Source organism: Microbacterium sp., assembly GCF_036823965.1.
Taxonomy (GTDB): domain Bacteria; phylum Actinomycetota; class Actinomycetes; order Actinomycetales; family Microbacteriaceae; genus Microbacterium.
Genome location: NZ_DAITBE010000014.1, coordinates 1 through 42,798, shown reverse-complemented (window position 1 = coordinate 42,798; position 42,798 = coordinate 1). Strand labels below are relative to the sequence as shown.

Genomic DNA, 42,798 nt, shown 5'->3' with positions numbered 1-42,798 from the left:
CGGTGTGTTCATCGACGCGATGATGACGAACCTCTCCGTCACGGGCGTCGCCGCGATCAAGCAGGTCACGACGGATGCGCTGTGGGCGAAGCTCGCGGTGGTCGATCGGCTGCAGGTGCTCACGAACATCATCACGCGCGACATGATCGCCACCGGCGCGGTCACGGCCGACAAGGTCACCGCGTCTCAGGCGCTCATCGACAAGCTGATCACCCCCGAGCTTATGGCGGGCAAGGTACTCACGTCGATGTTCCAGCTTGGCGATAACTGGCGGTGGACGGCGGAGGCGCTGATCGCCTACGCGCCGGTCGTGGGAAATCAGTCGGTCACTGATTGGGCGAACCGGCAGGAGCTCGTGCGCATCGACCCCTCGGGCGGCATCTCGATCACCGCGGCGGGCGCGGCGGGCGACCCTTCGGGCGGCATCGACCAGGACGGCAACGTCTGGGGCGCGCTCGGCTCGTTCAGCGAGCTCGAAGTTGGCGGAGTTCCAGTAACTAACCTCGACGGGCCGCGCGGCGTGCAGTCCGTGACGATGCTGAGTTCAGACACGACGATCGCCACGAACACTGAGACACGCATCCTATGGACAACGATTGACGTTGAACCGGGCCGCATGTACGAAATCGAAACGCAGGTGTTCGCGCGCGACCCCGGCAACATCACTCTCAGGTATCGACGCAACACCGGCGCACCCCCCACAACCTCGAACTCAATCCGATCCGAAATGGTCGCCGCGAGCACGATGCACCGCCTCATCACGTTTAAACACCTCATAGTCCAGCCGTTCACAGGCGGCGATGACACTGCTGTGGAGACACGATATGTTGGATTGTTCCTCGCCGGGTCTGCGAACCAGAACACGGTTGTGTACGGCCCCTACGCGGGCACGGGCGAGCCCCGAACCATGATGATCGTCCGTGATATCGGCCCGACCGTTGAGATTGACGCGCAGACGGCGGAGTCGACATCGAACCCGAAACGCACGTACACGAAGACGTACAAGACGACGGGCGTGAAGCGGTATACGGCTGGGAATGCCACCGCCTCGGACAGCCGGAACATTACTGCCGGTTCCGTGTTCGGTTCGGCCATGTCCGAGAAGCTGCTCTACCAGATGCCCGCCGCCCTCTACTCCGACTTGCAGGGCGCGACGATTAAGAGCGCGAAGATCACGGTTCGTTGCACAAAAATGGGTAACAGCAGTAACGCGGCGAAAATCAGCGTCGGCTATACGACGGCATCGGGCCTCCCGTCAACGTGGCCGTCGCATACGGCGGTTTCCGCGATGGACATTAAGGGCGGGCAGGCGTTGACGAATAGTGTTCCGTCGAGCCATTTCAACGGTATCCGTGATGCTCGAGGTATCACGGTCACCCCGCGCAACCCCGGCAGCCTGGCGTCCTACGCCTATTTCGACGCCACCACGACCCGCATCACCGTCACCTACGAGAAGTGAGGATGTTCATGGAGTGGGACATGACAACCGCGAGCCTCGAGGAGCTCCACGCGCTCCGATCGGCGGTGATCCAAGAAATCGACCGCCGCGACATCGCAGAGCGGGCCGCGCGGCAAATACGCGACCTGACCATGCGGGTGCTCGACGCCACCGGACGGGAGAACGGCGCGGAATGGGTGGCCCCTGTCGGCGCGCATGATAGTTACCCGATTGGGTGGGAAGTCGCACACTCGGGAAAAGTGTGGCGCTCCCTCGTGACAGGGAACGTATGGGAGCCTGGCGATCTGACGATCCCGACGCACGCGATGCTGTGGGAAGAAGTGGTGGTCGAAGAGCCGGAAGAGCCGGAGGCACCGACTGAGCCGGAAACTCCATCGGTGCAGGAGTGGAACGGAAGCTCAGTGACGTACCTCTCCGGCGACCTCGTGACATTCAACGGCGCGACGTACCGCTGCATCACCGGACACACAAGCCAGGCCGGGTGGACCCCCGCAGCCGTCCCCGCACTCTGGGCGGTCGTGTAGCCCACCGTTAATTCCAAGCCGTCCCTAGTGGGCGGCGTTTTCCATGCCCAGGGAGGCAGACATGACTCATTCCAAGCTCACGAACAAGATCAGTCTCAGCAGTCAGTCGAGTTCGCGCGACGGTGCGAAGATCGATCGGTTCCTCGTCCACCACGCGGCGAGCACCTCTCAGGAGGGCGTTGTCGACATGATGGTGCGGGGGACGCGCACGGTGTCCGCAAACTATGTCGTCGGCGACACGATAACTCTCGTCGTTGACGAGGATCGACGTGCGTGGACGTCGGGCTCGAAGTACGACGGCGGAAAGGGCGCGGCGTTCGACAAGCGCTCGATCACGGTTGAAACAATCAACAACTCGACCAAGAACTGGACGGTCAGCGACAAGACGTTCGACAACCTCGCGCGGCTTATTGCCGACGTAGCGACTCGCTACGAGTTCCCGATCAACGACGACACCGTGCTCACTCACCAGGAGCTCTGGACACGTTTCAGGGCTTCGTACCCGACCGCGTGCCCTGGCGACCTCCAGCGCCGCAAGGCCGAGCTGCTCACGCTCGCACGCAAGTACCAGTCCGGCAAGGCGACGGGCGCCACGACTGCTCCGAGCACATCGAAGCCGGCATCGACCGCCGCATCGTCTACAACGGCGACGGCCGCGCAGTGGAAGACGATCCAGGAGTGGTTGAAGCGGCTCGGACGTTACAGCGGCCCTGCTGACGGTGTTCCTGGCGTGAATACGTGGAAGGGCGTGCAGCGCACCGTGCGCGACCGCGCAGGCTACACAGGCCCGATCGACGGCAAGCCTGGCGTGAACACGTACAAGGCCATGCAGCGTTACGCGCAGGGCGGCGGCTACACCGGCCCCGTCGACGGTGTACTCGGCGCGAACTCCTGGGCCGGCTTCGTGAAGCGACTCAGCAGCTAGGGGGATGTTCATGCGCAGGTTCGCTACGACGCGGCGCCAGCTGCTCGGCATTATCGGTGTCGCGCAGCTGTTCCTCGGCGCGTCCTATCTGTTCCCGTCCACGCGGACTGGGGGTTCACGTGACCGTGCGTTCGAGTGGATCGTATGGCTGGAACCTCATCACCTCGGCGCGCTCACGGTAATCTCGGGCGCGTTTGCGTGTATCGCGGTCGCTGCCGGGGTGGCACATCTGCGGGGTGCGGATCGGCTCGAACGGCTCGCGTACGGCGCGGTCATGGCACCGTATTCGGCGCTCGCGCTCGTGTTCCTCCTGTCGTGGATGATCGGCGGGAACCCGACCGGGTGGATCTCCACGATTTCGTACAGCGCGTACACGGCACTCGCGTACGCCGCCGCGGGGGTTGCTGACCCGCCCGATCCGCCGGCGAGGACAGACCCGACCATGCTGCCGGGAGGGGGCGATGCGGATGCCTGAGCAGATCATTACTGCGGCGATCACCGCGATCGTCACCCTCATCTCGGCCTGGCTGGTCTACAAGGCAGCGCAGCGCACCGGACGCGCGCAGGAGATCACCGCGGAGGCCGCGCAGGTCAACGCAACCGTCGAGCATGCCGCGTCCGCGTCCGAGGAATGGCAGAAGCTCTACCAGGAAATGCGCACACGCCTCGACAATCTCGAGGAGCGCCTCGACCTGGCCGAGAAGCGCGCCGACACGGCCGAGCGCCAAGCAGACCAGCTGACCAAAGAGCTCGACGCCGTATTCATCTGGATCGAGTCAGGAATGACCCCACCCCCACCCGCACGACCCCACTATCTGAGAGGTTTCGCATGATCGAGTTCACCCTCCCACCGTCCCTACTCATCTCGCTGGCGATCGCCGTAGTGATTCCGGCCCTCGTCGGCCTCGTCACGTCGCGTGTCACGTCGCCCGCGGTGAAGGGCGGCCTGCTCGTCGCCCTCTCGATCGCGACTGGCGTGCTGACCGAGCTCGGCGCGGCCCTCGCCACGGGCGAGCCGTACGACCTCGGCGTCGGCATCCTCAACGCACTGTTGACGCTCGGCGTCGGGCAGGCCGCCTACTCGGCAGTGTGGAAACCGACCGGCGCAGCCGAGGCGCTGCAGAAGCTCGGCACGAGTGGCAAACACGCCGCAGAATAACCTTCACCTCGACGAAATTCAGGCCCCGCCTTCACGCTACATGCGTGGACGGCGGGGCCTGTTTTCGCGTTTCCAGGGTGCTATTCTGACGGCACCCGCACCTGCGGGTATGAGCCGAGAGTAGTTGCCGGCTACTTGTACGCCCCGCAGTTGCGGGGATCTACCGCCAGGGAGCGAGCACGCTCCACGTCGGTGCACCGTCAGCGGTGACGGTATCAACATCGTGCAGTGTCGGTGCGGACAGTGGCAGCGCGGTGAGGAGCACCACCACGCGTCCCTGTGCCTGCGCGGCGGCTTCCCACTCGTGGCTGAGCGGCGGCAATTCCGTCGGCGGCAGCGACCCGACTTTGAGCGTGTCGCCGACCGGGCCCATGCCCCACGCGCCGGCGAGCTGCGCAATCTTGCCCGGGTCGAGATCAACCCCGGTGGCCGGATAGTAGAGGAGCGTCGCTACATCCCCTGCGGGCGCTTCGGTGACCCATCCGGTGACTGCTACGAGGTCGCTCATGACGCCACCGCAATCCGTTTGATCTGGGGCTGGCTGAGGCCGGTTACCTGGGCGGCACGGTATTTGGTCATGCCCCGGTCGATGGCGTCGCGGATGAGCGCGTCTCGTGCGGCACGCGCGGCGTCAGCGGCGGCCTGTGCCTCGGCGAGGTGGCGCACCGCAGTGGCGAGGTCATCCGTGTCTTTGCGGGTGGTCTGCTCGACGCGGCGCTTGTGCTGTGAGGTGGCGGTGTCGATGCTGTCGGCGAGGTCGCCCCAGCCGTCGAGGTTGCGGAGCACGGTTTCGTGTCCGTCCGGGGTGGTGAGTGACACCCAGAACGACTCAGCGGTAGGCCACCGTACGAGCCCGCCCGCCTGGAATTCGCCGTTGATGCGAACCTCTACGTCACCGATGACGAGCGGGGTCAGGGCGATCGATCCGACGCGGGCGGCGTGGTCGAGGATCTGTTGGTGCAGTTCCTCGCCGGCGTCGCTGTCGTCGGCAGTGGTGCGGTGTTCGGCGTCGGCGATTTCGATGATCTGCTCGGCGTCGAGGTCGATGGTGTAGATGCCGTCGGCGTAGGTCGCGACATCCTCGGCCAGGGTGGTGAGGTCGTAGTCGTCGGCGAACTCGGCGAACAGTGCGCGGAGGGAGGTTTCAACGTCGCGGAGGTTTCCGTAGGTTTCCATGATCGGCCTTTCGTGGTGGGGCGTGTGGCCCCACCTGGTGGGTTTAGAAGTGCCAGCTGGTGCCGCCGCGGGCGGCGCGCTGGCGTTCGCGGGCGAGCTGGAAGGCTGACTTGGCGACGCCGCAGTAGACCTTGACCTGCTGGATCGCGGCTTCGCGGGTGAGGGCGGTGGATTCGACGTTGCGGTGGCCGGTGCCGGGCTCGTCCTCCGAGAGGCGGGTGAAACCGATCCGGTCGCTGCCCTCGGTCTCGAAGGTGTAGATGTCAGCTCCGCCGGTGAAGGTGATCTTGCTGTCGGTCTGCTCGGTGATGGTGAACTTGCGGGTGCTGCTGGCGATGAGGTTGGCGATTTCGGTGATGGTGTTCATGGTGTGCTCCTGGCTGGTGGTCTGTGGTGTTCCCGTTGACCTGATACCTAAATACTAACGCGAGCGTTAGTAACGCGCAAGACCAAACCTAAAAATCATGCATCCCGGGCGTGTCGCGCCCTACGTGAGGTCGTCAATGATGCTCTCGATCGTGCCCTGCCGACCACGCCACTCGAGAAGCTCCGGTAAATCAGCGAAGCCGTGAAGCACGCTGACGCATGCATTCACGGCTTCGAGTTGACGGTCTTCGGGAACTCGCTCGATGAGAGCTCCAAGAGTGTCGAGGGCGTCTTCGAGATCCATGCGGGCGAGTCTACGCGCGCTGCTGCTCGAGCTCCCAGATCGGCAGCTTCGCCTCGCGCTCGGTGTCGGTCGTAGTTTCGTCCCGCAGCTGCGCATACTGCGCCGCCATGTCGCGGGCGCGCTCGGTATCGCCCTGCAGGAGGTACTCGAACGCGAGCAGGCTGTACGTGTCGAAGGCGTTCGTGATGTCCATGGTCATGTTTCCCTTGGTTAGTAGTTGAGTGGCTACGATGGTCGGGTCAGCCCTCGTAGCTCAGCGGATAGAGCAGGAGCCTTCTAATCTCCCGGTCGCGCGTTCGAGTCGCGCCGAGGGCGCTACGCCGCCCGCCGCTGCACCTTCTCTGGAATACGCACGGTCGGCAGCCCCGTCACTGCCGCGAGCGTCTGCTCATGCGACGGCACCGCGTATCGCTTCAGCGTCTCCAGCGACGAATGCCGCATGCATGCCTGGACTATGGCTGAGTCAGCGCCCGCCCGCAGCATCTCCGTCGCGAACCATGCCCGGAGTTGATGGGGACGGTGCCGATCGAGGCCCACCCTACGCATGGCGAGGCTGAGCACATGCGACACGCTATTGCCGGTGACATGATCACCAGGAAGCCGGTACGACGGAAACCAAAACCCATCCGGCATCGTCTTCGAGATCTCAGCAATCGCCGGGTGCAACGGAATCCACGCCTCTTTGCCGCCCTTGCCATCCGGGATGTGGACCGTGCGGCGGTCACGATCGATGTGTCTGCCCTCGATCGCGGCGAGTTCTGATGCGCGCATTCCCTGGAGCGCGTACAGCAGTATCTTGATACGTGCTGGGCGGTACACGGACACGAGTAATTGCTCGATGTCCAGAGTGGATACCGGATCCGGTTGGGGAACGACGACATGCACCTTCGGCAGACGGATCGCGGGATTATCGAGGCGGTAGCCCTCGTCTTGCAGCCACGTATAGAACGTGATCAGATTCGACTTGTAGTGCTGGCGGGTTGATCCCGAGAGCTCTGGCCGTGCGAGGAATTTGATGAGATCTCGTCGTTCGCACTCGATAAGTGGCTTACCGGCGCGTCGTTCGAGGGATTGCAGCATAGTGTTGCGATCTTTGATGGTACGTGGTCGGAGATTCGATGCCGCTTGGTGGGCGTCCCAATCGTCAATGTAGCTATCCATGGTCGCGAGTGTTATGCACGGGCCTTGGCTGCTGCGCCAGGGCGGCGTGTGAAGCTGGAGGCAAACGCTGCGAGCGAGATTACGGGTGCCGAACTTGCTGACTTGTAATCTGAAAGCGGACGGTTCGGATCCGGCGTCTCGGTCTCACTGATGAGTGTCGCGACGCTGACGTTGAGCGCGCTTGCGACGGCGTGGAGGTCGTCGAGTGTCCACTTTCGTTCGCCGTGGATCTTTTTCGAGAGCGCGGTCTGGGTCATACCGATGGACTTGCCGAGGGAGGTCTGTGTGGTGCGTGCTCGGAACATGAGCATCATGACGCGCTCGCCCACGCGAGCGTCATGGTTTAGCGGCTCGTGGCTTACAGGTGCGGTGATTGTCGTCATGCGATCAGAATAGCGGCAAATCGGACAGATTGCGACACGCAGGGCCGAATTGGCTTGCAAAGTCCAAATCGTCATGCATGATGGTGGCATGACAAAACGGATTAATCACTCCGAAGCGGAGGTGCTGCTCACCCCGAGGGAAGCAGCCGAAAAACTCCACGTCCACCCTCGGACGCTCCAGCGAATGGCGGAGCGTGGCGACATCGCAGCAGTGAAGCTGCCCAGCGGCCACCGCCGCTACCGCGCCGTGGAAATCGCGCGGATCACTCGCACCGCCGCCTAAGCGGCCCCACATTCTTCCTCGCCCCGTCCGGCGGTGAGGCAACCCCGGCGCATCTGACGCGCCCCTACGACATAGCTCGCACCAGACGAAGACGCGCCGGCCCTCTCTGACGATGGCCGCGTGGACGTAAGCACACCCTCGGGTGGCAGGTAGCGGAGAGCCCCGATGACGGCGCGAGCACACATAATCCCGGCCCCGGTATGTCCCGGAGAGTCGGACACAGACCAAAAGAAACGGCCCCGGCAGCAGTACGAATGCGCCGGGGCCACGAGACATTGAAAGGAAGTCTCAGATGACGATTTTATCGCTCGCGCCGTCTTTTGACGAGATGCGCGCCATAGATGACGAAGGCAACGAACGCTGGTCAGCACGTGACCTCATGGCCGCGCTCGGTTACGACCGCTGGGAAAACTTCGAGTCGGTAATCGACCGCGCCGCTTCATCGGCCGCGAACCTCGGGCACCACGTCGATCACCTTTTTCGTGGCGTCACGAAAAAGGGTGCCGGCCGCCCGCAACGCGACTTCGAGCTGACGCGGTTCGCCGCATACCTCGTCGCGATGAACGGCGATCCCCGCAAGCCAGAGATCGCAGCCGCGCAGGCCTACTTCGCGATCCAGACCCGCCGCGCCGAAGTCAGTGCGCCATCGGGCGACCTCACCACCCTGACCGGTATCGAGCAGATCATCAACGCGGCGAAGGCTGCACTCGACCAGGCCAAGGAAGCGGAGGCCCGCGCAGTGCGCGCCGAAGTCACGGTGAAGGCAATCGCCTCCCAGGACGGGATCACCCTCCGAGAGTTCAACAAGCACTACTTCCCCGACGTGCCCGAGCGTGAGTTCTTCAACTTGCTCTACGCCCGCGGCTATCTCATCGACCAGCGCGGCGCGCGGGGTCGCGACGACAACGGCCGCATCAAGAACGGCACGCAGCACGGGCATCCCTCGTATCGCGGAAAGCCATGGATCTACCTCCACGGTTCGACCGACAAAGACGGCATCCGCCGAGAACGGCCCCGCGTGCGCCCTGGCACTCCTGAAGTCGACTTCGCCCGCGAACTCGAATCGCGCGGCCTCCCCCTCAACGACACCGCCGCACGGCACCTCACGAAGGAACTCGCAAAATGACCCGCCTCTACAAAGCCCAATACGTGTACGACGACCTCGACCCGGAACTCGACTACGCGATGCAGCACTTCGACGACTACGAGCCCGAGGGGTGGCGCGAGTACGCGATCGAGAAGTGGGGCGAGGACTGCGACCGCTGGGACGACGGCTACCAGCCATTCTTCATGCCCTCGGATGACCGCATCTACCGGTCACGGTCGGCGGCGCAGGCGCGCGTGAACCTCATCAACCGGTGGGGTGGCACGGCAGTGCTGATGGAGTGCACGCCCGTATGGGACACGGTTTCGGCGGCGAACGCTCGTCGCGAGAATGACCGGATTCTTCGTCGCGTGGAACGCAAGTACGCGGAGATCGCGGCACTCGAAGCTGTGAAGCGCGAGGTGGCGTGATGTCGAAGTTCACTGTCGACCCGTCCGGGATGAAGAAACTCCCCATCACGATCACGGTCGATCTGGGCCGGTTCGCGACGGGTGTGCGTGACCTGTCAGTCGCGGAGGCTCGCGCCCTCGCCGACGCACTCCACGACCTCTGCGATGAGGTGGAGGCCGCTGATGCGAGTGCTTGACGTGATCAGTCTCGACGGCAACTGGCCTGTCCTCGGCCCCGTCTCAGGTGACGGGATCGCCCACACCTACGACAACCACAGCGACCGTGGGCGGCGTAGCGGCCTGTACCGGCACATCAAACCAAACCTGTGGGCAGCAATCGCCCGAACCGGAGAACACCATGGCTAACAACGAACTCGTGGAGCAGTTGCGTACTGCACGCGCAAACAACCAGCGACCGAGCGTGCCGTACGGCGCCGACCTGCGCGACGCCGACCTTCGCGACGCCGACCTTCGCAGGGCCGACCTGTACGGGGCCAGCCTGTACGGGGCCGACCTTCGCGGGGCCAACCTGCGCGGGGCCAACCTGGGCAGGGCCGACCTGTACGGGGCCGACCTGTACGGGGCCAACCTGCGCGGGGCCAACCTGGGCGGGGCCAACCTGCGCGGGGCCAACCTGGGCGGGGCCAACCTGTACGGGGTTGCCGACGTGTTGCAGGTCACTGGGCTGCCGTCAGGGCAAGTCATCCTCGTCCCGACATGCGCGGGCTGGTACCTCACAGTCGGATGCTGGTCAGGAACACTCGCTGACCTCCGCACTCTGATCGCGGGCGATGACGGGTGGCCGGAGGCTACCGGTGCCGAGGTCGCGCGTCGGCGTCCCAGCCTGGAACTCGCAATCGCCCTGTGCGAGGACCATATCGCCCGACATGAGGGCGTCATTGACCGTCTCGTGGAGAAGTGGGGTGACCCCGCATGAATGACCTCAGTCGGGCGCAGCTCGCGCCCTACCAGCCCCGCGAGGACCGGGTAACGCTCGGGCAGGCTCGCCGCCGCGTATTCGAGGCGATCGCGTTCGTCATCCAAATCGGCCGCGTCATCTTCACACCGAAGAAGGGGCGGCACACACGATGACCACGACACGCAAGGTCGAATCGATCATGCCGGACACCGGCCAACCCGACGACACCTACCAGCCACGCAACGACCGAGCATCTGTCGCGATCATCGTCGCCGGCATCCTCATCGGCGTCGTCACCCTCGCCCACAACGCTACCCACCCCGTCGGATGGTTCGCGATCATCGTCGCCGTCGCCGCCCTCGGATATTGGGGGCGGGAATGATCTGCCCAACCGACCACAAGCACGCGCAGACGCGCACCCGCCGGCTGGCTGCAGCGAATGGGTATGCACCGCCCGCGGCGTGGGACGACATCGATGACCCGGCGGAGGAATCGAAGGGAGTCGCAGCATGAGCCGCGAAGACATCCTCCGTGCCGAACTCGCCGCGATCGAAGCGCGGCTCGCCGAGCTCGAGGCGGCACCCCGCTTCGATCACGGCATGCTGCAGCTCGACCGAGAGAAACGACCCGGCGCACTCACCGACGCGAAGGTCGAACGTCATGCACGCCTCGAGCGCGCTGCCGCCAGCATCCGCTACCAGCTCTACGCACCCGAACGAGAAGCAGCCCGCAAGGCGGCACACGCCGCGGCGAAGGCCGAGCACGACGTCGTGAACCTACGCGAACAGTACGCGGGTTGCGACGAGGTGAAGTGGGTGCTGAATGGCCGCTGGTATCCCGTCGTGCGCTGGGCGAAGAAGTCGGTGCGAATCCGCATGAGCGTCGGTGAGAACACGATCCCGCACACGCAAGTCGCCGACGCGAGGAAGGCCGTCGCATGACCGTGGTGCTCGTGCTGCCGTGGTCGGCGCCACCGATCCGAGAGAACGACCGCGACCACTGGCGGCAGAAAGCGGAGCGGACGAAGGCGGTGCGTGCCGCGGCCGGTGTGCTCGCACGCAACCAACGCGTGCAACGCATGGCTCGCGCCGAAATCCGGCTCGTGTGGACCGTCACCGACCGTCGCCGACGTGACTCGGCAGCACCGAACCCGACGCTGAAAGCCGCAGTCGACGGGCTCGTGGACGCGGATGTGCTCGCTGATGACCATCACCTGATCGTGCCGCGGATGTGGTGCGAGATCGAGCACGGCCCCACGAAGGGCGTGCGCATTGAGATCCGAGAACTTGGAGAAACCGAATGACCAACTACGACGACCTCATGGCCCGCGCTGGCGTGAGCAAAGACCAGGACGAAGCCGGGTGGCGTAAGCAGCGCGCTTCCGGCGTGACAGCGACGAACGTTCGCGACCTCGTGAAAGACGGCGCGAGCAAGCGTAAGGAACTGCTGGAAATCAAGACCGGCGTCCGCGAGGAACGCCACATCAGCGGGAACCAGTACATCGACTGGGGCAACCAGCGTGAGCCCGTGCTCGGTGAAGTACTCCGCGGCGCCGGGATTGAACCCGAAGACCGCGTGTTCACGGCGGCGGAGAACCACCGCTACCTCGCCTCCCCCGACGGGATCGGGGAAGACCTGACCGGCGAGATCATCGTTGGCGAGATTAAGACCTCGAAGCATGATCTAACGCCGGGCTCGAAGGAGTTCGAGGCGACGGGCTACTACGACCAAATGCAGTGGCAAATGCTCGTCTGTGGCGCGACTCGCACGCTCTTCGTGTGGGAGCAGCACGTCGACTTTTCGCCGCTTCCGCACAGGGTTGCGTGGGTCGAGCGCGACGAAGACCGCATCGAGTATTTGCGCTCGGTCGCTGACGAGTTTCTCGCCGAGGTCGACGGCGCGGCACTGTTCAAGCCGGGCGAACTGCGCTCGTTCACCGCAAAGGCGAAGAAAGCCGCGGAAGGTGCCGAGGCGGAGGCGTGGATACGCACGAATCTCCGTGGCCGCCCGCTCTCGCTCGACATTGAGCACCGCGGCAAGCGCATCCCGTTCTCGTACTCGGGCGACAAGGAGAAACCCGTCACAAAGGCCGACGTGGATGCGGCGAAGGCGGCGGCCCCCGAGGTGTACGCAGCCCTCGAAGAAGCGAAAGCGGCATGGGATGCCGTGCTCGCCGAGCACAAGACCACGACAACGGAGACGGTCAAGGGCCGCCTCTCAACGAAATACGCGAAGGAGAAGGCAGCATGAGCGGCGAACTCGCTTTACTCCCTACCAGCGGAGACCAATCCACGTGGAACGATTCCGAGCGCGCACTCGTGGAAGCGGCCGGGCTCGTGCAGGTCGAACGGAACGGCAACAAGACATTTGCTGACCGGCCCACCGTCGAGGCGTTCCTGTCGCAGTGCCGACGCACGGGCCTCGACCCGATCGCGCGGCAAATCTACTGTCTGCCGCGCAAGAGCCGAGGCGGCACGAAGTGGACGATCCAGGTCTCGATCGACGGCGCGCGACTCGTCGCTGAGCGCTCGGGCCGCTACGAGGGCCAGACTGCGACGCAGTGGACGGCTGACGGCGTGACGTGGGCTGATGTGTGGCTCGGCAGTGAACCCCCGGCGGCGGCCCGTGTTGGCGTGTACAAGGCAGGGTTCCGCGAAGCGCTGTACGCGGTCGCTCGATGGGATTCGTACGTGCAGATGGAGCCGGTGTGGGAGAACGGTCAGAAGTCGGGCGAGCGGGTCGCGTCGATGTGGCGGAAGATGCCCGACCTGATGCTCGGGAAAGTCGCAGAAATGCTTGCCCTGCGCAAGGCATTCCCGCAAGACCTGTCTGGCCTGTACTCAACCGAGGAGATGCAGCAAGCCGCGAACCCTGAGCCTGCCAAACAGCAGCCGATCGCGAAGCCGGAGCCGAAAACGGCGTCGGTCGACTGGGCTAGCGCAGCGGCAGCCTGTGGCACCGTCGAGCGCCTCCGCGAAGTGTGGGCAGAAGCACAGTCGAAGGGCGAACTCGCGGTGGAGATTGACGGGCACACGGTGCAGTCGATCTTGAAGGCTCGTGCATCGGCGCTCGCTCGTGAACCGGAGGCTGACCCGGACACGGGCGAGGTCATCGAGGGCGAGGTGATCGAGGAATGACCGCGCAGCAGAAACTCAACGACGTGCTGACGCGCTGGGACACGGCGGCTGAAGCGTTCGCGAACGCGGCACGCGATGCCGCGAGGTCGAAGGTGGCGTGGGAGAAGCACGCTGCTGTCGAGCGTGTGCGCCGGAAGGCGGAGGCCGCGAAAGCGGGCGTGAAGCTGACGGTGCAGGACTTGAACGCCGCGATCCTCGCTGACGACGAGCAGGGCCTGTACGGGGCTGCGGAGATCAACGAGGCACTCGTTACGGGCCTGCGGAAGCGGCTGGACGTGTTCGCCGCGCAGTCGGATGCGCTCCGGTCAGAGATCGCGTCCGACCGGCAGCGGGAACGGGCCTGGATGCAATCACCATCAGTCCCGGAGGTCAGGTAATGGCGATCCCGCAGAAGGTCAGGGACATCGTGCTTGAGCGTGACGGCTGGACTTGCGTCCTAAGCCTGCCTGGCTGCCAGCGGCAAGCGCAGTATTGCGATCACCGCGCGAATCGAGGCATGGGCGGGTCGAAGGCGCTGGACGTGCCGTCGAATCTCGTCGCGACGTGCGGGCCGTGCAACGGCCGTAAAGAGGACGCGCATGGAGGGCTCCGCGTGGAGTTGATGCGCCGCGGTATCCGCCTCCGCAATGGCACCTGGCCGGCAGACACGATCGAGCTCGCGGAACGCACGCCGGTCGGGTACCCGGACGGCACGTACTGGCTGCTCGATCGGGCCGGTGGCCGCTCCCTCGTGGAGTCGGCACCGAACGTCGACGATCACGAATAGGAGGTGTGGCGTGCGTATCCGAAGCATTAAGCCGGAGTTCTGGCGGTCGTCGGATGTGTCGTCGCTGGAGATCGAAGATCGGCTGTTGTTCATCGGCCTTTGGTCGTACGTCGATGACAACGGCGTCGGGCTCGACAAGCTCGCAGCGATCGCGGCTGATCTGTTCGCTGACGACATCGCGGCGGATGCTAGCGGGACATTCGCGAGAGTGTCGCGAGGGCTCGCGAGGCTTTCCGAATCAGGTCGCATCATTCGCTACAGGGTCGAGAACGTCGACTATCTGGAGATCGTCAACTGGACGAAGCATCAGCGCATCGACAAGCCCGGAAAGCCTCGATACCCGCGTCATGACGCGGCAGACGCCAGCATTCGCGAGAGTGTCGAGAATGCTCGCGAGAGTGTCGCGCCTGGAACAGGGGAACAGGGGAACAGGGGAACAGGGGAACAGAGGAACAGAGGAACAGATTCAACGTCGGAGATCGCTGACGCGATCCGACCCGACGTGAAATATCTCCTCGATCTGCTCGACGATGAGATCGTCGCCAACGGCGGCAAGCCCTCGGGCTCGACGAAACGCAACCAGGACGCCATGCGGCTACTCCTCTATCGCGATGGCAAGACCGTTGAGCAAGTAGAGGCCTGCATCCGCTGGTGCCAGGCAGACGAGTTCTGGCGATCCAACATCCTCTCCGCGTCGAAGCTGCGCGAGAAATACCAGCAGTTGCAGTTGCAGGCGCAACGCAAGAGCACGCATCGGCTGACGCCGACCGAGCGCGCGCAACAAACGATGCAGATTGGTCGGCAGCCGTTGGCGACCGATCTTGATTTGAAGGAGATCGCATGAACCTGCAAGAGACGGCGCAGGTGCTCGCGAAGATTCAGCTCGGCGATAACCGGCAGGTGGACGAACTCACCGTCATGGAGTGGCACGACTCGATCGGGCATCTGGCCATGCATGAAGCGATCGAAGCCGTGCGTATGCATCGGCGTGAATCGCTCGACTACCTGATGCCAGCGCACGTGATCGCGAATGTGCATCGAGTGCGTGACCGGATCGCGGCCGAGTCCCGGAAAGACCTGCAGGTGGAATCGCGGCGGCAAGACCTCGAGCTGCGGGCACGGCAGCGATCTCGCGAGGACGTGTGGCGCGACATGCTCGCGGACCCGCACGAGTCGGAGCGCACGAAGGCGTGGATCAGGGAGCAACTCCAATGATCGAGATCCCGCGGTCGACGCCGCAGGGCCGTAACGGGTCGTGGTCTGTGCAGGTCGACGTACTCGCCCGCCACCTGAACGTGGTTCCCAGGTTGCCGATTGAGCAGGCGGCCCGCCGGTATCCCGGCATCCCGATGGAAGTTCTTGAACACATTTATGCCGAACGGAAGCGTCGGCGACAGATTTTGAAGGAGGCCAACTAATGGCGAATGAAACACAGATCACGGTCGTTGGGAATCTGACGGCTGACCCGGAGTTGCGGTACACGCAGGCTGGTGACGCGGTCGCAAATTTCACGATCGCGTCGACGCCGCGCAAGTTCAACAAGCAGACGAACCAGTTCGAGGAGGGTGAGGCATTGTTCCTCCGTTGCTCGGTGTGGCGTGGCTCCGCCGAGCATGTGGCGTCGTCGTTGTCGAAGGGGATGCGTGTGATTGCGCAGGGCGACCTGGTGCAGCGCTCGTATGAGACCAAAGAGGGCGAGAAGCGCACCTCGGTCGAACTGCAGGTTACCGAGATCGGGCCGTCGCTGCGGTACGCGACAGCGCAGGTTACGCGCCAGCAGCTGCAGGGCGGGGTGCAGGGTGGCGCTAATGACGGTTGGGCTACTGGCGGTTGGCAGCGCGTTTCTCGCCCGTCTGGAGGGCAGCAGGGCGCTCCCGTACAGGGGCAGCAGTCGTGGGACGAGGAGCCCCCGTTTTGAGTGAGAACGCAAACGACAGCAAAGAATCGCGTGTGATCGCCATGGAGCAGCTCGTGACGGCCCTCGCGCTCGGTGCCGGCCATGACCTCGACGACCTCCGAGCAGACGGGATGATCTCGTGAGCGCGAATGGTGGCCTCTACGCCCCGCCGACGCGCGCGAGGGAGCCGCGCACGAAACCGTGTTGCACGGCCTGCCAGCGCGGCACGAAAGCGTTGCCTGGCGGGTGTGGACGACCGGCCTGCAAATGCCACAGAAAGGACGACAAACATGACTAGGCCACTACTGCTCGACCTGTTCTGTTGCGAGGGCGGAGCTGCGAAGGGGTACGCGGATGCGGGGTTCGACGTCGTCGGCGTCGACATCCAACCGCAGCCCCGCTACCCGTTCGAACACGTCGTCGCAGATGCGATCGAACTGCTCGAACGGCTGCTGGAAGGCGGCGAAGTCGCGGGGCACACGCTCAAGGATCTCGCCGCCATCCATGCGAGCCCACCATGCCAGGCGTACAGCGTCACCAGGCACTCGCACGACAAAGACCACCCTGAGCTGATCGAACCAACACGCGGGCTGCTGCAGGCGACCGGCCTGCCGTACGTCATCGAGAACGTCGAAGGTGCACGCGATCGGATGGTCGAACCAATGTTGCTGTGCGGTTCGATGTTCGGCCTGAAAGCGTTCGACGTCGACGGGACGCGGCTCGCATTACGCCGGCATCGACTGTTCGAGTCGAACGTGTGGTTGATGTCGGCTGGCGGCTGTGTCCACGACGGCGACCAGGTGGCGGGCGTCTACGGCGGGGGCCGGCATCGGAATGTGTCCGACAGGGATAACCCTGCGCGCCGTGGTGGCTATACGCCGCTCGGGAAGGTTCGTGCCGAGCTCATGGGCATGGGCTGGGCGTCGCAGCATGGTCTCTCGCAAGCTATCCCGCCGGCGTATACGGAACACATTGGCGGGCAGTTGCTCGCGCACATTCAGGAACGGAGGGCCGCGTGATGGATGCGGACGACAGAAACGACCAGAAGTGGATCGATGACCTGATCCGCGCCGAACGGTACGAGGCAGGACGACGGCAGTACGAGCACGACCTCGGCAGCATCGCCGGGGCACCCGCATGGGAAGACCTCGACGCCAACTGGCAGATCTTGTTCGAGAGGAAGGCGACCCGTGATCTACGAACAACAACTACGGAAGGACACCGAAGTGAGCGAGGCACCGATTAGCAACTACCGGCTTGAGCGGCTGCTGGACGCCGAGAACTTTGCAGAGTTCGTGGGCGAGCAGCTGCGCGACTACGACGACGGCGAGGGCGATATGGCGCATGACGTGCTCGCCGTCATCCAGACCGAGTACCTGAAGTTCTGGGTCATCCCGGAAGGAGACGACAAGTGAGCGAGATTCTGTTTGACAACGGCCTGACCTATGTCTCGGAGCACGACGGCGAACTGTGGTTCTGTGGACGCCTCGCGAGCCGGGATGATCTCGACGGGCTGCGGTCCTGGTTCCAGGCTGAACGCGACGAGCAGCTTGGCTGGTGGCGGGCATCGCCGGGATTCGTGGTGAAGCCCCGTGCTGGTGACAACGTGATTGGGTCACGTTCTGTGAACGTGCTGAACGAACTCCTCGGCATCACCAAGCCAGTATGGGAGGTCGAGGAGAGCCGGAGCGAGTACGGGATCGCGGCGCGCGCGTACTTCGAGGCACACCCAGTACCAGAGCCGAAGTCGTGGCTGGAGGCGAAGCCGGGGGAGGTATGGATGCTCTCGCTCGCTGGCAAGCCAGAACCGTACCTAGTAAACGATGATCCGCGGTTTGTAGACGGCATGGGTGACGCTTACGACCTAGACTACCACCGCATCACCGCGGGCTATCGTATCTATCCGGCGCAGGACGGAGACAACGATGAGTGATTACGAACACAAGGGCGTCAGAGGGACAACCGGAGGTAAGCGTGTTGCGCTTGCGTGGACGCCATGGATGGACGATTGGTTCGTCGCCTATTCTCCTCGCAATGGGCACGACGTGCCCGCTGAGGGGCCGTGGGCACATTGGGTCGATCTTGCGCTGTCGATTCTTCAACATCCGCTCACGGGGCACGTGCGGCCAGAGGTGCGTGCCGCGGTCGCTGACTTCGAGGTATTCAACTTCTACGACGAGACAAACGCGGATTTGACGACCAAGCAGATCGAGCAGGAGATAGGAAGCCCGGGCGATGAGTAGCAAGATCAGTGACGAACGGCTCGCGGCAGTGTTCGGGGGTGATCAGGCGTGAGTACCGGAACTATCCCGATCATCATGTGCGACGACGAATGGTGCGACGCATCGGAAACTGACCACTACGAGATGGGCGCGACCTCTGTGGGCGGCGTCCGAGTTACGCGCTCACGTCCAGCTCCCGGCTGGTATCGAGACGGGTCGTTCGACTACTGCGACCGGCATTCGGCAGCGTTCGGGGGTGAGCAGGCGTGAGTGACACAACGTTGGATGATTTTCGCGATTCGTGGGCGTGTGAGCACGTCCGGGCAGAAATAACCCCAGATGAGCGACGAGAAGAGTTCGACCGCATGATCGCTCAAGTGCGAGCAGAGGCGCTGCGGGAGGCCGCGGATGCTTTCGAGGGCGGCGCGATCAACGTCGAGGTCTTTCGCGGCGGCCTGGAAATCGTGTACTGGCGGGCGGCGAACAAGACGCGCAGGAGTATCGTGTCGTCACTCCGTGCCCGTGATGCAGCAGCTCGGATTCGGGGTGAGTTGTCGTGACTCGGGCGAGAGCAGGCGGTACTGGCGTCGAGGCGCTGGAAGCCGAGGTTGCGCGGCTGCGTGATGTGCTGACTGGCATCAAGGAGCGCGATGCCGAAGTGGGCGAGGACGAGAGCTGGTGGATCGGCGGAGCTTGGGGCGAATACGGCGAGGCTGTCGTGCCGCTGCGCATCCTCTCGTACGTGATCGACGGGAACATCGATGAGAAGGTCGCGAGCATCGACCCTGGATTCGCCCTAACCTACGCAGAGCAGGTTGCACGGGCTGATGCGGATGAGGCGAAGCTGGCACGCATCCGCGACGCGATGGACGCAGCCGCAGAGAAGCAAGCTCGGAACCGGGAACGGCTGAACAGCGGCATGAGTCTGCTCGAACCAGTTGACCTCATGGCCGACCTCCACGCAATCCTGGACGGAGACAACACATGAAGACGAAGCTCGTGTGGCGTGACGACGTGCACCCTCGAATCGGCGCACTCTGCCGGTGGAAAGACCTCAAATCTCACGTCTGGGAGTACGGGTACAAAGTGCCGGCGGACGGACACGGATGTGTGTGGACGTTCGCGCATGAGGCGGGCGGCACGCCCGTGTGCTGGATGTGGGCGCGCCCAAACATCCTCGAAGTCGCCGTCGTAGAGATGCAGCGCGCAATCCTGGACGGAGACAACAGTGCTGACGATTCGTGATCTACCGGGCATCATCGAGCGTGCGATTCCGATGCCGCCTCACGCGACGATCGGACAGGGGGCAGCTGTCGAACGTTTGCGTGCCGTGACCGAGGCGCAGGTTCGTGAGGTTATCGAGGCCGAGCGTGCTGAGGCGCTACAGGAGGCTCGGGACGAGATCAACCGCACTCGGAATCTGCCGTCCCTGATGACGCTGGCGGACAAGTTCGGTTGCTACTACCTAGGTCTGCGGGCCGGTCTGGAAATGGCTGAGGGCATCGTCTCTCGGATCGAGCGAGATGAGTGAGTCGATGCGTGACCTGATTCGTGACGAGTTGGCGGGGTGGCCCATCGGTAGTGGCTACTACGCGACGGCTGTCAGCGTCGAGGATGCCCGAGAAATGGCTGACGCGGTGCTGGCTGTGCTCGCTGACCCGCCCGCATATCTCGCGCTCGACCTCTGGATGGCGCTCGGGCTCTCCCCGCGCGACTTCGATGCCTACCTCGAACGTAACGGCTGGGCCGACACATGGGCCAACCTGCTCGACGGGGTTCGCCGCAAGTCCGGTCGTCGGGGCTGCTCGAAGCACACCGAGACGCCTCGTGAGCGGTGTGTCTTGATTGCAGGCCATGTTGGCCCGTGCATGGGTGCGAGCGATGTGGGCAGCTCGGAGCGGCTCCCAGGTGCGGCGTTCGAAGGTGAGCAGGCATGAGTGAGCACATCGTTCACATCACCCGCGACGACGCATTTCTGTCCCGGCTTGCTGAGTATCGAGAGCCGGACGAACAGGATCGCGAGGATGCCTGGCAGGAGCACATCGAATGCACTGTGCCCGATGGGTGTGGTGGCTGGCAGGGGTGCCGAGAGCCGCACGAGGTTGACGGCGTGAGCGCAGATGACGGCCCGTACGACTGCGAGGAGGGCGTGCCCTGGGAGGACTACGACGAGTTCGAGTTCCACGGTGTCTCGCATGAGTGGCGGTGGGGGTACGGCTGGACTGTTGAGTTCCACGGTTGCCCGCTCGCGATCACTGAGGTCGAGTTACCTGACGGCATCGACACGACTCGCGACGGCAAGTGGCGGGTCGAAGACGACTGGGACGGCACGGACTGCTACCTGGTTCTGATCGGAGAGGACAAGCCATGAGTGAGTACAAGCCAAGTCTGGAAGAGAAGCGCTCTGGGGCGAAAGCTATCGAGGCGGCGCTGAACCAGTGCGGCATCAGTGTGATCTACGCGCTCGCGGGGCCAAGTGAGCTTTTCGATGTGGCATCCGTCTTGCTGAAGTCTCAGTGGATTGCTGACCATGACGCCAAGGTGCGTGCTGAGGCGCTGCGGGAGGCCGCAGCTGGATTGCCTGAGGCTGCGGGGACGAATTGTGGGGCCTCGTGCCATGAAGCGGATCGGATCTCACTCCGTGACCGTGCTGACCGGATCGAGCGGGGTGAGCAGGCATGATCTGGCATCGACTTCGGGGGCATCTGGTCGAGCCGTTCAGGGTCATCACGTCGGGGGCCGCCGTGGCGTTGGCAGTGCTCGTGCGGCCATGTGTTCGGGAGGCCGTCGCGACTCGGGCGAGAGCAGGCGTCTACCACGGTGTAGAGGGGTTCGGGCATAGATCGCGGGCGTACGTAGGGAAAGACTCGAGCGGGCTATGGAAAGCAGCTAGACGGGGGCAGTTCGTAGCAGACGAGGTGTTCTCCTCGTGGGCTGAGGCACTGGCGTACGCGCTAGGGAAGGACGAGACAGATGACCGAGAAACTGAGTGACGAACGCCTCGCGGAGTTGCGCGACATTGCTGGTGCTGCGATGCCTGGCAAGTGGGTCGGCGTTACGGACGATAGCCGTTGCGAGGAACGTGTGATGCGGGTGGCTGACCTCTCTATGACGGTGGCTTGGGCGGGCGAGATTGAGGATGAGTGGTCGGCTTTTAACGCTGACCATATCGCCGCGTTCGACCCGCCGACCGTGCTCGCACTGCTGGACGAGCTTGCCGAGTATCGGGCACGCGAGGCCGAGACCGCTGCACGGCGGCGTATCGAGCAGGGAGGCGAGCAATGAGGTTGCGCATCGAACTGACAATCGAGACCGGGCAGCCCGACGAGAGCAGGGAGACGGACGTGTACACGGCCGCGGAACTCGCAGTACCGATGGAACATCCCACGGCCATGAACCCGCTCGGGTTCCGCAGAGAGGACGACGAATGAGCGAGGTTGATTACCGGCAGATCATTCGCGAGCTACCCGAGCTCGCGGCGCAGTTGGCCGGCGCGATCATTCCGTCGACCGTGCCGCCGGACGGAATGCCGAGAGGTACGGAGAAGGGCGACGCGGCCCGCACGTCCGCTATCGACGACCTCGACAAACTCATGAGCGAGTTGGCGCAGAGCGTGAGGTTCTGGCAGCACGCCTTCAGTGACGGCATCGACCTCCCAATCATCCCCGAGCAAGTCGAGCACATCACCGGCAGACAGACCGCCGCCGTCGTGTCGGACGACCCGATGAGAGCTGCAGCAGACGCGCACGTCATCACGGCATGGCTACTGCAGGCATGGGACGACGTAGAAGGCCACCCGCTGCATGACTGGTGGTGCGAATCCCTAGACGACTGGATCGTGCCCATGGTGCGCAGGCTCGAGGTGCGCAAGATCAGGCAGCGCCCGAGACGGTGCGTGAACTGCTCCGCGCTGGACGTGTGGGCCGACCTCGAGCACACCAGCGCCCTCTGCGCAGCCTGCGGTGAAGTCATGCGCGCCGAAGTATGGCTCCCCGTACCGCAAGTCGCGAAACAACTCGGCGTCGCACCATCCACAGTCCGAGGCTGGCTCACCACCACCAACCAAATCAACGTCAGAGGGGAAGGACGGACGAGGGAACTCGAACTCAGTTCATGCCGACACGAAATGGAATTACGTCTCGCACGAGAACTCGCAGGAATCGCAACCCCTCAACGCTCCCATAGTGTAGGATGACCATAGGTCAGCAGTGCGCATTAGCCGCACTCCGACGTTAGCCCCAGCCATAACAGGTTGGGGCTAACGTCGTTTCCAGACTTGGCAGGCATCAGGGTGGAACCCGATGGTCGAAGCCACAGGGATAGCGCACCGTGGCCAAGAAACGCGCACAACCAAACACGACGGCCCTGGCCGGGAGGCACGCATATCCCGGCAACACGTGGCTCGCCGCTGGGCGGTAACCGGCCTCCAAACCCGGGACGCGAGGTTCGATCCCTCGGAGCTACGCCCATACCACAGACCGCCGACCGATAAGGCAGGCAGGAGAACATCATGAGTGTGGCACGCGCTCAACACGACGAAGCGATCAACGCCGCGCGCGACGGACTTAGCGTCCTGTGGGTACAAACCAACGCGACTAATGCCCTGCTCGGACTCGCTGAGCATTTTGGTGCCGAGCATGTGAGCTACGTCAACGGCCTGCAACACGCCGAGTTCAGCAACGGCGGACGAATCGATATCCTCCCCACAGCAACCTCAGTACGAGGACGCACAGCCGATCTCATCTACGTCGACACCAACGCGGTCATCGAAGACCGCGAAGCGCTCATGCCGTGCATCCAAACAACAGCAGGACAAATCCACCTCATCGGCGGACGCATCGCCTAACACCACAGACCGCCCTCGACTGGCCCCGACCAAACCCACGCAGGAAGCGCCGGGCGAGCCAGCGAGGGCACACCACGCACAGGAGGCACGGCATGACTCCCCTCGATCTTCTCCTGTGGGCACTCGCGGTCCTCGCAGTCGTGGTCACGGTCACGCTCAGCACGGTCATAATCTGGGCAACCATCAGCGCAATGCGGAGCAAGGGCAAACGCAATCCGACGCTGTTCAGTAGCAACTCGGACCAATGGTGAACCACCAATCTCCGGTATATTCGCAAGCATGAGCATGCCCAACGTTGTGCGCCGCAAGAGGCCCTGGTATCTCCGATGGTGGATCTGGCCGGTCTACCTCCTCGTGTTCCTGCTCCTCATGGCACTCTGGGGCAGCATGCTCCCAGACACCCCTGAGGCGGAACCCGAGCCGACGCCGACCGTCGATGATGTCGTAGAGCCGACGCCAACGGCTACAGCCACACCAACTCCGACGGCGACTCCTACCCCGACCCCGACACAAAAGCCAACACCGACGCCGAAGGCAACACCGAAGGCCGAGCCCGAGGAACGTACCGAAACCGTCGAAGGACTCACCCTCGACGACGCACGCCCCTACTGCCTCGACATGGCCGACACGTACGCCTACCCAGACAAGATTGACGTGCACTACGTCCTCGGCGTGAAAATCGAGGAGATCAACGACCACGACGTGCGATTCCTCTGGAAGGCTGACATCAAGTCGGCCGCCGGCGGCGAACTCTCGGGCGAGCTGCTCTGCGTCGTGTCGGGTAGCGCGGATGCGATGGTCATCGACACCATGGAGTTCCGCTAACCCCACCCCTCGCAAGACACCCCGGCATACAGCAACACGCCGGGGTGTCTCCCGTTTGACCCCCCCCACGCAACACAGGGGGGGTCAGCGCAACACAGGGGGGGGGCAGCGCAACACCGGGGGGCATCTCGAGCAGCCAGGCACCCACCAGCCCCACCCTCGGCCACACCCCACACAGTGGAGGGCCAACATGCACACAGGCCCAGCCAACGCCAACGGACACCGGCGCCGCCAACTCCGAGCCCGCGTCCTCGCCGAAGAAGATCACTGCGCACTCTGCGGCGAACCCGTCGACAAGACGCTCACCTTCAAGCTCGGCGAACATGGTCCACGCTGCGCATCACGCGACTGCAAAGGCTGCATCCCACATCCACGACGAGCAGAGGTAGACGAAGACCTTCCTCGCGTTCGTGGAGGCTCAGCGCTCGAGCGATCGAACACACGCTTGATGCATCGCGAATGCAATCGGTGGAAGGGCACCATGACCCTCGCCGAAGCCCTCGCGAAGCGCGCAGGCATCCAAGCGAAGCCACTCGCGCGACCGGTCACGCTCGTGCAGTGGTGACCGGCTGACGCGGGCAGCAGCGCCGCGACAGCAGCGGGGCAAGCTCGCGGGCCGGCGCTCGAACGCGCAGATACCACCAGGGGGTACCCCCTCCCCCGCCCCCGGCGAGGCTATCCCGGAGGCATAGTGCCTTTCTCTCTCCGAAGTTTTCCGCCACGGGGTTTTTTACCTTCGCAGTGGCCGCTGGCTTCGCTCCTGCGGGCTTCGTGGCTCGCTTCGCTCACTCGATGAGGGTCGCGAGGATATCGCGTCCCCGTTAGACGGTCGATATCTGGCCTGGCCTTGCTTCCGCATAACTACGCGGTTTAAGTGTGACATGCGCTAGAATTGGTGGCATGGGAGATCGGCAATGTGCAGCATGCGGCGCGCCAATCAACCTCGCGCGCGCCGACGCTCGGACATGCTCGGCGAAATGCCGAAAAAGAATGTCGAGAAAGCCTGCATATACCTCCGACCTAATCGGGCTCGACCGATGGGTGCGCTGGGCGCTCGTCGACGGTAAGAAGAAGCCACTCACCATCGATGGCTGGGCGGCGTCATCGACGAACGCTGACACCTGGAGCAGCTACCTCGAGGCGAAACGCTCGAGCATTGGAACTGGTCTTGGTTTCGTCCTCGCCGGCGATGGCATCGGCTGCTACGACCTCGACCACGTCATCGTCGACGGCGAGCTCATGCCGGCCGCGCAACGCTTCCTCGACCAGCACCCCGGCTGGCTCGTGGAGATCTCCCCGTCCGGTGAAGGCCTGCACGTTTGGGTCTACGCCGAAAGCCAGCCAGGCTGGCGCCGCGCCATCGACGGCATCAGCGTCGAGTTCTACACCCGAGGCCGGTACATGACGATGACGGGGGACCGATACCAGCAGTGACGAGGATGTGATTGGTGTGAAGTGCGCGACCTGCGGGCGACCGCTGAACACAACGGACCGCCGGCGCAAGTACTGCTCGCAGTCCTGCCGCGACTCCAAGGGATCGTCACGCCCTCACCTTCGTGCAGTCGACCCGGGCGAGGCCCCCGCCGGCCCGCCGAAGCCTCGACTTCTAGAAGTCGATGTCGCAGCCCGTGAAGGTACCGACCTCGAGCTACTCCTCGCGCTGCGCGACCGTGTCGCGAAAACGATCGCTGACCCGAACTGTCCCGCACGTGAGCTCGCCTCGCTCACGAAGCGACTCGAAGAGATCCGCAAGAGCATCTCGTCCGAGCGGCTTCGACTCAAAGAAGAACTGGCCGACGCGGAATTCGTCCCCGACGAGCCCTGGGATGAGGCCGCAATCTAGTTGTCAGGTGGTGGCGAATGACGAAAGTTGCTCGCCGCCTCTCCGAGGTCACGAAGCACCTCGTGCTTCCTGACGGTGTCGTCTCCTCCGGTTACCCGGCGGTCGCAGCGCAGTGCAAGCGCATGGGCGTCATCCACGACGACTGGCAGCAGGGCCTCGGCCGCGCGGTGTTCGCGAAGCGCAAGAACGGTCTCTACGCCGCCGGCATCACCGGCGTGACACTGTCGACCTGCCGTCAGGTCGGCAAGACGTTCACGTTCGGCACGATCATCTTCGCGCTGGCGATCCTCACACCTGGGACGCTCGTGCTATGGACCGCGCACCATACCGCCACGACCGACGAGACTTTCGAGGCGTTGAGCGCGCTCGCGCGCAAGCCGAAGATCGCGCCGTACGTCGAGCAAATCCGACGCGGCAACGGCGACCAGGTCATCCTGTTCAAGAATGGCTCCCGAATCATGTTCGGTGCCCGCGACCGAGGCTTCGGCCGTGGTATCCCTGGCGTCTCAGTCGTTGTCTTCGACGAGGCCCAGATCCTCTCACAATCCGCGGTGACCGACATGGTCCCCGCCGCGAACACGGTGAAGAACCCGCTCATTCTTTACATGGGCACGCCTCCCGATCCGAAGAATCCATCTGAGGTGTTCAAGGGCCGACGCAAGCGAGCTCTCGCTGCGAAGGCTGCGCGCGACGCCGGAGAGAAGATCGTCTACAACGGTCTCTACGTCGAGATCGGCGCGGACCACGGCGCCGATCTCGACGATCGCGCGCAGTGGCGAAAAGGCAACCCGTCCTACCCTGACCGAACTCCAGAAGAATCGATCATGCGCCTCCGTGAGCAGCTGGAGGACGAAGCCTCGTTCGCCCGCGATGGTCTCGGAATCTGGGACGAAGAGAACGCGGGAAGCCGCTGCATCCCCGCTCCGCGCTGGGCAGCGACCGGAGTCACCGAAGCCCCATCCGAGGGAGTGCGCTCGTTCGGCATCGTCTCGAACCTCGAAGGCACGCGAATCGCGATCTCCGGCGCACTCAAACACGACGGCGGTGTCCACCTTGAGCTCATCGAAGGATTCTCAGGTGACATCGAGGCCGGTATCCAGTCGCTCGCCCGCTGGCTAGCCGCTCGTTGGAAGGACACCGCGATGATCGCAATCAGCGGGCTCGCGATCGCAGCCCCGCTCGTGCAAGCGCTCACGGAGCATGGGGTGCCAATGCTGTTCATCCGCGTGCTCTCAGCGCCCGAGTACCTCGCATCCGGCTCGCTGCTCGAAGAAGCAATCAAAGCACGGACGATGACGCATCCGATTGCGCCGGCCGATAGTCCGCTCGAGCGTTCGGTCGCTGTGACCGACAAGAAGTTCCGCGGCAACAGCGGAGGCTGGGCGTGGCACGCGACCACCCCTGACGGCGACGAGACGCCAATCGAATCGCTCGCTGTCGCCCACTGGGCGGCGAAGAACACCCGCCGGGTACCTGGCCGGCAGAGCACCGGTCGAGGCCGAACGAAGGGAGGCGCACGTGGACGTCGACAACCTCAACGATGACGAGCGTCAAGCCTTCAACCGGCTCCTCGGCACGCTGAACCGCAAGCGGAACCGGAACCGGCTCAAGTCGAAGCTCTACGACGCGAAGAAGGATATCGACCACTTCGGGATCTCGATTCCGCCGCAGATGAAAGAATTTGCGACGGTCATCGGCTGGCCGGCGAAGGCTGTGGACACTCCCGCGCGGCGCATCCGACCGGATGGTTTCTCGCTGAACACGAGCTCGGGGCGTACGACGCCGGAGCTGTTCGAGGAAGTCCAGTCGACGCTTGCGACGCCGCGGGCAGCTGCGGTCGAGAAGCTCGCGATCCAGGCGAGCCTCAAGCACTCGTGCGCGTTCGTGTTCACGACGGGCTACACCGACGACACGGGTGAGTCCGCGCCAATGTACACGGCGGCTTCCGCGCTCGACGCTTCGGCGGTGGTCGATCCTCGCACCGGGGCGACGCTCTCCGCGCTCGAGGTAGTCGATGGCGGTTGGGTGCTCTACCTGCCAGGCAAGACGATCCGCGTCGAGCGTGACAAGCAGGGGCGGCCTCGCGCGGTCGACCGCACCGAGCGGAACCACAACCGCGTGACATGCACCGTCTACACATGGGGCCGCACCATCGATCGACCCTTCGGTCGCTCGCGCATCACTCGCCCACTCATCGGCCTCACCTACATGGGCGTGCGCGTCCTGCTGCGTCAGGAAGTCTCGGCCGAGTTCTTCAGCTCCCCGCAACGGTGGATGCTCGGTGCTCGCCCCGACGACTTCCAAGACGAGTCAGGGAAGATCCTCTCCGCGTGGGAAGCGATCACCGGCGGCTTCCTATCGATGCCCGACCTCCCCATCGGGGACGAGCAGGACGCGAAGCTGCGCCGCGTCGAAATCGGCCAGTTCCCGCAAATGTCGATGCAGCCCCACTCCGACCATCTGCGGACGGTCGCGATGATGGTGTCGGCTGAGACGTCGCTGCCGCTGAACTACCTCGGCATCGTGCAGGAGAACCCGCCCTCGGCGGACGCGATCCGCGCGTCGGAAGCCGACATGACACAGATCGTCGAGGACGAGCTCGATTGGTTCCGCGACTCACGCGTGAACCTCGCGAAGGACACCGCCGCGGTGCTCCACGAGGAATGGACACCCGAGATGGCGCGCGACCTCCGTGGTCTCCACGCCGACTTCCGGGACCCCTCGACTCCGACTAAGTCGGCCGAGGGTGACTGGGCGGTGAAGATCGTGACCGCGTTCCCGTGGCTCCAGGAGTCCGAGACGATGCTGCGCATCATCTTCTCTGCGAACACGGCGCGTGCACTCACGAACGAGCGGAAAAAGCAGACCGGCAGCAAGATGCTCGAGCAGCTGCGCGCGGCGCAGTCTCAGCGTGAGCTCACCGCCGCTTCGACAGGTAACAGCACCTCCGAGTCAGCGTCGGCATCAACCTCGACGGGCGAAGCAGCTGCGATCGAGGAGAAGTAGCGCATGGTCGACCGAGATGACATCAACCGTCTGACCTCGGAGACGCGCGCCGTCCTCGACGAAGCCCGCCGCGACCTCATGTCGCTCGCGGGGCAGTTCGACCTCGCCAACCCGGCGCAGGTGCGCGACGCGCTCCTCGAGCTCGTGCCGATGCTCGTCAACGAGTACGGTGAGCTCGCGGCCGTCGCAGCTGCAGAATGGTACGAGGACGTCCGTCCGGTCGGCGGTTTCACGACACAACTCGCTGACGTCGCCGATGAGGAGGCAGTGCGGGGGAGCGTGCAAGCCCTCGCCGGCGGACTGTGGGACGACGTCCCCTCGGACGCGATCGAGCAGATCAGCGCGTCGATGCAACGTCACATCAAGTATTCGTCGCGCGCGACGATTGCCCGTAACGTCGCCGCGGACCCGATGCGGCCACGTTACGGGCGCGTCCCGAAGGGCGCGAAGACGTGCGCGTGGTGCGAGATGCTCGCCTCGCGCGGCTTCGTCTACGTGACGGAGGAGACCGCGGGCATCATCGAGGACCACTACCACGACGAATGCGACTGCGAAATCGTCTGCTCGTGGGACGCCGACCAAGCGCACATCGCCGGGTACGACCCCGATGCGATGTACGACCGCTATCTCACGGCACGGCAGCAGCTCGAAGCCGAGGGAATGCCAGTCCACAGCGACGCCGACATCGCAGCGCGCATGCGGGAACTGTTCCCCGACCAATACACCGACGGCCACATTCACGAGGCCGCGTAGACCACCCACGCCAACCCGGCGCGGGATGACCGTTCACCCGAGCGCATCGGGGTCATAGCCGACGGGCTCTAAACGGATCGAAGGAGAGATCACACCATGACTGACACCCCGAAAGAGTTCACGCCTCCTGCCTCGCAGGAAGCGCTTGACGCCATCATCAACGGCGCCGTCGCTCGCACGCACAAGCAGTACGAGGGCTTCGACGACTACAAGGCCAAGGCCGAGCAGTTCGACGCCCTCGACCAGCAGGCGACGCCGGCGGACACACTTGAGCAGGCTCGCGAGGAAGGCCGTGCCGAAGGGCGCGCCGTGCTCGCACAAGAGCGCGTCATGACGGCGCTCAACACCGCACTCACTGGCCGCGCACTCTCAGCCAACGCGCTCCTCGACTTCGACCGCTCGCGGTTCGTCAAGGGCGACAGCGCTGATACCGACGCGATCACCGAGTGGGTCAACGCGAACTCAACCGAAGTGAAGACGACCACCGAGGTAGTCCCCTTCTCCGGGAACCGAAGCGGCAGCGAAAGCGGCGGCTCGGTGCAGTCAGGCCGTGATCGATTCCGCAACAAGCGAACCCCTCAGAACAAGGAGCAGTAATGCCTCGCATGCAGACCGAAAACTTCGGTGACGGCGACATGACTTGGCTCGGTTCGGCGCATGGCCTCCGCAATGCGCGCACCGAAGTCCTCGACGTGTCGGCGTTCACCGCTGCCACCCACTACCCCGACGGTTACATCAAGTCCGGCACGCCGGTCGCGATCGTCGACAACAAGGTCGTCCCGTACGACGCCGCTTCCGGAGCGGGCGCGGCGATCCTCGCTGGCTTCCTCCTCACCGACCAGCGCGTCGTGGGCACTGCCGACTTCGGCGTGCCCGTCATCGACCACGGACGTGTGAAGACCGCCAACCTGCCCGTCAGTGGCTTCACCGCGCCCGCCGCGGCGAACAACAAGACCACGATCGTCTTCGTCTAGAAAGGACTTGAACCATGGCACTTTGGACCGACCTCATCGAGCCGGCCGAGCTGACTGGCTATGTCCGCGAAGCGCTCGCCGACATCGAAGCTCGCAAGACGAGCCTCGCCCGGTTCCTCCCGAACCGCACCGTCCCGAACATCACCGTCCGATTCCGTCAGGGCCAGGCCGGTCTTGTCGCTGAGGCGAACTTCCGCGCGTACGACGCGGCCCCCGAGATCGGCAAGGGCCAGGGTGGCAAGCGTGTCACCCTCGAACTGCCCGCGATCGGTCACGAGGAGATCGTCTCCGAGTACGACCAGCTAATCACCCGCAACGCGGGCGACGACGCGATCCTCAACGAGGTGTTCGGCACCGCCGAGCGCGTCGCCCGGGCCGTGTCGGACCGCATCGAGCGCCTCCGCGGCGTCGTGCTGTCGACCGGCAAGGCGACGATCCCCGAGATCGGCGCGGACGACGACTTCGGTCGCTCGGCGAGCCACACCGCCACCGCCTCAACGCTGTGGACAAACACCGGTGCGTCGCGCCTCGCCGACCTCCAGGCATGGTCGGACATCTACGAGAACACGAACGGCATCACGCCGGGCACGATCCTCATGTCGCGCAAGGCATTCCGCCTCCTCGCCGCCGGCGACGAGTTCAAGACCAACCTTGTTGGTGGCGGCTCGCGTCCTGCGACCGCCGACGAGGTGAACGCGATCGTCGAGAGCGCGGGCCTGCCCACCATCGAGATCTACTCGCGCCGAACCGCGGCGGGTGCGGTTCTCAACGCCAACGAGCTGTTCCTCCTCCCGGAGGCCGTCGATGCGAACGCGGGCGAAGCCTCGCAGCTCGGCGCGACGTTCTGGGGCGAGACCCTCACCTCGCGCGACGAGAAGTTCAACCTCGAAGGCGACTACCCGGGCATTGTCGCTGGCGTGTACCGCGGTGAGAAGCCTCCGATGATCGCCGAGGTGGTCTCGGACGCGATCGCCCTGCCGGTACTCGCTAACGCGAACCTGTCGTTCAAGGCGACGGTCGCGGCGTAGTGACCCCGTGGCGGTGGTAGCGCTTGCTGCCGCCGCCACGTTGGCCGCTGAAAGGAAGCATCATGACTGACTACATTCGTCACGACCTCGACGGCGTCATTGTCGTCCACCAGTCGGTGACCGACCAGATGCTGCTCGCAGCTGGCGACGAGGTTCCCGAGGGTGTCACTGTGGATGCGGCGCACCTGGCGTCGCCTGCGGCCTCCGAATCTGCCACCCCTGATGAGGACGCGGATGAGTCGGGAGAAGCCGTAGACGAGGCTGCTGACGCTGCTACGGACGAGCCCGAGGCCAAGGAAGAAGCCTCCGCTGACTCCAGCCCGTTCGCTGCTGCTGCCGAGCCTGCTCCGAAGCCCGCTCGCTCGACGCGCACCCGCAAGTAGGCCACCATGGCCGACTCGCTTGCGACCATCCAGGACTACGAGCAGGGCGGCTTCAAGCGGCCGGCCGGCATCACTGAGGACGAACTCACGAACCGTCTCGCGCGTGCCTCGCGCACGCTGCGCGGCGAACTGCCGGAACTCGACCGGAACATCGAGGCGGGGATCGTCGACTCAGCCCTCGTGTCGGACGTCGTCTGCGAGATTGTGGAAGCGAGCTTCCCCGTCGATGGTGCGCCGGCCGGGCTCGAGTCGATGCAGATCGGCGCGGGCCCGTTCCAGGAGACGCACCGGTTCTCGAACCCTCGTGGCGACATGTACGTCACGGGGAAGCATAAGCGGCTCCTCACTCCGCAGCGCCGCCGGCGGGCGTTCACGGTCGTGCCGAAGATCGGCCAACTCTGATGTTCGATCGTTGGAAGGTTCCCGTGGTGCGGGTTCGTGACGGTGCGGCTGGGGAGGATGTGTTCGGGGAGTCGATCCCTGGCGCTCCGGTGGAAACACCGCTGCCGCCGGCGTTGTTCGCGCCGACGCCGACCGCGCTGCTCGCACATGCCGGTGTCGCGTCGACCTCGACGCAGCCGACCGTGTATTGGCCACGCGAGTGGCCTGACGTGCAGGCCGGCGACCGGCTCGTCGTGGCGGGGGAGGAGTGGACGGTCGATGGCCGTCCCGCTTCCTGGCCGCTCGGCCTCGTCGTCGAGCTCACCGGAGTGAAGGGGGTGAGTCGTGTCGGTTAAGTTCTACCCGAACAAGTCTGGGATGGAAGCGTTCCTGAAGTCTGAGGAGATGCAGCGGTACATCGAGGAAGTCGGGAACTACGTCGCGCACACCGCTGGTGAAGGCTATGGCGTGCAAGTGACGGTCGGGCCTGGCCCGAAGGGACGCGCTCGAGCCACCGTCATGGCTGAGACTGCGGAAGCAAAGATCAGCCAAGCCCGGAACCATGACCTTGAGCGTGCTGTCGGTGGAGGGTTCGGTGGTGGATAGTGAAGCCGCCGAACGTGAAAGCGCATCTCCTCGCGGTCCTGAAGTCGCACAGCATCGAAGCCGTCTCGAAGCGTGAGGACGCGACGACGTCGCGGTTCGCACTCATCACCGACACCGGCGGTCCAGGACGGTCCGACCGCATCGTGCAAACCGTGCAGGTCACTATCGGCTCGTACGGGTCGACGCTCGGTGTTGCTGCGGTTCTCGCGGCAGATATCGAAGCCATCATTCATTCCCTGCCCGCTGTGTCGTCGTCGCCAGTCGCGGCGGTTCCGTGGGCTACCAGCCCCTATGAGAGCACCGACCCTGACGTGCCTCGACTGTCGCGCTACGTCGCGACCTATCAACTCACTGTTATCTGCCGCTAGGAGGCAAAACATTATGGTTACCAATTCCATGAACGCGTTGATGTTCGGTTCGGACGACGACTCGGTCTTCCTCGCTGACTACACTTCGTCGCTCGCCGAGACGCTCGCTACGCTCGAGATTGACGACCCCATCCCCACCAGCATGGTTGACTGCGGATGGATCTCTGAGGATGGTCCGTCGCTCGACCTGTCTGACTCGGTCGAGCGCATCCGCGGTCACCAGGGCAACAAGGTCGTGAAGGAGTTCATGTCCGAGTCGGACACGAACCTCACCGCGAACCTGCTCGAGTCGAAGCTTGAAATTGTCAAGTGGAACCTTGACGCGAAGGTGACGAACAAGGGTGACTACACCGAGTACGATGCTCCCGCGTCGCGGCGTGTCCTCAACCTGTGCGCCGTCGTGGATGCGTTCGAGACCTCGGGCTCGGGGAAGCGCTGGCGCCTCATCCTCCCGCACGTCACCCTCGGTGAGCGGTCGAGCATTGCGCTGAAGGCGAAGGAACTCACCACGTACCAGTACTCGCTCGGTGTGCTGGATGGTTTCCGTCTGCTCACGAACACGCCGGCGATGCTCGCCACCGTCCTCCCGGTGGGCCCATAGCCCACACTGACCGCCCCTGCGATGCGACGCACTCTCCCGCATCGCAGGGGCTCACCATTCCCTCGGAGAGTGCACAATTTCTAGGAGAGTGCATTATGGCCACAACTAAGGAACGTGCCGCTGCTGCTGGCGCGAAGACCCCGAACGACCACGCCGTGAAGACTGAAGCCACGAGCTCCGACGTCACCGTCGAGGTGCGCGGGTTCAGCCTCACCTTCGACAAGAGCAACTTTGACGACAATGAGCTCCTCACCGAATTGGAGCATGGTAAGCCGAATGAAGCCATGCTGATCGTTACCGGCGATGACGTAGACCTCATTGAGAAGATTGAGGCTGAGCTGCGCAATGACCCTGAGAACCTCAATCCTCGCGGTCGGTTGAAGCGTTCTGCTGTCGTTCAGTTTGTCGCCGACGTGATGAAGGAGATCGGACTGGGAAAGTCCTAGTCCTCCGGCAGCTCCTACGGGAGTTTCCGGAGGAAATCGAGGCCGACCTCACATCCGAGTATGGGGTCGACCTTGGGGATGTGTACCGCGGCGGGCTGTCGTGGCGGCGCCTGTCGGTGCTCGTCACGCAGCTCCCGCCCGGCTCGCGACTCCAGCGGGCCAGGGGCGGTCCTGGCGCGTGGAGCGACGAAGTGTCAGCCATTCACCATGACGGCTACCTCACACGTACCGGCATCATGTCGGCGCTGGGTGTGAAGCAGTCGAAGCTGCCGAAGCCGGTCGAGCCGCCCGCTGAGGGTTGGAAGCTCGAGCAGATCGAGAAGCAGCGCCGTGCCGAGCTGAAAGCTGCGCGCTGGAAATCACGTCAGCACTAACCACAACCTCATAGGGGGCGTCCATGGCCAAGAACGGATTCGACTTCGGTAGCGCCTGGGTGCAGATCGTCCCCAGCCTTGACGGTGCGAGCCGTCAGATTCAGCGCGAGCTCATGGGCGTAGACACGTCGAAGGCTGGCGCGAAGATGGGCGAGGAGCTGTCCTCGTCGATGGTGAAGGCGCTCGATCTCAAGGCTGTGGGCGCCAAGCTGTCCAACCTCGGCGGCAATATTGCCGGGGTTGGGCAGCAGCTCACGAACAACATCACGAAGCCGGCCGCGGTCGCGGCGGCCGCGGTAGGTGGTATCACCGCCGCCCTCGGGTTCAAGCGCCTCGTCGGCATCGACACTGCCCGCGGCCAGTTCCAGGGCCTCGGGTACGACGCCGAGAAGGTGATGGAGCAGGTCGACAAGGGCGTCTCGAACACGTCGCTGTCGATGGCGCAGGGCGCCTCTGCCGCGGTCGGGATCCTCGCGACCGGATCGGTGCCGCTCGAAGACCTCGAAGAGCAGATCAAGCGTGTCGCGAACGTGTCTGCCGCCTACAACATTGATGCCGAGCAGTCCGCGTACCTGCTGAACAACGTTCTGACGAAGAACAAGGTTGAGTGGGGCGACCTGTCGCAGATGCAGCAGAACGGCATCCCGATCGTCACTGCTCTCGCTGACCAGTATGGTGTCGCTGGCGACCAGATCATGAAGATGGCGCAGAACGGCGAGATCTCTATCGAGGACTTGAACGCGGCCCTCGACTCGAAGGCTGGCGCCGCGGCTGAAGCCTACGCGGGCACCTGGGCTGGTATCACCGCGAACATCACGTCGAACATTGGCAAGATCGGCGCGAAGCTGATGGAGCCGTCATTCGACATCATGAAGGAGCAGGCGGCAAACCTGCTGAACCTGCTGAAGTCGCCCGAGTTCAGCGAGTGGGCGACGAACATGGGTATCGCCGCTGGTGGGGTGCTCGAGCAGGCGATCGGCATTGTCTCTGACCTGACGACGCGGTTCCAGAACCTATCCCCGACGGCGCAGAAGATGATTGGCATCTTTCTCGGCGTGGCGGCTGCCGCCGGGCCCGTGCTTGTCGTGATCGGCAAAATCGTTGGTGTTGCCGGCGCGGTGGTGTCTGCGCTGGCGCCCGTGGTGGCTGCGTTTGGTGCGCTGGGAGGGGGCGCGGCGGCGATCGCTGCCCTGACTGGGCCGGCGTCGACGCTGGCGAAGGTGTTCCAGTTCGCGCTTGGCCCGATTGGTATCGCGATTGGTCTCATCACGTCGCTCATTGCGGCGAGCCCTGAGCTCCGCGAAACCATTGGCGTGGTCTTGACGGAGATAGGTGGTGCGCTCGGGACCCTGTTTGAGCAGCTCGCCCCTGTGATTGAGCAGCTGTTCGCGGCGCTCGGCCCGATCTTCGGGCAGCTCGCGGGCCTGTTCACGCAGGTCGGTACGGCGCTCGCACCGCTCGTCGCGACCCTCGGCACCGTCCTCACCCCGATCATCGGACTGCTCGGCACTGTGCTGGAGCCGGTCGTGGGGCTGCTCGCCGCGATTCTTGAGCCGGTGAGTTTGCTCATCGGTCTCGTGCTGCAGCTCATCACGCCATTCATTGATCTTGCTGCGGCGATCCTGCAGGTCGGTCTCGAATGGTTGGCGACGCTCATCACGACGGTCGTGGTCCCTGCTGTGCAGTGGCTCGCCGACATTCTCGGTGTCGCGATCGAGTGGTTCTCGTCGCTGTTCAATTCTTCGAGCGAGACGAGCCAGGGCCTCCAGTCTGCGTGGGAGGGCGTCACCGGGTTCTTCCAGGGAGTGTGGGATGGTGTCGCCGCCGTGTTCACGTGGATTTGGGAATCTGTCCTCCAGCCGATCGTGCAGGCCATCGCGGCCGCGGTTGACTTCTGGATCGTGCAGCCCTTCACCGCGATGTGGAACGTCATCTCGTTCGTGTGGGAGGCCGTTTCGACGGCGACGCAAATCATGTGGGCGGCGGTGAGCCTCATCTTCCAGGCGATCGTCACCTGGGTGCAAAACGCCCTTGGGCCGGTCTTCACTTGGCTCTACAACAACATCATCAAGCCGGTCTGGGACGGCATATCCGGGTTCATCGGTTCGGCCTGGTCCACGATCTCGGGCATCTTCACCTCGATCAAGACGTCGATCGAGAACACGCTCGGGCCGGTCTTCAACTGGCTCTACAACAACATCATCAAGCCGGTGTGGGACAACATCAAGGGCGCAATCGACGTCGTCTGGCGCTGGTTCGACAACACGCTCGTCCCCGGCTTCCAGTCAGCGACGGGCTGGATCGGTGACGCATTCGAGGGCCTGAAAAAGACGATCGATGAAGTCTGGAAGGGCATCAAGAAAGCGGCTGTCGCGCCGATCAACTTCGTCATCAACACCGTCTACAACGACGGCATCAAGGCCCTCTTTGATGCCATCGCGGAAGGTGTCGGTCTCGACATTCGCATGCCGAAGGGTGAGCCGATCAAGCTCGCTACGGGTGGTGTGCTGCCTGGCTACACGCCGGGCCGTGACGTGCACAAATTTTCGTCGCCGACCGGCGGCCAGCTGTGGCTTTCCGGCGGTGAGGGCATCATTCGCCCGGATGCGCTGCGCGCACTCGGCGGCAAGGCATGGCTCGACCGTATCAACGGGGCGAAGTCCCGCGCCGGCGAAATTCACTTCGCTGACGGTGGCATATTCGACTGGGTCGGCGACGCTTGGAACAATGTGACGAGCTTCGTGGGTGACGTGGTCGATAACATCGGCGCAGTAATTTCGGACCCGCTCGGCGCGATCGATCGAATCATCATGGAACCTGTCCGTAACTGGATTGCGGGTATCGGTGGCGGCTTCCTCGGTGAGGCGATCGGCGGATGGCCGATCGACATGGTGAAGAAGCTCGGTACCTGGTTCCGGGAAAAGGTCGACAGCATGTTCTCCTCGGGGTCTGAGGGCGGCGGCTACGATGCGGTCCCAGGCCCCGATGGTGGCATCACCTATCAGGGCTTCCACGGTGGCCTGGCGATGAAGCGACTCATCCCGGTCATGAAGAAGTACGGGCTCAACGTCACCTCGACGTGGGACACCCCGGCACGGAACGCGGCGCTCGGTCGACGCAAGAACACCTACCACGCCGACTGGGCGAACCCCGCCGTCGACATGGCGGGTTCGCAGTCGAGCATGTTCGCGGCGGCAAACGAGATCCGCAACATGGGCGGATGGCGTCAGATCCTCTGGCAGGTCGCGGGCCACTACGACCACATTCACGTCGCGAAGGACGGTGGCGTGTTTGGGGATCTTCCGCGCCTGTACGACGACGGTGGCTGGCTGCAGCCGGGGCTCACGCTCGCGTATAACGCGACGGGCGCGCCGGAGCCGGTGCTCACGTCGGAGCAGTGGAAGTCGATGCGTGAAGGCGGGAACGGTGTCGTGATCAACCAGACGAACTACATGCCGACGTCGGATCCGAATGTGATCGGCGATCGGCTCGCGGCGAAGGTTCCGCGGCGACTCGTGGGGGTGCGATAAATGCTGTGGCTCGATGACATTGAGATCGGCTTCGAGCATCCCTCCGCCGGCGGGCTCATCGTCGAAGGTGGCGGCGGCTTGGATGGCTGGTATGACCTCCCTGGGGTGAAGACGAAGCTGTCGGAGCGTGAAGGCGCGGACGGTGCGCATGCGGTGCAGGGTCGAGACCTCGTGTACTCGGCCCGCACCGTGACCGCGTCGATCGCGTACCTCGGCGAAACTCGCGACTTCGCGGTGCGGGACGTGTACGAGCGCATCAACGCGCTCAATCGCCGCATCGTTTCGGTCCGGGTTCGAGACGTCGATGACACCTTCGTGACCGGCTATGTCGAGACCTCGTTCGGCCCGAAGTGGCAGACGTCGGGAATCTTCGACATCACCGTCACGGCGGCAGACCCTGTCCGGTATGCGTGGGATGAGCAGACGGCGATCCTCACCGCGAGTGCTCGTGTTGGCGCGCTCGACTATGTGATCGAGTATCCGATCGATTATGGCGACGATGTGTCATCCGCGTCCCCGTCTGGGTCAGTGTCGAACACTGGCAATGTGGCGACGGGGCCGGTCATCACCGTCGAGGGTTCTTACCCGCGCGGGTTCACGCTCCTCGGGGCCGGGGGGCGCGCGATCATCTACCCGCAGCCGGTGTTCCTCGGGACTCCCGTCGTCATTGATTGCGTGCGTCGTGTGGCGATCTGCAACGGCGTGAATGTGTCCCGCAACCTCACTCGTCGGGAGTGGTTCACGCTGCCACCTGGCGGCTCCACCACCGTCACGCTCGTCGCTGGCGAGGACGTGGCAGGAGGCACGGCATGGGCGACCCTCTCGGCACGCTCAGCATGGATTTAGGAGATTCTCATGGTCACAGGTATTGGCGTCCCGGCAATTACGGGCACCGACGGCGCGAAGATTGGGCGTTCCGCGCTCGATGACCGCCTCATGGTGTACGCGGACTACACCTCGCTCGGCATTATCCGTGGCTGCAAGGTCTCGACCTCGAGCAGCGGCATGCGGTATTCGATTGGGCACGGCAACGCAAACATGAGCATCGCGGTCGCGTCGCGTTCGGCGGCTGATGGTGCGACGAAGTTCCCGATCGTCGCGCAGACGGTGAACACGACGGCTGCACCTGCGTCGGGTGCGCGCCTCGATGTGGTGTGGGCGCGGCAGAACCGCCCCGACCTTGGCGACGCGGACAACTCGGTTGCCGTGGGCGTCACTCAGGGTGCGGCGTCGGCGAACCCGGCCACCCCGACGCTCCCCGCTGGCGCCGTCGTGCTCGCCACCTACCGGGTACCCTCGGGCATCACGGCCACGTCGGGCGCGACGCTCGTCGAGGTTGGCCCGCAAGCCGTGCCGTACGGGGCAGCGCTCGGCGTTCTCGTGAGTAAAACGTATACGGCGAATCAGGTACAAATCAAGGACTCCGCACAGAGTTTGCTGTCGGCACGGTTTAAATTGACCGAGCCTCGGCTGCTGTGCTTCCAGCTCACATGCTCGGCGCGCGCGCTCGCTCCTATCCGCCCCGACAAGACCGAGGTAGCGATGCGCGTTCTTGTCGATGGGGTAGAGATCCGTGAGATGCGCTTCGCGTTGGATGCCGCACCGGGTACATTCCAGTACTCCGAATATCGAGTATTTGGTGCGGGCACGCACACCGTGGCCGTGAACGGCAACATGGCTAACGGTAACGGGCAGTGGATGTACGAGGCGGGCAAGTGGCCGGGGCAGATCATTTCGGTGATTGACCACGGCGTGAACGACGGCTAGGTGCGCGCGTGTGGACTCTTGAACTCTTCCGCACCGTCGACGGCCTGCGGTATGGGGAGTTGCCGGCGGCGGGATTCTCGTGGTCGCGTGAGCTCCGCAAGGGCAGCCTCGATGCGCCACCGCAGGGCCTCGGCACAGAGCGCGCCTCCGGCCTTGAATGGTCGGTCGCGTCGCTCGAAGCGGCCGGCTGGATCGACCGGAACGAGTCGGGCTGGCAGGAGCGCCTCGTCGCACTCTTCATGCCGAAGAAGCATGGCGTCATAGCGCTCTACGACGGCATCCCGATCGCAGGCGGGCCAATCGCGGACACTGTGAGCTTCGAGGCCGACACGGTGGCGATCACCGTTGACGACTACGCGGCAGGTATTCTCTCGCGCCGCTTCGTGGTGCCGGAGACGTTCTCGCCGAAGAAGCAGGTGAAGGTCACCGGCAAGTCGATCGGCGGGCTCGCTGTCGAGGCGCTGCGGGTTGCGATGCGCAAGCCTGCAGGCGGGCTACCATTCGAGCTACCAGCCTCGGAGACGGGCACGCAGACGGCAGAATGGAAGGGATACGCGGTGGCGCAGCTGGCCGCCGAGGACGTTATCACCGACTTCGCCGATCTCGGCCCCGATATCGACTTCCGGCCGAAGGTGCTCGACGAGCAGCATTTCGTCTGGGAGGTCGTGCATGGCTCGGCCGATCAGCTCGAGCTGGGCCAGACGACGGTGCATGACTGGGAGCAGGGCTCCCCGGATGTAGTCTCGATCACCTCAACGCTCTCGACCGCGTACATCGCGCACCGCGTCTACGCCGTCGGCGGCGGGCAGGACGTAGCAACGCCGATTCAGCGGCGCGACGCCGAGGTTCCCGAGGGCTGGCCGCTGATCGAGCAAGTCATCTCCGACTCGACGATTTCGGCCGTTCCCGAGCAGGAGGTCTGGAAGAAAACGGCCGCTGAGGCGACCGCTGCCTACGACGCCGCGTACCAGGATGCGATCGCCAAGTCCGACGCCGCCGATACGAAGGCGGCGCAAGCCGAGGCGGCCGTCGCTGCGGCGAAGAAGGCGCTGGCGGACGCGAAAACTGCGGCGCAGAAGAAGGCCGCGAAGGCGAAGAAGGCCGCGGCCGACAAGGTGGCGAAGGCGGCTCGAGCAGCCAAGACCGCGGCACAGAAGGCCGAGACGGCGAAGAAGAAGCGGCTGGACGACAAACTCAAGGCGGCCGAAAAGGCGGCGGAAAAGACCGCCACCGATCAGCAGCGTATCTGGGCGAAGGAGCAACTGCAGCGGCTCGGCGATGCCAACCTGACCCCCTACCCGATGCTGCAGATCGAGATGACGATCCGCGCCGACGGCATCACCCCGCTCGGCACATTCTGGCCCGGCGAGGTCGCGCACGTCACGACGCACGATCACCCCGCGCTCCCCGACGGCACCTACCCGCTGCGCATTCTCTCGATGAGTGGCGACGCGGGGGAGTCGGTCACCCTCGTATTCGACCCGATCCAGCCCGAGCGGTACTAACCGCACGATCTAAGGGGGACGCATGAAGAAGATTTACCTCAAGCCGACGCTTCCCGGTATACTCACCGACCTCTCGCGGGGCACCGCCGCGGCGGTCGGCCGTGCCAGTGCGTCGCTCGAGATCGAGGCCGCCGGGGCAACACCCGAAGGCGAAGGCGACATTCCCACCGAGAACATCACGCAGCGCGTCTCGGAGCTCGACGACGTGCTCGCCGAGGCGAACGAGCAGCTCGAGCAGGCGATGAACGATCTCGCGGCAGCCGAGGAGGAGCTCGAGGCGACGCAGCTGCTCTACGACGAGATCTTCGCCGAGCACGATAACGCGCTGATCGACGCCGAGGAAGCGATCGGCGTAGCGGCCGAGCAGATCGAGACGATGGGCGGCGAGATCGACGCCGCGGCGCAGGAGGCCGCCGACGCCAAGCAGGCGGCGCTCGAGGCGATGACGAAGGCCGCCACCGCGTCGGGTCTCTACACGGTAGCGACCGCGAGCCCGACTGTGGCGGATGCTGAGGGGAAACCTGTCGGCGCTGTCTGGGAGGTGCGTTCGGGTGAGGCGACGGCTCGCCGGTACGTGCTGACGGATGCCACCACGTGGACTCAGGTGAAGTTGGGGACTGAGACGATCGGTGATGCGGTGATTGGCACTGCGCAGGTCGGCGAGCTTGATGTTGCGAAGCTGTCGGTCACTGGTGCCTCGAAGTTCTCGAGCGCGGTGATGCAGGCACTCATTGCCGACAAGGGGTTCTTCGAGAAACTGTATTCGAACAACGTTGTCGTGGCGGGCGAGAATCTGCTCTCTGACCCGCTGATGAAGAACCGGCGAGCGTGGCGGAACGACTCGCGCGTCTCCACGACGGGCGGGCGTAACGGAGGCGGGTCAATTCTGATACCAGCCTCGACCTCGCAGGTAGGCGTCTACAACGTCTCGAACGTCGCTGCGGATATGCCGTACGCGGTGAAGGTCACGCCTGGGCAGCAGTACAACATCTCGGCATGGTTTACCTCGGCAGTCGCGGGAGTCGGCACGACGAACAAGGTCTCGCTCTACGACCGATTCTTCGACGCGAACGGCTTTCAGGTGCTCTCCGCTGGTGCGATAGCGAACGCGGCCACGTTCGCCGCGAACACTTGGACGTCCCTCAGTGGCGTGAGCCGCGAAGCACCGGACAACGCGGTCTACATGGGCGTGGGTTTCGCCGTGCAGGCAGTGCACAACTCCGAAGTTCGGTTCAGCGACCCCGCCGTGCGCTCGATGACGGACGGCAACCTGCTCGTTGATGGTTCCGTGAAGGCCCGCCATATTATCGCTGACGAGGTTGCTGCTGCGGTCGGTGTGTTCATCGACGCGATGATGACGAACCTCTCCGTCACGGGCGTCGCCGCG

Annotated in this window: 67 protein-coding genes and 1 tRNA gene; 61 read left to right on the top strand and 7 right to left on the bottom strand. The window is 64.2% G+C overall.

Annotated elements, in window-relative coordinates; all coding sequences use genetic code 11:
• The 6 genes from V7Z82_RS17465 to V7Z82_RS17440 form a co-directional block, all read left to right on the top strand.
• Positions 1–1,459: hypothetical protein (locus V7Z82_RS17465; protein ID WP_334153062.1), on the top strand; the 1,459-nt coding region annotated here is incomplete at its 5' end.
• Positions 1,460–1,479: 20 nt separating this feature from the next.
• Positions 1,480–1,983: a carbohydrate-binding protein gene (locus tag V7Z82_RS17460; RefSeq protein WP_334153060.1), complete on the top strand. Its 504-nt coding sequence runs from the start codon at positions 1,480–1,482 to the stop codon at positions 1,981–1,983.
• A 61-nt stretch (positions 1,984–2,044) separates the two neighbouring features.
• Positions 2,045–2,908, top strand: a complete 864-nt coding sequence (locus V7Z82_RS17455; protein ID WP_334153058.1) for an N-acetylmuramoyl-L-alanine amidase — start codon at positions 2,045–2,047, stop codon at positions 2,906–2,908.
• A gap of 10 nt (positions 2,909–2,918) precedes the next feature.
• The gene (locus tag V7Z82_RS17450; protein WP_334153056.1) at positions 2,919–3,383 is read left to right on the top strand and encodes a hypothetical protein; all 465 of its coding nucleotides are present in this window, start codon (positions 2,919–2,921) and stop codon (positions 3,381–3,383) included.
• Entirely contained in the window at positions 3,376–3,741 is a 366-nt protein-coding gene (locus V7Z82_RS17445) for a hypothetical protein (RefSeq protein WP_334153054.1), read from the top strand. Before V7Z82_RS17450 ends, V7Z82_RS17445 begins: the two co-directional genes overlap by 8 nt.
• Positions 3,738–4,067 carry a hypothetical protein gene (locus V7Z82_RS17440; protein WP_334153051.1) on the top strand — a complete coding sequence of 110 codons (330 nt, stop codon included), beginning with the start codon at positions 3,738–3,740 and terminating at the stop codon, positions 4,065–4,067. Before V7Z82_RS17445 ends, V7Z82_RS17440 begins: the two co-directional genes overlap by 4 nt.
• A 160-nt stretch (positions 4,068–4,227) precedes the next feature.
• Here the strand turns inward: V7Z82_RS17440 and V7Z82_RS17435 are convergent, their stop codons facing one another.
• The 5 genes from V7Z82_RS17435 to V7Z82_RS17415 all read right to left on the bottom strand — a co-directional run bounded on the left by V7Z82_RS17435 (position 4,228) and on the right by V7Z82_RS17415 (position 6,112).
• The gene (locus tag V7Z82_RS17435; RefSeq protein WP_334153048.1) at positions 4,228–4,575 is read right to left on the bottom strand and encodes a hypothetical protein; all 348 of its coding nucleotides are present in this window, start codon (positions 4,573–4,575) and stop codon (positions 4,228–4,230) included.
• Entirely contained in the window at positions 4,572–5,243 is a 672-nt protein-coding gene (locus tag V7Z82_RS17430) for a hypothetical protein (RefSeq protein WP_334153046.1), read from the bottom strand. The genes V7Z82_RS17435 and V7Z82_RS17430 overlap by 4 nt, the downstream gene beginning before the upstream one ends.
• 43 nt (positions 5,244–5,286) lie before the next feature.
• The gene (locus tag V7Z82_RS17425; protein WP_334153044.1) at positions 5,287–5,610 is read right to left on the bottom strand and encodes a hypothetical protein; all 324 of its coding nucleotides are present in this window, start codon (positions 5,608–5,610) and stop codon (positions 5,287–5,289) included.
• Positions 5,611–5,730: 120 nt separating this feature from the next.
• Complete coding sequence (locus V7Z82_RS17420; protein ID WP_334153042.1) at positions 5,731–5,913, bottom strand: hypothetical protein; 183 nt, start codon at positions 5,911–5,913, stop codon at positions 5,731–5,733.
• Positions 5,914–5,923: 10 nt separating this feature from the next.
• On the bottom strand, positions 5,924–6,112 hold the full coding sequence (locus tag V7Z82_RS17415; RefSeq protein ID WP_334153041.1) for a hypothetical protein: 189 nt from the start codon (positions 6,110–6,112) through the stop codon (positions 5,924–5,926).
• Positions 6,113–6,155: 43 nt separating this feature from the next.
• Between V7Z82_RS17415 and V7Z82_RS17410 the strand changes: the two genes are divergently transcribed.
• Positions 6,156–6,228, top strand: a tRNA-Arg gene (locus V7Z82_RS17410).
• On the opposite strand, the gene V7Z82_RS17405 is transcribed toward V7Z82_RS17410, so the two are convergent.
• Together V7Z82_RS17405 and V7Z82_RS17400 are read right to left on the bottom strand one after the other, a co-directional pair.
• Positions 6,229–7,074 (bottom strand): tyrosine-type recombinase/integrase, encoded by an 846-nt coding sequence (locus V7Z82_RS17405; protein WP_334153040.1) that lies wholly within the window; start codon positions 7,072–7,074, stop codon positions 6,229–6,231.
• Positions 7,075–7,085: 11 nt separating this feature from the next.
• Positions 7,086–7,457 (bottom strand): helix-turn-helix domain-containing protein, encoded by a 372-nt coding sequence (locus V7Z82_RS17400; RefSeq protein ID WP_334153039.1) that lies wholly within the window; start codon positions 7,455–7,457, stop codon positions 7,086–7,088.
• 88 nt (positions 7,458–7,545) lie between these two features.
• Here V7Z82_RS17400 and V7Z82_RS17395 point away from each other — a divergent pair, with 88 nt between their 5' ends.
• The 54 genes from V7Z82_RS17395 to V7Z82_RS17130 all read left to right on the top strand — a co-directional run.
• On the top strand, positions 7,546–7,740 hold the full coding sequence (locus tag V7Z82_RS17395; protein ID WP_334153038.1) for a helix-turn-helix domain-containing protein: 195 nt from the start codon (positions 7,546–7,548) through the stop codon (positions 7,738–7,740).
• Positions 7,741–8,032: 292 nt separating this feature from the next.
• Positions 8,033–8,866 carry a BRO family protein gene (locus tag V7Z82_RS17390; RefSeq protein WP_334153036.1) on the top strand — a complete coding sequence of 278 codons (834 nt, stop codon included), beginning with the start codon at positions 8,033–8,035 and terminating at the stop codon, positions 8,864–8,866.
• Positions 8,863–9,255, top strand: a complete 393-nt coding sequence (locus V7Z82_RS17385; protein ID WP_334153035.1) for a hypothetical protein — start codon at positions 8,863–8,865, stop codon at positions 9,253–9,255. The genes V7Z82_RS17390 and V7Z82_RS17385 overlap by 4 nt, the downstream gene beginning before the upstream one ends.
• A complete protein-coding gene (locus V7Z82_RS17380) occupies positions 9,255–9,431 on the top strand; it encodes a hypothetical protein (RefSeq protein ID WP_334153034.1) in 177 nt (58 codons plus the stop codon). The genes V7Z82_RS17385 and V7Z82_RS17380 overlap by 1 nt, the downstream gene beginning before the upstream one ends.
• Before the next feature lie 161 nt (positions 9,432–9,592).
• Positions 9,593–10,171 (top strand): pentapeptide repeat-containing protein, encoded by a 579-nt coding sequence (locus tag V7Z82_RS17375; protein WP_334153032.1) that lies wholly within the window; start codon positions 9,593–9,595, stop codon positions 10,169–10,171.
• On the top strand, positions 10,168–10,326 hold the full coding sequence (locus V7Z82_RS17370; RefSeq protein WP_334153031.1) for a hypothetical protein: 159 nt from the start codon (positions 10,168–10,170) through the stop codon (positions 10,324–10,326). The genes V7Z82_RS17375 and V7Z82_RS17370 overlap by 4 nt, the downstream gene beginning before the upstream one ends.
• The gene (locus V7Z82_RS17365) at positions 10,323–10,535 is read left to right on the top strand and encodes a hypothetical protein (protein ID WP_334153029.1); all 213 of its coding nucleotides are present in this window, start codon (positions 10,323–10,325) and stop codon (positions 10,533–10,535) included. The genes V7Z82_RS17370 and V7Z82_RS17365 overlap by 4 nt, the downstream gene beginning before the upstream one ends.
• 127 nt (positions 10,536–10,662) lie before the next feature.
• Positions 10,663–11,094, top strand: a complete 432-nt coding sequence (locus V7Z82_RS17360) for a hypothetical protein (protein WP_334153027.1) — start codon at positions 10,663–10,665, stop codon at positions 11,092–11,094.
• Positions 11,091–11,456: a hypothetical protein gene (locus tag V7Z82_RS17355; RefSeq protein ID WP_334153026.1), complete on the top strand. Its 366-nt coding sequence runs from the start codon at positions 11,091–11,093 to the stop codon at positions 11,454–11,456. Before V7Z82_RS17360 ends, V7Z82_RS17355 begins: the two co-directional genes overlap by 4 nt.
• Positions 11,453–12,403, top strand: a complete 951-nt coding sequence (locus tag V7Z82_RS17350; RefSeq protein ID WP_334153025.1) for a YqaJ viral recombinase family protein — start codon at positions 11,453–11,455, stop codon at positions 12,401–12,403. Before V7Z82_RS17355 ends, V7Z82_RS17350 begins: the two co-directional genes overlap by 4 nt.
• Positions 12,400–13,290 (top strand): phage recombination protein Bet, encoded by an 891-nt coding sequence (gene bet, locus V7Z82_RS17345; RefSeq protein WP_334153023.1) that lies wholly within the window; start codon positions 12,400–12,402, stop codon positions 13,288–13,290. Before V7Z82_RS17350 ends, bet begins: the two co-directional genes overlap by 4 nt.
• Entirely contained in the window at positions 13,287–13,667 is a 381-nt protein-coding gene (locus V7Z82_RS17340) for a hypothetical protein (protein ID WP_334153021.1), read from the top strand. Before bet ends, V7Z82_RS17340 begins: the two co-directional genes overlap by 4 nt.
• A complete protein-coding gene (locus tag V7Z82_RS17335) occupies positions 13,667–14,056 on the top strand; it encodes a hypothetical protein (protein ID WP_334153019.1) in 390 nt (129 codons plus the stop codon). Before V7Z82_RS17340 ends, V7Z82_RS17335 begins: the two co-directional genes overlap by 1 nt.
• A 10-nt stretch (positions 14,057–14,066) precedes the next feature.
• Positions 14,067–14,900, top strand: a complete 834-nt coding sequence (locus tag V7Z82_RS17330) for a hypothetical protein (protein WP_334153017.1) — start codon at positions 14,067–14,069, stop codon at positions 14,898–14,900.
• Positions 14,897–15,271 carry a hypothetical protein gene (locus tag V7Z82_RS17325; protein WP_334153016.1) on the top strand — a complete coding sequence of 125 codons (375 nt, stop codon included), beginning with the start codon at positions 14,897–14,899 and terminating at the stop codon, positions 15,269–15,271. The genes V7Z82_RS17330 and V7Z82_RS17325 overlap by 4 nt, the downstream gene beginning before the upstream one ends.
• Positions 15,268–15,474: a hypothetical protein gene (locus V7Z82_RS17320; protein WP_334153013.1), complete on the top strand. Its 207-nt coding sequence runs from the start codon at positions 15,268–15,270 to the stop codon at positions 15,472–15,474. Before V7Z82_RS17325 ends, V7Z82_RS17320 begins: the two co-directional genes overlap by 4 nt.
• Positions 15,474–15,974 carry a single-stranded DNA-binding protein gene (locus V7Z82_RS17315; protein WP_334153011.1) on the top strand — a complete coding sequence of 167 codons (501 nt, stop codon included), beginning with the start codon at positions 15,474–15,476 and terminating at the stop codon, positions 15,972–15,974. The genes V7Z82_RS17320 and V7Z82_RS17315 overlap by 1 nt, the downstream gene beginning before the upstream one ends.
• Entirely contained in the window at positions 15,971–16,096 is a 126-nt protein-coding gene (locus V7Z82_RS17310; RefSeq protein WP_334153010.1) for a hypothetical protein, read from the top strand. Before V7Z82_RS17315 ends, V7Z82_RS17310 begins: the two co-directional genes overlap by 4 nt.
• Positions 16,097–16,243: 147 nt before the next feature.
• Positions 16,244–16,972, top strand: coding sequence for a hypothetical protein (locus V7Z82_RS17305; protein WP_334153009.1), 729 nt, complete (start codon positions 16,244–16,246; stop codon positions 16,970–16,972).
• A 171-nt stretch (positions 16,973–17,143) separates the two neighbouring features.
• On the top strand, positions 17,144–17,368 hold the full coding sequence (locus V7Z82_RS17300) for a hypothetical protein (protein ID WP_334153007.1): 225 nt from the start codon (positions 17,144–17,146) through the stop codon (positions 17,366–17,368).
• Positions 17,365–17,886 (top strand): hypothetical protein, encoded by a 522-nt coding sequence (locus V7Z82_RS17295; protein WP_334153005.1) that lies wholly within the window; start codon positions 17,365–17,367, stop codon positions 17,884–17,886. The genes V7Z82_RS17300 and V7Z82_RS17295 overlap by 4 nt, the downstream gene beginning before the upstream one ends.
• The gene (locus V7Z82_RS17290) at positions 17,879–18,196 is read left to right on the top strand and encodes a hypothetical protein (protein ID WP_334153004.1); all 318 of its coding nucleotides are present in this window, start codon (positions 17,879–17,881) and stop codon (positions 18,194–18,196) included. Before V7Z82_RS17295 ends, V7Z82_RS17290 begins: the two co-directional genes overlap by 8 nt.
• Before the next feature lie 245 nt (positions 18,197–18,441).
• The gene (locus tag V7Z82_RS17285; RefSeq protein WP_334153003.1) at positions 18,442–18,735 is read left to right on the top strand and encodes a hypothetical protein; all 294 of its coding nucleotides are present in this window, start codon (positions 18,442–18,444) and stop codon (positions 18,733–18,735) included.
• Complete coding sequence (locus V7Z82_RS17280; RefSeq protein WP_334153002.1) at positions 18,732–19,163, top strand: hypothetical protein; 432 nt, start codon at positions 18,732–18,734, stop codon at positions 19,161–19,163. Before V7Z82_RS17285 ends, V7Z82_RS17280 begins: the two co-directional genes overlap by 4 nt.
• Complete coding sequence (locus V7Z82_RS17275; protein ID WP_334153000.1) at positions 19,160–19,420, top strand: hypothetical protein; 261 nt, start codon at positions 19,160–19,162, stop codon at positions 19,418–19,420. The genes V7Z82_RS17280 and V7Z82_RS17275 overlap by 4 nt, the downstream gene beginning before the upstream one ends.
• Positions 19,404–19,706: a hypothetical protein gene (locus V7Z82_RS17270; RefSeq protein WP_334152998.1), complete on the top strand. Its 303-nt coding sequence runs from the start codon at positions 19,404–19,406 to the stop codon at positions 19,704–19,706. Before V7Z82_RS17275 ends, V7Z82_RS17270 begins: the two co-directional genes overlap by 17 nt.
• A 4-nt stretch (positions 19,707–19,710) precedes the next feature.
• Positions 19,711–20,112 carry a hypothetical protein gene (locus V7Z82_RS17265; protein ID WP_334152997.1) on the top strand — a complete coding sequence of 134 codons (402 nt, stop codon included), beginning with the start codon at positions 19,711–19,713 and terminating at the stop codon, positions 20,110–20,112.
• Positions 20,109–20,546: a hypothetical protein gene (locus V7Z82_RS17260; protein WP_334152996.1), complete on the top strand. Its 438-nt coding sequence runs from the start codon at positions 20,109–20,111 to the stop codon at positions 20,544–20,546. The genes V7Z82_RS17265 and V7Z82_RS17260 overlap by 4 nt, the downstream gene beginning before the upstream one ends.
• Entirely contained in the window at positions 20,543–20,857 is a 315-nt protein-coding gene (locus V7Z82_RS17255; protein ID WP_334152994.1) for a hypothetical protein, read from the top strand. The genes V7Z82_RS17260 and V7Z82_RS17255 overlap by 4 nt, the downstream gene beginning before the upstream one ends.
• A 291-nt stretch (positions 20,858–21,148) precedes the next feature.
• On the top strand, positions 21,149–21,460 hold the full coding sequence (locus V7Z82_RS17250) for an ead/Ea22-like family protein (RefSeq protein WP_334152992.1): 312 nt from the start codon (positions 21,149–21,151) through the stop codon (positions 21,458–21,460).
• Entirely contained in the window at positions 21,457–21,606 is a 150-nt protein-coding gene (locus tag V7Z82_RS17245; RefSeq protein ID WP_334152991.1) for a hypothetical protein, read from the top strand. The genes V7Z82_RS17250 and V7Z82_RS17245 overlap by 4 nt, the downstream gene beginning before the upstream one ends.
• The gene (locus V7Z82_RS17240) at positions 21,603–22,370 is read left to right on the top strand and encodes a hypothetical protein (RefSeq protein ID WP_334152990.1); all 768 of its coding nucleotides are present in this window, start codon (positions 21,603–21,605) and stop codon (positions 22,368–22,370) included. Before V7Z82_RS17245 ends, V7Z82_RS17240 begins: the two co-directional genes overlap by 4 nt.
• Before the next feature lie 315 nt (positions 22,371–22,685).
• Entirely contained in the window at positions 22,686–23,021 is a 336-nt protein-coding gene (locus V7Z82_RS17235) for a hypothetical protein (RefSeq protein WP_334152988.1), read from the top strand.
• Positions 23,022–23,300: 279 nt separating this feature from the next.
• On the top strand, positions 23,301–23,846 hold the full coding sequence (locus V7Z82_RS17230; RefSeq protein ID WP_334152987.1) for a hypothetical protein: 546 nt from the start codon (positions 23,301–23,303) through the stop codon (positions 23,844–23,846).
• Between the two features lie 900 nt (positions 23,847–24,746).
• A complete protein-coding gene (locus V7Z82_RS17225) occupies positions 24,747–25,280 on the top strand; it encodes a hypothetical protein (protein ID WP_334152985.1) in 534 nt (177 codons plus the stop codon).
• Positions 25,281–25,296: 16 nt separating this feature from the next.
• Complete coding sequence (locus tag V7Z82_RS17220; RefSeq protein ID WP_334152983.1) at positions 25,297–25,689, top strand: hypothetical protein; 393 nt, start codon at positions 25,297–25,299, stop codon at positions 25,687–25,689.
• Between the two features lie 17 nt (positions 25,690–25,706).
• Entirely contained in the window at positions 25,707–27,233 is a 1,527-nt protein-coding gene (locus tag V7Z82_RS17215; protein WP_334152982.1) for a terminase large subunit domain-containing protein, read from the top strand.
• Positions 27,208–28,695 (top strand): hypothetical protein, encoded by a 1,488-nt coding sequence (locus V7Z82_RS17210; protein WP_334152980.1) that lies wholly within the window; start codon positions 27,208–27,210, stop codon positions 28,693–28,695. Before V7Z82_RS17215 ends, V7Z82_RS17210 begins: the two co-directional genes overlap by 26 nt.
• Before the next feature lie 3 nt (positions 28,696–28,698).
• Entirely contained in the window at positions 28,699–29,448 is a 750-nt protein-coding gene (locus tag V7Z82_RS17205) for a VG15 protein (protein WP_334152978.1), read from the top strand.
• Positions 29,449–29,544: 96 nt separating this feature from the next.
• Positions 29,545–30,045: a hypothetical protein gene (locus V7Z82_RS17200; RefSeq protein ID WP_334152977.1), complete on the top strand. Its 501-nt coding sequence runs from the start codon at positions 29,545–29,547 to the stop codon at positions 30,043–30,045.
• Entirely contained in the window at positions 30,045–30,422 is a 378-nt protein-coding gene (locus V7Z82_RS17195) for a head decoration protein (protein ID WP_334152976.1), read from the top strand. Before V7Z82_RS17200 ends, V7Z82_RS17195 begins: the two co-directional genes overlap by 1 nt.
• 14 nt (positions 30,423–30,436) lie before the next feature.
• On the top strand, positions 30,437–31,450 hold the full coding sequence (locus tag V7Z82_RS17190) for a major capsid protein (protein ID WP_334152974.1): 1,014 nt from the start codon (positions 30,437–30,439) through the stop codon (positions 31,448–31,450).
• 62 nt (positions 31,451–31,512) lie between these two features.
• Complete coding sequence (locus V7Z82_RS17185) at positions 31,513–31,833, top strand: hypothetical protein (protein WP_334152972.1); 321 nt, start codon at positions 31,513–31,515, stop codon at positions 31,831–31,833.
• A 6-nt stretch (positions 31,834–31,839) separates the two neighbouring features.
• Positions 31,840–32,235 (top strand): hypothetical protein, encoded by a 396-nt coding sequence (locus V7Z82_RS17180; protein WP_334152970.1) that lies wholly within the window; start codon positions 31,840–31,842, stop codon positions 32,233–32,235.
• Between the two features lie 26 nt (positions 32,236–32,261).
• Complete coding sequence (locus tag V7Z82_RS17175; RefSeq protein WP_334152969.1) at positions 32,262–32,570, top strand: hypothetical protein; 309 nt, start codon at positions 32,262–32,264, stop codon at positions 32,568–32,570.
• Between the two features lie 264 nt (positions 32,571–32,834).
• Complete coding sequence (locus V7Z82_RS17170; protein WP_334152967.1) at positions 32,835–33,188, top strand: hypothetical protein; 354 nt, start codon at positions 32,835–32,837, stop codon at positions 33,186–33,188.
• 13 nt (positions 33,189–33,201) lie between these two features.
• Positions 33,202–33,789, top strand: a complete 588-nt coding sequence (locus V7Z82_RS17165; RefSeq protein WP_334152962.1) for a hypothetical protein — start codon at positions 33,202–33,204, stop codon at positions 33,787–33,789.
• Between the two features lie 95 nt (positions 33,790–33,884).
• On the top strand, positions 33,885–34,235 hold the full coding sequence (locus tag V7Z82_RS17160) for a hypothetical protein (RefSeq protein ID WP_334152960.1): 351 nt from the start codon (positions 33,885–33,887) through the stop codon (positions 34,233–34,235).
• Positions 34,236–34,426: 191 nt separating this feature from the next.
• Positions 34,427–34,609 carry a hypothetical protein gene (locus V7Z82_RS17155; protein ID WP_334152959.1) on the top strand — a complete coding sequence of 61 codons (183 nt, stop codon included), beginning with the start codon at positions 34,427–34,429 and terminating at the stop codon, positions 34,607–34,609.
• Positions 34,610–34,632: 23 nt separating this feature from the next.
• A complete protein-coding gene (locus V7Z82_RS17150; protein ID WP_334152958.1) occupies positions 34,633–38,139 on the top strand; it encodes a phage tail protein in 3,507 nt (1,168 codons plus the stop codon).
• 243 nt (positions 38,140–38,382) lie between these two features.
• Positions 38,383–38,985 (top strand): hypothetical protein, encoded by a 603-nt coding sequence (locus tag V7Z82_RS17145; RefSeq protein ID WP_334152957.1) that lies wholly within the window; start codon positions 38,383–38,385, stop codon positions 38,983–38,985.
• 9 nt (positions 38,986–38,994) lie between these two features.
• Positions 38,995–39,906 (top strand): hypothetical protein, encoded by a 912-nt coding sequence (locus V7Z82_RS17140; RefSeq protein WP_334152955.1) that lies wholly within the window; start codon positions 38,995–38,997, stop codon positions 39,904–39,906.
• An 8-nt stretch (positions 39,907–39,914) separates the two neighbouring features.
• Complete coding sequence (locus V7Z82_RS17135) at positions 39,915–41,411, top strand: hypothetical protein (protein ID WP_334152954.1); 1,497 nt, start codon at positions 39,915–39,917, stop codon at positions 41,409–41,411.
• A gap of 205 nt (positions 41,412–41,616) precedes the next feature.
• Positions 41,617–42,798, top strand: a 1,182-nt coding sequence (locus V7Z82_RS17130; RefSeq protein ID WP_442927650.1) for a hypothetical protein, incomplete at its 3' end; no start/stop codon positions are given.

Coding starts and splice junctions, on each gene's coding strand:
- V7Z82_RS17260 (WP_334152996.1), top strand. CDS start 20,109: ATGAGTGAGCACATCGTTCACATCACCCGCGACGACGCATTTCTGTCC.
- V7Z82_RS17430 (WP_334153046.1), bottom strand. CDS start 5,243: ATGGAAACCTACGGAAACCTCCGCGACGTTGAAACCTCCCTCCGCGCA.
- V7Z82_RS17385 (WP_334153035.1), top strand. CDS start 8,863: ATGACCCGCCTCTACAAAGCCCAATACGTGTACGACGACCTCGACCCG.
- V7Z82_RS17195 (WP_334152976.1), top strand. CDS start 30,045: ATGCCTCGCATGCAGACCGAAAACTTCGGTGACGGCGACATGACTTGG.
- V7Z82_RS17325 (WP_334153016.1), top strand. CDS start 14,897: ATGAACCTGCAAGAGACGGCGCAGGTGCTCGCGAAGATTCAGCTCGGC.
- V7Z82_RS17335 (WP_334153019.1), top strand. CDS start 13,667: ATGGCGATCCCGCAGAAGGTCAGGGACATCGTGCTTGAGCGTGACGGC.
- V7Z82_RS17355 (WP_334153026.1), top strand. CDS start 11,091: ATGACCGTGGTGCTCGTGCTGCCGTGGTCGGCGCCACCGATCCGAGAG.
- V7Z82_RS17160 (WP_334152960.1), top strand. CDS start 33,885: ATGGCCACAACTAAGGAACGTGCCGCTGCTGCTGGCGCGAAGACCCCG.
- V7Z82_RS17275 (WP_334153000.1), top strand. CDS start 19,160: ATGAAGACGAAGCTCGTGTGGCGTGACGACGTGCACCCTCGAATCGGC.
- V7Z82_RS17440 (WP_334153051.1), top strand. CDS start 3,738: ATGATCGAGTTCACCCTCCCACCGTCCCTACTCATCTCGCTGGCGATC.
- V7Z82_RS17340 (WP_334153021.1), top strand. CDS start 13,287: ATGACCGCGCAGCAGAAACTCAACGACGTGCTGACGCGCTGGGACACG.
- V7Z82_RS17190 (WP_334152974.1), top strand. CDS start 30,437: ATGGCACTTTGGACCGACCTCATCGAGCCGGCCGAGCTGACTGGCTAT.
- V7Z82_RS17395 (WP_334153038.1), top strand. CDS start 7,546: ATGACAAAACGGATTAATCACTCCGAAGCGGAGGTGCTGCTCACCCCG.
- V7Z82_RS17400 (WP_334153039.1), bottom strand. CDS start 7,457: ATGACGACAATCACCGCACCTGTAAGCCACGAGCCGCTAAACCATGAC.
- V7Z82_RS17235 (WP_334152988.1), top strand. CDS start 22,686: ATGAGTGTGGCACGCGCTCAACACGACGAAGCGATCAACGCCGCGCGC.
- V7Z82_RS17435 (WP_334153048.1), bottom strand. CDS start 4,575: ATGAGCGACCTCGTAGCAGTCACCGGATGGGTCACCGAAGCGCCCGCA.
- V7Z82_RS17445 (WP_334153054.1), top strand. CDS start 3,376: ATGCCTGAGCAGATCATTACTGCGGCGATCACCGCGATCGTCACCCTC.
- V7Z82_RS17225 (WP_334152985.1), top strand. CDS start 24,747: ATGGGAGATCGGCAATGTGCAGCATGCGGCGCGCCAATCAACCTCGCG.
- V7Z82_RS17420 (WP_334153042.1), bottom strand. CDS start 5,913: ATGGATCTCGAAGACGCCCTCGACACTCTTGGAGCTCTCATCGAGCGA.
- V7Z82_RS17305 (WP_334153009.1), top strand. CDS start 16,244: ATGACTAGGCCACTACTGCTCGACCTGTTCTGTTGCGAGGGCGGAGCT.
- V7Z82_RS17215 (WP_334152982.1), top strand. CDS start 25,707: ATGACGAAAGTTGCTCGCCGCCTCTCCGAGGTCACGAAGCACCTCGTG.
- V7Z82_RS17375 (WP_334153032.1), top strand. CDS start 9,593: ATGGCTAACAACGAACTCGTGGAGCAGTTGCGTACTGCACGCGCAAAC.
- V7Z82_RS17365 (WP_334153029.1), top strand. CDS start 10,323: ATGACCACGACACGCAAGGTCGAATCGATCATGCCGGACACCGGCCAA.
- V7Z82_RS17165 (WP_334152962.1), top strand. CDS start 33,202: ATGGTTACCAATTCCATGAACGCGTTGATGTTCGGTTCGGACGACGAC.
- V7Z82_RS17240 (WP_334152990.1), top strand. CDS start 21,603: ATGAGCGAGGTTGATTACCGGCAGATCATTCGCGAGCTACCCGAGCTC.
- V7Z82_RS17370 (WP_334153031.1), top strand. CDS start 10,168: ATGAATGACCTCAGTCGGGCGCAGCTCGCGCCCTACCAGCCCCGCGAG.
- V7Z82_RS17290 (WP_334153004.1), top strand. CDS start 17,879: ATGAGTGATTACGAACACAAGGGCGTCAGAGGGACAACCGGAGGTAAG.
- V7Z82_RS17450 (WP_334153056.1), top strand. CDS start 2,919: ATGCGCAGGTTCGCTACGACGCGGCGCCAGCTGCTCGGCATTATCGGT.
- V7Z82_RS17380 (WP_334153034.1), top strand. CDS start 9,255: ATGTCGAAGTTCACTGTCGACCCGTCCGGGATGAAGAAACTCCCCATC.
- V7Z82_RS17205 (WP_334152978.1), top strand. CDS start 28,699: ATGGTCGACCGAGATGACATCAACCGTCTGACCTCGGAGACGCGCGCC.
- V7Z82_RS17360 (WP_334153027.1), top strand. CDS start 10,663: ATGAGCCGCGAAGACATCCTCCGTGCCGAACTCGCCGCGATCGAAGCG.
- V7Z82_RS17405 (WP_334153040.1), bottom strand. CDS start 7,074: ATGGATAGCTACATTGACGATTGGGACGCCCACCAAGCGGCATCGAAT.
- V7Z82_RS17180 (WP_334152970.1), top strand. CDS start 31,840: ATGGCCGACTCGCTTGCGACCATCCAGGACTACGAGCAGGGCGGCTTC.
- V7Z82_RS17320 (WP_334153013.1), top strand. CDS start 15,268: ATGATCGAGATCCCGCGGTCGACGCCGCAGGGCCGTAACGGGTCGTGG.
- V7Z82_RS17460 (WP_334153060.1), top strand. CDS start 1,480: ATGACAACCGCGAGCCTCGAGGAGCTCCACGCGCTCCGATCGGCGGTG.
- V7Z82_RS17150 (WP_334152958.1), top strand. CDS start 34,633: ATGGCCAAGAACGGATTCGACTTCGGTAGCGCCTGGGTGCAGATCGTC.
- V7Z82_RS17140 (WP_334152955.1), top strand. CDS start 38,995: ATGGTCACAGGTATTGGCGTCCCGGCAATTACGGGCACCGACGGCGCG.
- V7Z82_RS17185 (WP_334152972.1), top strand. CDS start 31,513: ATGACTGACTACATTCGTCACGACCTCGACGGCGTCATTGTCGTCCAC.
- V7Z82_RS17455 (WP_334153058.1), top strand. CDS start 2,045: ATGACTCATTCCAAGCTCACGAACAAGATCAGTCTCAGCAGTCAGTCG.
- V7Z82_RS17230 (WP_334152987.1), top strand. CDS start 23,301: ATGAGCATGCCCAACGTTGTGCGCCGCAAGAGGCCCTGGTATCTCCGA.
- V7Z82_RS17425 (WP_334153044.1), bottom strand. CDS start 5,610: ATGAACACCATCACCGAAATCGCCAACCTCATCGCCAGCAGCACCCGC.
- V7Z82_RS17250 (WP_334152992.1), top strand. CDS start 21,149: ATGACCGAGAAACTGAGTGACGAACGCCTCGCGGAGTTGCGCGACATT.
- V7Z82_RS17390 (WP_334153036.1), top strand. CDS start 8,033: ATGACGATTTTATCGCTCGCGCCGTCTTTTGACGAGATGCGCGCCATA.
- V7Z82_RS17255 (WP_334152994.1), top strand. CDS start 20,543: ATGAGTGAGTACAAGCCAAGTCTGGAAGAGAAGCGCTCTGGGGCGAAA.
- bet (WP_334153023.1), top strand. CDS start 12,400: ATGAGCGGCGAACTCGCTTTACTCCCTACCAGCGGAGACCAATCCACG.
- V7Z82_RS17200 (WP_334152977.1), top strand. CDS start 29,545: ATGACTGACACCCCGAAAGAGTTCACGCCTCCTGCCTCGCAGGAAGCG.
- V7Z82_RS17245 (WP_334152991.1), top strand. CDS start 21,457: ATGAGGTTGCGCATCGAACTGACAATCGAGACCGGGCAGCCCGACGAG.
- V7Z82_RS17265 (WP_334152997.1), top strand. CDS start 19,711: ATGCGTGACCTGATTCGTGACGAGTTGGCGGGGTGGCCCATCGGTAGT.
- V7Z82_RS17350 (WP_334153025.1), top strand. CDS start 11,453: ATGACCAACTACGACGACCTCATGGCCCGCGCTGGCGTGAGCAAAGAC.
- V7Z82_RS17315 (WP_334153011.1), top strand. CDS start 15,474: ATGGCGAATGAAACACAGATCACGGTCGTTGGGAATCTGACGGCTGAC.
- V7Z82_RS17415 (WP_334153041.1), bottom strand. CDS start 6,112: ATGACCATGGACATCACGAACGCCTTCGACACGTACAGCCTGCTCGCG.